This is a genomic window from Pseudomonas sp. W2Jun17 (assembly GCF_023127795.1).
In the GTDB taxonomy this organism is placed as follows: Bacteria; Pseudomonadota; Gammaproteobacteria; order Pseudomonadales; family Pseudomonadaceae; genus Aquipseudomonas; species Aquipseudomonas synxantha_A.
This window is the reverse complement of record NZ_SPKO01000026.1, coordinates 1-57,671: the sequence shown is the minus strand read 5'-3', so window position 1 is coordinate 57,671 and position 57,671 is coordinate 1. Positions and strand designations below refer to the sequence as shown.

48 protein-coding genes, 1 rRNA gene and 1 pseudogene (1 of these 50 running past the window's edge) are annotated in these 57,671 nt (G+C 60.4%); 27 read left to right on the top strand and 23 right to left on the bottom strand.

Annotated features, from left to right (window positions below; all coding sequences use genetic code 11):
• The 4 genes in view from E4O98_RS16535 to E4O98_RS16520 are tightly spaced (each overlapping or abutting the next) and all read right to left on the bottom strand, a layout consistent with a single transcriptional unit that may run on beyond the window.
• A protein-coding gene (locus E4O98_RS16535) for a sensor histidine kinase (RefSeq protein ID WP_032876820.1) crosses the window boundary here: on the bottom strand, positions 1-980 show its 5' portion. The gene continues 334 nt to the left of window position 1, outside the view; only the first 980 of its 1,314 coding nucleotides appear in the window; it begins with the start codon at positions 978-980; its stop codon lies off the left edge, out of view.
• Positions 977-1,645 carry a response regulator transcription factor gene (locus E4O98_RS16530; protein WP_005786867.1) on the bottom strand — a complete coding sequence of 223 codons (669 nt, stop codon included), beginning with the start codon at positions 1,643-1,645 and terminating at the stop codon, positions 977-979. Before E4O98_RS16530 ends, E4O98_RS16535 begins: the two co-directional genes overlap by 4 nt.
• Positions 1,645-1,956, bottom strand: a complete 312-nt coding sequence (locus E4O98_RS16525) for a PepSY domain-containing protein (protein ID WP_005786865.1) — start codon at positions 1,954-1,956, stop codon at positions 1,645-1,647. The genes E4O98_RS16530 and E4O98_RS16525 overlap by 1 nt, the downstream gene beginning before the upstream one ends.
• On the bottom strand, positions 1,956-2,258 hold the full coding sequence (locus tag E4O98_RS16520; RefSeq protein WP_005786863.1) for a PepSY domain-containing protein: 303 nt from the start codon (positions 2,256-2,258) through the stop codon (positions 1,956-1,958). The genes E4O98_RS16525 and E4O98_RS16520 overlap by 1 nt, the downstream gene beginning before the upstream one ends.
• Positions 2,259-2,417: 159 nt before the next feature.
• Here E4O98_RS16520 and E4O98_RS16515 point away from each other — a divergent pair, with 159 nt between their 5' ends.
• The 5 genes from E4O98_RS16515 to codA all read left to right on the top strand — a co-directional run bounded on the left by E4O98_RS16515 (position 2,418) and on the right by codA (position 7,343).
• Positions 2,418-3,497: a patatin-like phospholipase family protein gene (locus E4O98_RS16515; protein ID WP_248135732.1), complete on the top strand. Its 1,080-nt coding sequence runs from the start codon at positions 2,418-2,420 to the stop codon at positions 3,495-3,497.
• A gap of 96 nt (positions 3,498-3,593) precedes the next feature.
• The gene (gene queD, locus E4O98_RS16510) at positions 3,594-3,950 is read left to right on the top strand and encodes a 6-carboxytetrahydropterin synthase QueD (RefSeq protein WP_003190259.1); all 357 of its coding nucleotides are present in this window, start codon (positions 3,594-3,596) and stop codon (positions 3,948-3,950) included.
• 65 nt (positions 3,951-4,015) lie between these two features.
• Positions 4,016-4,639 carry an NUDIX hydrolase gene (locus tag E4O98_RS16505; protein WP_248135731.1) on the top strand — a complete coding sequence of 208 codons (624 nt, stop codon included), beginning with the start codon at positions 4,016-4,018 and terminating at the stop codon, positions 4,637-4,639.
• Between the two features lie 149 nt (positions 4,640-4,788).
• Entirely contained in the window at positions 4,789-6,057 is a 1,269-nt protein-coding gene (gene codB / locus E4O98_RS16500) for a cytosine permease (protein WP_078820844.1), read from the top strand.
• A 50-nt stretch (positions 6,058-6,107) separates the two neighbouring features.
• Positions 6,108-7,343, top strand: a complete 1,236-nt coding sequence (gene codA, locus E4O98_RS16495) for a cytosine deaminase (protein ID WP_032876831.1) — start codon at positions 6,108-6,110, stop codon at positions 7,341-7,343.
• Between the two features lie 8 nt (positions 7,344-7,351).
• Here the strand turns inward: codA and E4O98_RS16490 are convergent, their stop codons facing one another.
• Genes E4O98_RS16490 through tssI form a run of 4 tightly spaced genes read right to left on the bottom strand, consistent with a single transcriptional unit; the run spans position 7,352 to position 13,134 of the window.
• Positions 7,352-9,502 (bottom strand): lipase family protein, encoded by a 2,151-nt coding sequence (locus E4O98_RS16490; RefSeq protein WP_248135730.1) that lies wholly within the window; start codon positions 9,500-9,502, stop codon positions 7,352-7,354.
• Between the two features lie 14 nt (positions 9,503-9,516).
• A complete protein-coding gene (locus E4O98_RS16485; protein WP_248135729.1) occupies positions 9,517-10,278 on the bottom strand; it encodes a hypothetical protein in 762 nt (253 codons plus the stop codon).
• A gap of 4 nt (positions 10,279-10,282) precedes the next feature.
• Positions 10,283-11,119: a DUF4123 domain-containing protein gene (locus tag E4O98_RS16480; RefSeq protein WP_248135728.1), complete on the bottom strand. Its 837-nt coding sequence runs from the start codon at positions 11,117-11,119 to the stop codon at positions 10,283-10,285.
• On the bottom strand, positions 11,119-13,134 hold the full coding sequence (tssI, locus tag E4O98_RS16475; RefSeq protein ID WP_248135727.1) for a type VI secretion system tip protein TssI/VgrG: 2,016 nt from the start codon (positions 13,132-13,134) through the stop codon (positions 11,119-11,121). The genes E4O98_RS16480 and tssI overlap by 1 nt, the downstream gene beginning before the upstream one ends.
• 596 nt (positions 13,135-13,730) lie before the next feature.
• Here tssI and E4O98_RS16470 point away from each other — a divergent pair.
• On the top strand, positions 13,731-14,882 hold the full coding sequence (locus E4O98_RS16470) for an MFS transporter (protein ID WP_248135726.1): 1,152 nt from the start codon (positions 13,731-13,733) through the stop codon (positions 14,880-14,882).
• A gap of 9 nt (positions 14,883-14,891) precedes the next feature.
• Here the strand turns inward: E4O98_RS16470 and E4O98_RS16465 are convergent, their stop codons facing one another.
• The 7 genes from E4O98_RS16465 to E4O98_RS16435 form a co-directional block, all read right to left on the bottom strand.
• Positions 14,892-15,554: a type III secretion effector protein gene (locus E4O98_RS16465; RefSeq protein WP_228309674.1), complete on the bottom strand. Its 663-nt coding sequence runs from the start codon at positions 15,552-15,554 to the stop codon at positions 14,892-14,894.
• A gap of 419 nt (positions 15,555-15,973) precedes the next feature.
• Positions 15,974-16,291, bottom strand: coding sequence for a hypothetical protein (locus tag E4O98_RS16460; RefSeq protein ID WP_032876842.1), 318 nt, complete (start codon positions 16,289-16,291; stop codon positions 15,974-15,976).
• A gap of 140 nt (positions 16,292-16,431) precedes the next feature.
• On the bottom strand, positions 16,432-17,484 hold the full coding sequence (locus E4O98_RS16455; RefSeq protein WP_248135725.1) for a type III secretion effector protein: 1,053 nt from the start codon (positions 17,482-17,484) through the stop codon (positions 16,432-16,434).
• Positions 17,485-17,645: 161 nt separating this feature from the next.
• Complete coding sequence (locus E4O98_RS16450; protein ID WP_248135724.1) at positions 17,646-20,051, bottom strand: TonB-dependent receptor; 2,406 nt, start codon at positions 20,049-20,051, stop codon at positions 17,646-17,648.
• Positions 20,052-20,148: 97 nt separating this feature from the next.
• A complete protein-coding gene (locus E4O98_RS16445; RefSeq protein WP_148854458.1) occupies positions 20,149-21,099 on the bottom strand; it encodes a FecR domain-containing protein in 951 nt (316 codons plus the stop codon).
• Positions 21,100-21,125: 26 nt separating this feature from the next.
• Complete coding sequence (locus E4O98_RS16440) at positions 21,126-21,623, bottom strand: sigma-70 family RNA polymerase sigma factor (protein WP_248135723.1); 498 nt, start codon at positions 21,621-21,623, stop codon at positions 21,126-21,128.
• Positions 21,624-21,721: 98 nt separating this feature from the next.
• Positions 21,722-22,096: a cytochrome c gene (locus E4O98_RS16435; protein WP_164699550.1), complete on the bottom strand. Its 375-nt coding sequence runs from the start codon at positions 22,094-22,096 to the stop codon at positions 21,722-21,724.
• Between the two features lie 198 nt (positions 22,097-22,294).
• On the opposite strand from E4O98_RS16435, the gene E4O98_RS16430 reads away from it, so the two are divergent.
• From E4O98_RS16430 to E4O98_RS16420, 3 genes are read left to right on the top strand one after another with little or no spacing between them, the layout of a single operon-like run.
• The gene (locus E4O98_RS16430) at positions 22,295-23,095 is read left to right on the top strand and encodes a glucose 1-dehydrogenase (protein WP_005786823.1); all 801 of its coding nucleotides are present in this window, start codon (positions 22,295-22,297) and stop codon (positions 23,093-23,095) included.
• Positions 23,088-24,914 carry a glycoside hydrolase family 15 protein gene (locus tag E4O98_RS16425; RefSeq protein ID WP_148854462.1) on the top strand — a complete coding sequence of 609 codons (1,827 nt, stop codon included), beginning with the start codon at positions 23,088-23,090 and terminating at the stop codon, positions 24,912-24,914. The genes E4O98_RS16430 and E4O98_RS16425 overlap by 8 nt, the downstream gene beginning before the upstream one ends.
• Positions 24,902-25,813 carry an alpha/beta hydrolase gene (locus E4O98_RS16420; RefSeq protein ID WP_248135722.1) on the top strand — a complete coding sequence of 304 codons (912 nt, stop codon included), beginning with the start codon at positions 24,902-24,904 and terminating at the stop codon, positions 25,811-25,813. The genes E4O98_RS16425 and E4O98_RS16420 overlap by 13 nt, the downstream gene beginning before the upstream one ends.
• Here E4O98_RS16420 and E4O98_RS16415 read toward each other — a convergent pair.
• Complete coding sequence (locus E4O98_RS16415) at positions 25,799-26,767, bottom strand: helix-turn-helix domain-containing protein (RefSeq protein ID WP_228309667.1); 969 nt, start codon at positions 26,765-26,767, stop codon at positions 25,799-25,801. The genes E4O98_RS16420 and E4O98_RS16415 overlap by 15 nt on opposite strands.
• Positions 26,768-26,855: 88 nt before the next feature.
• Here E4O98_RS16415 and E4O98_RS16410 point away from each other — a divergent pair, with 88 nt between their 5' ends.
• Positions 26,856-27,536 (top strand): DJ-1/PfpI family protein, encoded by a 681-nt coding sequence (locus E4O98_RS16410; RefSeq protein ID WP_223019142.1) that lies wholly within the window; start codon positions 26,856-26,858, stop codon positions 27,534-27,536.
• A gap of 498 nt (positions 27,537-28,034) precedes the next feature.
• On the opposite strand, the pseudogene E4O98_RS16405 reads toward E4O98_RS16410, so the two are convergent.
• Positions 28,035-28,206, bottom strand: a pseudogene (locus tag E4O98_RS16405) (LysE family translocator); the annotation flags it as partial.
• A gap of 130 nt (positions 28,207-28,336) precedes the next feature.
• Between E4O98_RS16405 and E4O98_RS16400 the strand changes: the two are divergent.
• The 15 genes from E4O98_RS16400 to E4O98_RS16330 all read left to right on the top strand — a co-directional run bounded on the left by E4O98_RS16400 (position 28,337) and on the right by E4O98_RS16330 (position 47,990).
• Positions 28,337-28,852, top strand: coding sequence for a sigma-70 family RNA polymerase sigma factor (locus E4O98_RS16400; protein ID WP_032876877.1), 516 nt, complete (start codon positions 28,337-28,339; stop codon positions 28,850-28,852).
• The gene (locus E4O98_RS16395) at positions 28,839-29,789 is read left to right on the top strand and encodes a FecR domain-containing protein (protein ID WP_248135721.1); all 951 of its coding nucleotides are present in this window, start codon (positions 28,839-28,841) and stop codon (positions 29,787-29,789) included. The genes E4O98_RS16400 and E4O98_RS16395 overlap by 14 nt, the downstream gene beginning before the upstream one ends.
• A gap of 105 nt (positions 29,790-29,894) precedes the next feature.
• Complete coding sequence (locus tag E4O98_RS16390) at positions 29,895-32,381, top strand: TonB-dependent receptor (RefSeq protein WP_103735422.1); 2,487 nt, start codon at positions 29,895-29,897, stop codon at positions 32,379-32,381.
• 432 nt (positions 32,382-32,813) lie between these two features.
• Complete coding sequence (locus E4O98_RS16385) at positions 32,814-34,253, top strand: undecaprenyl-phosphate glucose phosphotransferase (protein WP_078820826.1); 1,440 nt, start codon at positions 32,814-32,816, stop codon at positions 34,251-34,253.
• Positions 34,253-35,713, top strand: coding sequence for a mannose-1-phosphate guanylyltransferase/mannose-6-phosphate isomerase (locus tag E4O98_RS16380; RefSeq protein WP_148854469.1), 1,461 nt, complete (start codon positions 34,253-34,255; stop codon positions 35,711-35,713). The genes E4O98_RS16385 and E4O98_RS16380 overlap by 1 nt, the downstream gene beginning before the upstream one ends.
• Positions 35,713-36,624 carry a glycosyltransferase gene (locus E4O98_RS16375; protein WP_078820824.1) on the top strand — a complete coding sequence of 304 codons (912 nt, stop codon included), beginning with the start codon at positions 35,713-35,715 and terminating at the stop codon, positions 36,622-36,624. Before E4O98_RS16380 ends, E4O98_RS16375 begins: the two co-directional genes overlap by 1 nt.
• A 6-nt stretch (positions 36,625-36,630) precedes the next feature.
• Positions 36,631-37,458, top strand: a complete 828-nt coding sequence (locus E4O98_RS16370) for a polysaccharide biosynthesis/export family protein (RefSeq protein WP_228309662.1) — start codon at positions 36,631-36,633, stop codon at positions 37,456-37,458.
• A 76-nt stretch (positions 37,459-37,534) separates the two neighbouring features.
• On the top strand, positions 37,535-39,514 hold the full coding sequence (locus tag E4O98_RS16365; protein ID WP_248127819.1) for an exopolysaccharide transport family protein: 1,980 nt from the start codon (positions 37,535-37,537) through the stop codon (positions 39,512-39,514).
• Positions 39,514-40,695, top strand: coding sequence for a glycosyltransferase (locus tag E4O98_RS16360; protein ID WP_148854475.1), 1,182 nt, complete (start codon positions 39,514-39,516; stop codon positions 40,693-40,695). Before E4O98_RS16365 ends, E4O98_RS16360 begins: the two co-directional genes overlap by 1 nt.
• Positions 40,692-42,032, top strand: a complete 1,341-nt coding sequence (locus E4O98_RS16355) for a beta-xylosidase (protein WP_103735419.1) — start codon at positions 40,692-40,694, stop codon at positions 42,030-42,032. The genes E4O98_RS16360 and E4O98_RS16355 overlap by 4 nt, the downstream gene beginning before the upstream one ends.
• 22 nt (positions 42,033-42,054) lie before the next feature.
• Positions 42,055-43,269 carry a glycosyltransferase family 4 protein gene (locus E4O98_RS16350; protein ID WP_248135720.1) on the top strand — a complete coding sequence of 405 codons (1,215 nt, stop codon included), beginning with the start codon at positions 42,055-42,057 and terminating at the stop codon, positions 43,267-43,269.
• The gene (locus tag E4O98_RS16345; protein ID WP_223019137.1) at positions 43,260-44,363 is read left to right on the top strand and encodes a glycosyltransferase family 1 protein; all 1,104 of its coding nucleotides are present in this window, start codon (positions 43,260-43,262) and stop codon (positions 44,361-44,363) included. The genes E4O98_RS16350 and E4O98_RS16345 overlap by 10 nt, the downstream gene beginning before the upstream one ends.
• Complete coding sequence (locus E4O98_RS16340) at positions 44,363-45,766, top strand: O-antigen ligase family protein (RefSeq protein WP_005786790.1); 1,404 nt, start codon at positions 44,363-44,365, stop codon at positions 45,764-45,766. The genes E4O98_RS16345 and E4O98_RS16340 overlap by 1 nt, the downstream gene beginning before the upstream one ends.
• Positions 45,763-46,584 carry an acyltransferase gene (locus E4O98_RS16335; protein WP_005786788.1) on the top strand — a complete coding sequence of 274 codons (822 nt, stop codon included), beginning with the start codon at positions 45,763-45,765 and terminating at the stop codon, positions 46,582-46,584. Before E4O98_RS16340 ends, E4O98_RS16335 begins: the two co-directional genes overlap by 4 nt.
• Positions 46,584-47,990 (top strand): lipid II flippase MurJ, encoded by a 1,407-nt coding sequence (locus E4O98_RS16330; protein ID WP_032876909.1) that lies wholly within the window; start codon positions 46,584-46,586, stop codon positions 47,988-47,990. Before E4O98_RS16335 ends, E4O98_RS16330 begins: the two co-directional genes overlap by 1 nt.
• Before the next feature lie 59 nt (positions 47,991-48,049).
• Here E4O98_RS16330 and E4O98_RS16325 read toward each other — a convergent pair whose 3' ends face one another.
• The 3 genes from E4O98_RS16325 to E4O98_RS16315 form a co-directional block, all read right to left on the bottom strand.
• Positions 48,050-48,622, bottom strand: a complete 573-nt coding sequence (locus E4O98_RS16325) for a DUF4174 domain-containing protein (RefSeq protein WP_032876911.1) — start codon at positions 48,620-48,622, stop codon at positions 48,050-48,052.
• 152 nt (positions 48,623-48,774) lie between these two features.
• Positions 48,775-49,407 carry a glutathione S-transferase gene (locus E4O98_RS16320; protein ID WP_032876914.1) on the bottom strand — a complete coding sequence of 211 codons (633 nt, stop codon included), beginning with the start codon at positions 49,405-49,407 and terminating at the stop codon, positions 48,775-48,777.
• 49 nt (positions 49,408-49,456) lie between these two features.
• Positions 49,457-51,814: a DNA polymerase II gene (locus tag E4O98_RS16315; protein WP_248135719.1), complete on the bottom strand. Its 2,358-nt coding sequence runs from the start codon at positions 51,812-51,814 to the stop codon at positions 49,457-49,459.
• A gap of 212 nt (positions 51,815-52,026) precedes the next feature.
• Here E4O98_RS16315 and E4O98_RS16310 point away from each other — a divergent pair, with 212 nt between their 5' ends.
• The gene (locus E4O98_RS16310) at positions 52,027-54,240 is read left to right on the top strand and encodes a TonB-dependent siderophore receptor (protein ID WP_103735414.1); all 2,214 of its coding nucleotides are present in this window, start codon (positions 52,027-52,029) and stop codon (positions 54,238-54,240) included.
• Between the two features lie 43 nt (positions 54,241-54,283).
• Here E4O98_RS16310 and E4O98_RS16305 read toward each other — a convergent pair whose 3' ends face one another.
• The gene (locus E4O98_RS16305; RefSeq protein WP_032876921.1) at positions 54,284-54,751 is read right to left on the bottom strand and encodes an SRPBCC family protein; all 468 of its coding nucleotides are present in this window, start codon (positions 54,749-54,751) and stop codon (positions 54,284-54,286) included.
• A gap of 99 nt (positions 54,752-54,850) precedes the next feature.
• On the opposite strand from E4O98_RS16305, the gene E4O98_RS16300 reads away from it, so the two are divergent.
• Entirely contained in the window at positions 54,851-55,252 is a 402-nt protein-coding gene (locus tag E4O98_RS16300) for a GFA family protein (protein WP_032876924.1), read from the top strand.
• A 1-nt stretch (position 55,253) separates the two neighbouring features.
• Here the strand turns inward: E4O98_RS16300 and mrdA are convergent, their stop codons facing one another.
• Together mrdA and rrf are read right to left on the bottom strand one after the other, a co-directional pair.
• Positions 55,254-57,146: a penicillin-binding protein 2 gene (mrdA, locus tag E4O98_RS16295; protein WP_005786773.1), complete on the bottom strand. Its 1,893-nt coding sequence runs from the start codon at positions 57,144-57,146 to the stop codon at positions 55,254-55,256.
• 218 nt (positions 57,147-57,364) lie between these two features.
• Positions 57,365-57,480 (bottom strand): 5S ribosomal RNA (gene rrf, locus E4O98_RS16290).
• Positions 57,481-57,671: the final 191 nt, after the last annotated feature.

Genomic DNA, 57,671 nt, shown 5'->3' with positions numbered 1-57,671 from the left:
CCCGGCGCGACATGATAGGCGAGGTCCAAGTGCTCACCATGGATCATGCGCAGGGTGGCCAACAAACCGGGTAGTTCTTTTTCACAGTCAAACAGTGCACCCGGCAGCGCATCGCCCGCCAGGCGGGCACGGTTAAGCTCGCGATTGAGGCGCTGCTGCACCTGTTCCAGCTGCTCGCGCAACAACTGGCTCAACTGCGGATGATCCTTGAGCGCATCACTGGAGGCTGCGCTCAACAGCACCGCCATAGGGGTTTTCAGCGCATGGCCCAGGTTGCCGAGGGCATTGCGTGAGCGCTTGAGGCTGTCTTCAGTGTGGGCCAGCAAATGGTTGATTTGCGCTACCAGCGGTTCCAGTTCCTGCGGCACCTGAGTGTCGAGTTGGGAGCGCTGGCCTTGCTGCAGTTGGGCGATCTGGTTGCGCGCCGTCTCCAGCGGGCGCAAGGCGCGACGCACGGTGACCCGCTGCAGCACCAGCACCAGCAGCAGCGCCACCACCCCCACCACCAGGCCCACCTGACGCATCAGGCGAAAGCTTTCCCGCACGGGTGTGTAGTCCTGCGCCACGCTGATGGAAATCAACTTGCCAAAGCGCTTGTAGTCCGAGCGCAACACCAACAACTGCTGACCTTCCGGGCCCAATTGCAGGTTGCCCTTGAGCCCCGCCTCCGGGAGCCTGGGCAGCTCCTGATCCCACAGTGAACGGGAGCGCCAATGGACATCGGCAAAGTCGATACGAAAATAATGCCCGGAGAACGGCCGCTGATAAGCCGGCGACAGGCGCTGTTCATCCAACTGGACGCCGTTGGGCCCGCGCACCAGCGCCACCAGCAGGTTCTCGCTGTCGTTGCGCAAGCCCGCCTCCAGGTAGCGCTGCAAGCCTGCTTCGAACAGCAAGAGGCTGGTCTGCGCCAGTACCACGCCGACGATCACCATCACGCTGATCAACCCCAGGCTCAGGCGCCGCTGGATCGACTTCATGCCGGGGTGGCGCCAAACCGGTAGCCCTGGCCGCGCCGGGTTTCGATCACACTGCGCCCCAGTTTGCGGCGCAGATGGTTGACATGGACCTCCAGTACATTGGAGTCACGCTCGGTCTCGCCGTCATATAAATGCTCGGCCAGATGGCTTTTGGACAGAATCTGTTCGGGGTGCAGCATGAAATAGCGCAGCAAGCGAAACTCAGCGGCCGTCAGTTGGATCTCGGCGCCATCGCGCAGTACACACTGGCGACCTTCATCCAGATGCAGGCCGGCGGCTTGCAGCGTTGGCTGGTTGGCTTGGCCGTGGGAGCGGCGTAACAGCGCCTGGATGCGCAAGTACAGTTCTTCGGGGTGAAAGGGTTTGCTCAGGTAATCATCGGCTCCGGCCTTGAGCCCTTCGATACGCTCGGCCCAGGAATCGCGGGCGGTGAGGATCAGTACCGGGATGGCCAGCGCGGCGGCGCGCCATTGCGCCAGCACCTCAAGCCCGGGCAAGCCAGGCAGGCCAAGGTCGAGGATGATCAGGTCATACGGCTCGCTGCGCCCTTGATACACGGCGTCGCGGCCATCGGCCAGCCAGTCGACCGCATAGCCCTGGCGCTGCAGGCCGGCCAGCAGTTCGTCGGCCAGGGGCACGTTGTCTTCCACCAGAAGCAGGCGCATCAGTCTTCCTCATCTTTGATCAACACACCATTGGTCGCGTCCAGCTTGATCTCGCGTACCACGCCTTCGGTAGTCACCAATTCCACTTCATAGGCGTATTGCCCGTGTTTCTTTTCCAGCTCGGCCTCCAGCAGCCGCGAGCCGGGATAACGCGCCATGGCTTGGTGCAGCAGCTGTTCCAGCGGCAGAATCACGCCCTGCTGGCGCAGGGCCAGGGCTTCATCCTGGTTGAGGTCGCGGGCCGCCAGGCTGGAGCAAAAAATCATGAGCACCAGCGCCACTCGACTGCCGACGCGTAAATTTACCTTCATTACGTATCCTGATGATTCTTGAGAACCTGCCCGGTGAGCGCGTTCAATTCAACGTCCCATTCAATGCCGTCGGCATCTTGCAGCTCCACTTCGTAGACGTACTTGCCGTATTCCTCATCCAGGTCGGTGTCCAGTAGCGTCGAACCGGGGTGAAGGGCCAGGGCCGTGGCTTCCAATTGATCGAAAGCGACAATAGTAACAGTGGCGGGCACGATCAGTGGCTTGTCAGGGTCCGCCGCGGCGGCCTGGGTCGCCGTAACGATGATGATAGCGGCGGCGCCCAGAACAGTGAGGCGCTTCATGATAAGTCTCCGTTACATGATGTTTTCCTACGCCGGTCACGGTACCTGTCGCAACTTAACTGAAACTGAATTGCCACCATGGCAATTTCCAAGCGGACCGTTTTCCCCACTGCCAGCGAGATTTTCTATAATGCTCCGCTTGCCTCAACAGAGACCGGTATGACTGCCATCCATATCAAGTTCCCTGCCTTGACCCTCAAGGCAGGCAAACGTGCGTTCAGCCACATTCGCGAACAGGGACTTGCGCCTGCCGACGTGGGTATCCTCCCCGGTGCGGCCGGTGGCCCCAAGGCCCTGGGTATCCAAGGGCTGGACTTGGCGCTGTTCGGTGACTGGTTGCCGCGCGCACCAAGGGAACGCTCGCTGATCGGCGCCTCCATTGGTTCGTGGCGGTTTGCCAGCGCCTGCCTGCCCGACCCGGTGCAAGGCTTGCTGGACCTGGGCCGCTTGTATAACGAGCAGCGCTTTGCCAAGGGCGTGACCATGGCCGAAGTCAGTCAGAGCTGCCAACGGATGCTCGATGACCTGCTGGCCGGCCGTGATGCGCGGGTGCTGGACAACCCCGACTACCGGCTGAACATCATGGTGGTCAAGAGCCACGGGCTGCTTGCCGATGACCACCGTGGGCGGCTGGGGCTGGGCTTGTCGTCGGTAATTGCCGATAACCTGCGGGGCCGCGCCCGGCTGTCGCGGCATTTCGAGCGGCTGATCATCCACGACCCGCGCCAGGCGCCGCCGGTACATCCGCTCAAGGACTTTGCCTCGCGCTTCATCGACCTGGAACTGGGCAACCTGCGCCAGGCGCTACTGGCATCCGGCTCAATCCCCATGGTCATGCAAGGCGTGCGCGACCTGCCCGGCGCCGGGGCCGGCACCTACCGCGACGGCGGCCTGCTGGACTACCACCTCGACCTGCCCTATCACGGCGATGACATCGTGCTGTACCCGCACTTCACCGACCGAGTCATCCCCGGCTGGTTTGACAAGGGCCTGCCGTGGCGACGCAGCAACCCGCAAGGCTTGCAGGATGTATTGTTGCTGGCGCCATCCAGGGACTACCTGGCCCGCCTGCCCCACGGCAAACTGCCAGACCGCAGTGACTTCAAGCGCTTTATGGGCGACGACCCGAGCCGCAACAAATATTGGCAAACCGCGATGAGCGAGAGCCAGCGGCTGGGGGATGAGTTCCTGGCATTGGCAGATAACGGTAAATTGGGCGAACACTTGCAAGCCCTTTGACCCCATAGGGCCTGCTGGCGAGGGGCGGTATGCGCAAGGGTTGATCAAACTGTTAAACTCGCCGCCTGCCAGACACCTGACCGAGCTGAAAACACTGTGGAAATCTTCAAGGAATTTACATTCGAATCCGCCCACCGCCTGCCCCACGTACCGGAAGGCCATAAATGCGGGCGCCTGCATGGGCATTCGTTCAAGGTGGCCATCCACCTGAGCGGCGACCTGGATCCCCATACCGGCTGGATTCGCGACTTCTCGGAGATCAAGGCGATTTTCAAGCCGCTCTATGAGCGCCTCGACCACAACTACCTCAATGACATCCCCGGCCTGGAAAACCCCACCAGCGAAGTGCTGGCCAAGTGGATCTGGAATGAATTGAAACCTCTGCTGCCGGAGCTCAGTGCAATCCGCATCCATGAGACTTGCACCAGCGGCTGCATCTATCGCGGCGAGTAAGCGGTAGCGTGTTGGAAAAACCACCTGCGGGTGGTTTTTTTTGGAAATGCCTACAGGAGAACGTGATGGAAAACACCTGGCTGGCCCACGCCAAGCGCTTGCAGGCACTGGCTTCCACGGGGCTGCATTTCTGCACCGATGATTTCGAACGCGAACGTCTGGAAGAAATTGCCCTGATCGCCCACACCATGCTGGCGCAATTGGGCAACGTGCCGCTGGAGCGTATCAACGGCCTGGTCTCGGATTTTGCCCAGAGATATTCGACGCCGATGATCGATGTACGCGGTGCAGTGATCGAAGGTGAGCGGATTTTGCTGGTACGGGAGTCGACGGATGGCTGCTGGGCATTACCTGGTGGTTATGCCGACATCGGTTTGTCGGCGGCCGAGAACATTGTCAAGGAAATCCGCGAAGAAGCCGGGCTGACGGTCACCGCAAGGACGTTATACAGCGTGACGCACAAAGCCAAGGGCTTTTACCGGCCGGATGTGAGGGATTTCTACAAGTTGTACTTCCTGTGTGACCGGGTGGACCAACTCGCGCCCATGGCAGGTTTTGAAACCACCGAAGTCGGTTTTTTCACACTGGATGATCTGCCGCCCCTGTCTCGCGGGCGCACGATTGAAAGTGATCTTGAGGCGGCCTTTGCGTTTCATCGGGGTGAGACCACGCAGACGCTGTTCGACTGAGCCAGTTTGGCTCACCGCTGCACTGCTTCTGCACCGGATTGGGCTGGGGTAACTTGAAGGGGCTTGCTTGCGCTAGCTGATATCTACCCGCCTCTGCGTTGGCACGCACGATGCAAACGAGCTGCGTCACTACTCAGGGAGCAGCCCCCATGACGCAGCAACCACCTGGCAACGATTACCCCCTCAGCGAAGTCCCCCTGCATGCGCGCAAAGGCCTTGCGTCCACGGCCATGGTGTTGCTGGGTTTTACCTTTTTTACCGCAACCATGTTTGCCGGCGGCAAGCTGGGGGTGGCGTTCAGTTTCATCGACATGCTCGGCGTCGTGGCCCTGGGTAACCTGTTGTTGGGTATCTATGCCGCAGGCCTGGGTTACATCGCGTTCAAGAGCGGCCTGAATTCGGTGTTGATGGGGCGTTTCTGTTTTGGCGAAGTGGGCAGCAAGCTCAGCGACTTGATCCTCGGTTTTACCCAGATCGGCTGGTATGCCTGGGGCACTGCCACGGCGGCCGTAGTATTGGGCAAATATTTCCAACTGAGCCCAGGCAGTGTGCTGGGGCTGATGATGGTGTTTGGCTTATTGTTCTGCGCCACTGCCTATGTGGGGTATCGCGGGCTGGAAATCCTGTCCTGGATCGCAGTGCCTGCAATGGGGTTATTGTTGATCCTGTCGATGTGGGTCGCCACGGTGAAGGTCGGCGGGCTACCGGGGCTGCTGGCGGTGGTGCCGACCGCAGAGTTGGACTTGTCCACGGCGATTACCCTGGTGTTCGGCACCTTCGTCAGCGGTGCGACCCAGGCCACTAACTGGACGCGGTTTTCGCGCTCGGCCAAGGTCGCGGTGCTGGCCAGCCTGATCGGCTTTTTTATCGGCAATGGCCTGATGGTGCTGATCGGCGCCTATGGCGCCATCGTCTATCAGCAACCGGATGTGGTAGAGGTTTTACTGCTGCAAGGTTTCGCCATGGCCGCGATGGCGATGTTGCTGCTCAATATCTGGAGCACCCAGGACAACACCATCTACAACTTCGCCGTCGCCGGTTGCAACCTGCTGCGCACCCAGCGCCGCAAAACGGTGACCCTGGCCGGTGCAGTAATCGGCACCCTGCTCGCCTTGCTTGGCATGTACGACCTGCTGGTGCCCTACCTGATCCTGCTGGGCACCGTGATCCCGCCCATTGGCGGGGTGATCATGGCGGACTTCTTCTATCGTTATGGGGGCCAATACCCGCGCCTGGCGGATGCTCGCCTGCCGGCATTCAACTGGCCGGGTCTGGTAGCGTATGGGGTGGGTACCGTACTGGCGTTCAATTCGCCATGGGTCGCGCCGCTGGTGGGAATTGTTGCCGCATCGCTGACCTACGTGTTGCTCAGCGCCATACTACGCATCATGACCGCCGGGGCATCGATATCGCCTTGAGGATCCGGCGGCTGCCTGCCTGATTGTTTTTAGCCAAGAGGAACTTGACCATGCACATCATCAATGCCCGCCTGCGCAACCGTGAAGGCTTGCATGATCTGCACCTGGAACACGGCCGGATCGCCAGTATTACTGCGCAAACCAGCGTTCCCACGCTCGCGGCCGGCGATCTGGACGCCGCCGGCAACCTGGTGATACCGCCTTTCGTCGAACCCCACATCCACCTTGATGCCACGCTCACTGCCGGCGAACCGCGCTGGAACATGAGCGGTACGCTGTTCGAGGGGATCGAGTGCTGGGGGGAACGCAAGGCCACCATTACCCAGGAAGACACCAAGGCCCGGGCCAAAAAAACCATCCAGGCCCTCGCCGCCCACGGTATCCAGCATGTGCGCACGCATGTCGACGTCACCGACCCGGACCTCACCGCGCTCAAAGCCATGCTGCAAGTGCGTGAAGAAAGCACGCACCTGATCGACCTGCAAATTGTTGCCTTCCCCCAGGAGGGCATCGAGTCGTTCCGCAATGGCCGCGAGTTGATGGAGGAAGCCATTCGCCTGGGCGCCGACGTAATCGGCGGCATCCCCCACTTCGAATACACCCGCGATCAAGGGGTCAGTTCGGTGAAGTTCCTCATGGACCTGGCCGAACGCACCGGTTGCCTGGTGGACGTGCATTGTGACGAAACCGATGACCCTCACTCACGCTTTCTCGAAGTACTTGCCGAAGAAGCCCGCAGCCGCGACATGGGCACCCGCGTCACCGCCAGCCACACCACGGCCATGGGCTCCTACGACAACGCGTACTGCGCCAAACTGTTTCGCCTGCTGGGGCATTCCGGCATCAGCTTTGTGTCTTGCCCCACCGAAAGCATCCACCTGCAAGGCCGCTTCGACAGCTTCCCGAAACGCCGCGGCGTCACCCGTGTCAACGAGTTGCTCGAAGCCGGCATGAACGTGTGTTTCGGCCAGGACTCCATCGTCGACCCCTGGTACCCGTTGGGTAATGGCAACATCCTGCGCGTGCTGGAAGCCGGCCTGCACATCTGCCATATGCTCGGCTACCGCAACCTGCAAAGCGCGCTGGACCTGGTCACCGACAACAGTGCCAAGGCCATGGCCCTGGGTGACCGCTACGGTCTGGAAGCCGGCCGCCCTGCCAACCTGCTGATCCTGTCGGCCGACAGCGACTACGAAGTCATTCGTAGCCAGGGCCTGCCGCTGTACTCGATCCGCAATGGCAAGGTGCTGATGAAGCGGCAACCGGCACAGGTGGAGTTTATGTAACCCGGTGGCTAGACGATGGAGTCGATATCCAGTGTTTGCGCCCTTGCCAGATCATCGTGGGAAGGCGGTGGGATGCTGGCAAATTGAGCAGGCTCGCGATTCTCACGGTGGCTGAACCAGCGTTTGAGGCTGGCGTGCAGGTGCGTAGCCTCCGCATGACTGCCGTAGACATCGCGGGCTTGAAGGCGACGCCAGCGCAGGCTGGCCAGACGCTCACGGCTGGTGTGCAAACGGTCGATCTCGGCGTTCAAGGCATCGTTGGTTTCATGGCTGCGATCATTGGCAGGGCGTAGACGGGCGAGGTCACGCCGTTTGGCCCGCAGTTGCGCGCGCATGTCCTCAAGAGCCTGGTCGAGCAGCTCAAACTCCCTTGGAGTCACCAAGGGGCCTTGGCTATCCAGGGTTTGTTGCCAGCGCCGCAATGTAGCCCAGGCCGCAGGGATGTAGCTGGTGGTCATGAAGTGTTGACCGGCCTGAAAAAGCTGCCTCAATAGATTGTCGCGGTCGGGCATGTCGCCCTGCAGTTGCAATGCGCGATTACAACCCGCCTCTTCGATGGACTCACAGCCCGGCTTCCATAACACCGAAGAATGGGTGCCATCCGGGAGCGTGATCGGCATGAAGTGATGTTGTTCACCATGATGTTGATAGGGGTTGCCCCCCATGCGCACCAACCCGGCGGCGAACAACAGGCCACCGGGTACAGGAGCACTGAATAAGGTGATGGCACCGGGTATCCAGAGTTTGGCGGTGGTGTTCATCCACGGGGCGGGGACACTAGGCACGGGGTCGTTGTGATTGACGATGCGGTGGTGGACCAGTGATGAAGCGCCGGCAGTGAATTCGGAGTCAGCGGCACGGGGCGCCCCATAGGTGTAAAGGAGGATGTTGTAGTGGGCGTCCGGCGTTCGGCGCAGTCCTTCGGCCAACAGCAATGCAATGGCGCCGCCGAGGCTGTGGCCGCAAATTACAATGCGTTGGCCGGTGTGAAACTGATCAAGGTATCGCAATACGAAATCACGCATAGCCCGGTAGGCTTGATAAAATCCGTCATGCACTTTTCCAACGCCTTCGGCAAACGCTACCTGATGGGCGTCTGCGTCACGTAGCACATCGGCACGGCTGACGGTTCCTCGCACAGCGATCAGGATTACCTCATCGTGGTGAGTGATGAAAGCCTGGGTGTCGGTGCCGAATTTTTCGTCATCGAAAAAGTGCAAGCGCGCAGGGTGCTCCTGTTCTTCCTTCAGTTCCGGTCGGTTTTGGGGATACAACTCAGGATCGAATGGCAGGATTTCGAAACGGCTGGAATAAGGGACCTCTTCATAGAGCGGATAAAAACGCTGCACTTGCTTCGGGTCAATTCGCCAGGCTTCGTGATACAACGAAAGCTGTTCAGCGAATAAATTTCCAACGCTTGGATACAGCGGAAACCGGACTTCATGCAAAGGCCTTTCTGAGGGTTCCTGCCCAAAATCGCAATAACTCAACGCGGCAAACAATGCGAGCTGGTACAGGTTCAGGGCACTGAATCTGTCTTCAATACATAGCATTGGGCGCAACGCCCGTAGTGGTCGTACTTCGAGGACAGTGTGGTTGTTGGGGAACAGTACGATACCTGACAACGTTGGCTCGGGTGGGCCGAATCCAAGGTCGGCCATCATTTTCAGTACATGACGTTTGGGACTATGGGCACGAGGCGTTATCGCAGGTAAGTGGGCAACATGGCGTACTAGATCCCTGACTTCGACTTGGTAGAATTGGTTGGCTTGTTGTTGTGCAGGATTAGCCTCAACGCGACGCCCATCGGCCATAGCAAATCCAGTCTGCTCAGCACGAACTTGAAGCTCGGTAACTGGAAGCTGATAGGTCGGTCGCATCATTAACCGACGATATGGCTGCCCTGCTCCTGAATACAGGTCATCAAAAACAAGGATGACGGGGCCGCTATTAATATTTTCCAGCTTGGCAAAGCCTTCTCCATTCAATCTACCCTTGTACTGCTGTCCTACACTGTCGCGGACGGTATATGGCAGGCCGCCATACGTCGCGCCAACCCCGAGCTCATCGACCAGGCAAAAGCTGACCCAGTGCCCTCGCAATGAACAAGCTGGCGCACTGTCGCTGAAAAAGGATCGCGTCCTTGCGTCCAAATACATGGCTTAACTCCTTATCACTCACACGTTGGATAAATATTGCAGATGCGGCCATCCGGCATTTTTATTGGCTTGAAATCGGTGTTATTGCCATTGCAGTAAGCATCCAGATCGGCAAAATCTATACCCTTGCAGCGTTTCCACCCTCCTGGAACAGCGACCCAGTTATCGCCAAAAGCGGGGCGTTCCTCATCAGTCATCTTTAGCATCACCCTGAGGGTTCTCCCCCGCAGTTGATCGCGCTGTGCAGTTCCACCAACGCGTGTTGTCTGCAACTGTCCTAGCGAATTAACCGAACGGCACTGGAGGATTTTCCTGATTGCATGAAAGGGACCTACTGTCCGAAACAACCATTGACACTGACCTGATAGCTCCTTCACTCCTTTCTCCTGCATCCCAGGTATATCCAGATGATCGCTAATAGAGATATAGGCATCATCCCCCCCCACATCTGTATCCCGCGCGCCCCACTTCGCATAAAAACCAAACTCCACACTGCGCAGTACCAACGGGCAACCCTCTACCGTTTCAGCCAGCGGCAGTTCATAGCTAATCCTGCTCGCTACCGGTTTGTATTCCGTGAAAAAGACTTTTCGCTCTGGTCTCTTACCTCGACGCCTGGGTAAAACGCAGCTTTCACCCGTCGCAGGTCGGTAATTGGCAGCAGTTTTAAGTTCAAACTGGGCCGGCAAATCCACCTCCAATGTAAAACTATCCACCACCCGCCCCGCGCACCCCGGAATCCCCGCGCCCCCAAGAACAAGCAACACCGCTGCCATCCACCTACTCACCGTTTCCCACCTCCCTGTGCCACTGCTCCACGACCCGGTCAAAATGCACTTCAGGTGTTTCCCCAGCCCGAGGCGGCCAATGAATAACGCTGCTTCGGATCGTCTCTTCCAACCGGCGCACCACCAGGAACGCCAACTGCTCGGGGCTGCGCCATTGCCAGGTCCGCGCCTGTTCCAGTATTTGGCTGAGCCAGACCTTGGGGTCCTGGAATTCGACCAATGCCGCCAGGTCCTCACTGTGCTCCGCGAGCAGATAACGCAGGATATTGGCGTGCAGGATGGCTTCGGCCTGTGGGTTTGGCGTATCCAGCCAGGGCGCTGGATCCGGTGCCGAATAATCGCCCGGAGCAGGGTTTTCGCTTTGGTGCCAGCGCCCTTCATGCCAATAGCACACGCTGACCAGCGGCCCGAGATAGACCGGCCAGTGCGCCTTTGATAGATGGAGCAAGGCGCGGGCCAGGGTGCGGTTGTCGTGAATACGATAGAGCGCCCGCTGCCCCGTCGGCCCCACCAGCAGCCTGTCGCGCCAATGTCGCGTTGCACCCGCCAAGTCGGCAGCGGATAGGCTAAAGAGCCATCCCCAGTTCGACTCGGGATGTTGCAGCAGGTCGATCAGTGCAGGCTCATTCATTTGTTCCAGCAATAGGATCAGCGGGCCAGAACTCGCCAACTGCGCCGCATCGGTCTCGCTGTAGAGCTTGCAATAACGCGACAGGTCGCGCCCTGCCAGCAGCGGTTGGCTAGCCTCATGACTCCCCTCAAGCATCAGGCATAGGTGGTAGCCTTGTTGCTGTTGTCGGGCCATCCATCGAGTGACCAGGCTGTCCATCAAGCTGCCCTCCCCGCAATATCGCACTGACCTTCGCGGCAGCATTCGCACAGGGGGCAAAAGTCCGCACCCAGTTTTTTAGCCAAATCCATGATGACGCCTTGCGCTGCAGAAACTTGCGCGCGGGCAACTGGCGGGGGTGTTACCGAGCGCGTTGCGGACGGTGAACCGCCCAGGATGATGGGCCGGCTGCTGAAAATACCTCCGGCCTGAATCAGCAGGTGCTCTCCGCCAGCCTTCAGGCTCAGTTGCGCACCCGCCTCAATCACCAGGTTGGCACCAGCCTTGAGATGAACCTGTTGCCCGGCTTCGATCACCAGGGTCTGAGCAACACGGGTCAGGCTATCGCCCTGTACGTCGAGGTGGTCATGCGCCTCGAGCACGACCTTGCGAGCACCGAGAATATGGCGACGCTCCTCACTCTCCAATCGAACCGTACTGGTTCCCCGAATGACTTCATGCCGTTCCCCTGCCACTTCCAGGCGGCTGTCATGCCCCACCCGTTGTTCCAGGTCACGCTGGGCGCGCAGGTAGATGAGCTCTTCGCCACTGCGGTCTTCCAGATGCAGCTCATTGCCACCGCTACCGCCTGGGGAGCTGCGGCTGCGCAGTACCGTGCGTGTCTTGTGCTGTGGCAAGGGGTAAGCCGGCAAGTGCGACGCATTGGGCAGGCAGCCGTTGACCAAAGGTTGGTCCGGGTCGCCTTCCAGGAAGCTCACCAGCACTTCCATGCCTACCCGGGGAATGACCAGAGCGCCAAATCCGTCACCGGCCCAGCCCGACGCCACCCGCAGCCAACAGCTGCTCGTATCGTCGTTTTTGTCCAGGCGATCCCAATGAAAGCGCACCTTCACCCGCCCATAGGCATCGCAATGCACGTCCTCTCCAACGGGCCCGGTTACCGTTGCGGTCTGGCTGCTACTGATCGTCGGCTTGGGGTGCTTGAGGGCCGGGCGATGCACTGCGCGCCAGGGGGTTGCAGTGAATCGGTTGCGATAGCCCTGAAACCCGCCGGCCTCGAATGCCGACTCTTCCAACACCTGCGGCTGGTAGCCCTCATGACGCACCGACGTCAGCAACCATAAGTCATTGCACGCTGGATCCGGGTGACCGCACAGTTCAAGAAAGTGACCACTGCGTAACGCGGGTTGATCGCTTTTGCCCAACACCCGATGGCGATCACGCTGATGGCGCTCCAGGCCACGCCGCGCCAGTTGCGCCCCCCGGGCACGGCCGGTGAAACCACCGGGGCATTCATAGTCTTCCCATGGTTCTGCCGTTTTGGCACCGGCCTGTTCTTGCAGGCAAAACGAAGGATGCTCAAAGTCATAGTCTCGACGCACGGTTCGCTGACTGCGTGTCTGCAAACGCCGGTCGAAGCGCTGGACCACCCGGGTCTCGAGCGCCGGATCACCCGACGAGCAATAACGCTGTACCGCCAGCCGTCGAAATACCGTCTGGTCGTCACCGAATACCAGCAGATGGTTATCCACGCTGTGGCGAAAATGGTAGTGAATACCCTCCTCTTCACACAGCCGCTGGATAAAGTGCAGGTCGGATTCCCTGTACTGCACGCAAAACACCCGCGGTGGATACACCACCGGTCCAAGCTCGAAGGCATAGGCGTCGGCAAGGATCCCGTGGTGTTCAAGGACCGTTGCAATGATCTGCGGCACGCTGCGTTGCTGGAATATCCGCTGGTCGCGACGATGGGCAAGGCAGGCCAGGCGCGGGGCGAGGGTCAGGTGATAACGGGTGAGCCGCACGCCAGGGTCACCTCGACCGATGGCGTAGACCTGCCCATGCAGCCCCTGCTCCGCTTCGCCAAAGTCCAGATAGGCGGGTTGATGAAGCAGCGCCTCCAAATCGAAGGAAGGGTCTTCGCTGACCAGTTGCACATGTATGAAGTAAGGCTGATCGAGGGCTTCAGTGCCTTTGAATGCCACTACCTGAAAGTCTGTAGTTATACCTGAAAGAACTAATTTGAAACGTGACGAAACAAACGCGTTAACCATCCTTTGTTACCCGCCATCAACTTTTCAACTGAACGACTCTCCCTCGCCAATACCGGGTGGATTGCGAAAAAAAGCACCTGAACAGACTAAAGCTTAGCGATTTCCCGCGCTTTTCGGCGCTTACCCAATAAAAAAGAAGTTTCGTACACCGAGGATGGAAGTGTCGCTTATAAAGCAAGACATACAGCCAATAAGACATCTAAGAACAACAAGAAAATTCTTACGCGATTTTATATCTGAATAACCAAGTTCCGAAGAAACAGCTGACATCTGCCCACCAACGTTATCGGACAGGGGAAGCGTATTACAGAACCTCCAACCTGTGGGAAGTGGTCTGGAAGGTGGTAATCCGTCGCAAGAAACCTGGGGTTCAGCCACCCTCACGAGGATTACACACCTTCCAGACCACCGCCTACAGGCTCGATCACTCCTGTGTGGTTATCAGCCACCAAAGCGTTCCGGCTTTGTAAAAATAATTTTCTCGATCCGTATTTTTGATTCCGAACGCGAAGGGAACCCGGCTCGCTCCAGAGGGCCTGATGTGCAAGGATGTGACACTGAACATCGCTCGATGAACGCAAAACCAAGGACTTTTCATGACTGCCATCCCCACCCCTGCGCCCGTAATTCCCGGGCGGCTGGAGCAGATGTCGACGCGCATCGCTTTCTTTATCGCCGGCTTCGGTATCGCCGCCTGGGCGCCCTTGGTGCCGTATGCCAAAGCGCGCGCAGATCTGAATGAAGGCACGCTTGGCCTGCTGCTGTTGTGCCTGGGAGTTGGCTCGATCATCGCGATGCCGGCAGCAGGCGCCTTGGCATCGCGCTACGGCTGCCGTCTCGTACTGACCGCAGGGACGCTCATGATCTGCCTGGCCCTGCCGATGCTGGCCACTGTCAGTTCGATCCCGTTGTTGATCGCAGGGTTGTTCCTGTTCGGCGCGGGCCTGGGCACCGTGGATTCCACCGTCAATCTGCAAGCGGTGATTGTCGAGCGCGCCAGTGGTAAAACCATGATGTCGGGCTTCCATGGTTTGTTCAGCCTGGGAGGCATCGTCGGCGCAGCGGGGGTTGCCGGATTGCTGGGCCTGGGCCTGTCGCCACTGCAGGCGACGCTGGTAGTGGTGGCTATCATGGTTGTGGCGCTGCTCAAGGCCGCACCGCACCTCCTGCCTTATGGCAGTGAAAGCTCCGGCCCGGCTTTTGCGGTGCCACATGGTGTGGTGTTGTTTATCGGTTGCCTGTGTTTCATCGTGTTCCTGGCCGAAGGTGCCGTGCTGGATTGGAGTGCGGTATTCCTCAGTGCCGAGCGCGGCCTGGATGAAGCTTACGCCGGCCTTGGCTACGCGGCATTTGCCTTGACCATGACCGCTGGGCGTTTGACCGGTGATGCCATTGTCCGACGCCTGGGGGCAACGCGAGTGATCGTGATCGGGGGCACCTTGGCGTGTGTCGGCCTGCTCATCGCGACGCTATTACCCGCCTGGGAAACTGCATTGCTTGGATACGCATTGGTGGGTGCCGGGTGTTCGAATATCGTGCCGGTGCTGTACACCGCCGTCGGCAAACAAAAGGTCATGCCGGAGCATATTGCGGTGCCGGCCATCACCACGCTCGGTTATGCCGGCATTCTCGCCGGCCCTGCGGTAATCGGCTTTATCGCCCATGGCAGCAGCCTGAGCACCGCCTTTGTATTGATTGCGGTGTTGCTGGCAGCCGTGGCCATCAGCGGCAAAATCCTCAAGGTATAGGCCCGGCAGTCAGCGCGCTTTGCGAGCATCGTCCTGCTCCCGCCAGCGCTCGAGGCTTTTGTTGCTCAACCACCCCTCTTTGTGGGGTGGGCCAAACAGTCGTGTGCCGTTGGCACGTTCCAATGAAGGCAGCAAACCTGGGCGTTCGATAATGTTCTTCGCCGTGTAGACACACAACTCACTGTATTGGGGCCTGGGCATGCCGGTAGACGTGTCCAGTACAGGGCTGCCCTTCTGATCAACTTCGTAAGGGTCCTGCATGACCGCCTTGAGCTTGGCAATCTCAACGTACTGGTGTTGTTCGAACAGGAAGGTGCGGTCCATTGTCTTGTCTCTCAACTGTTCAAACTGGCTTTGCAGCGCTTGCACCACTTGCGCGTTGCCATGGGTATGAAACGGATCCTGGCTGAACACACTCGCCGAGCTGTTGCCATGCAAAGCCTGGGCTGCCGCACTGAGGCTGTCACGCGTGATATCGCCGTCGCGGCTGAAGATGGTGTCGCTTAACCGCGCACGCTTGAGAATTTCCCTGACGACCTGAATGGCGCCGTCCAGTGCCTCGTTTTCACCCATGGGTTGAGCGGCGATCCGCTGCAATGACATCCAGGTCAAGCGCCCCTCATTAAGGAAGGGGTGCAACAGGCCAAAGGCTTTTTCAAGGGCCTTTGCCAATTGCTTGTCCGTTGAAGTTTCACCCGGCAGGGAACTGCTCGCCCGTTCAGCGGGGAAGTTCTGTAGGTCTCGATGACTTAGAGCGGATAACGTTCCGCGCAAAAGAGTGGGCTGGCGAGAGATCCCTCGCTCCGGCACGGAAGAAGCTTCCTGCCAAGTGACCGGTGATAGCGTCGTTGCTCGCGCAGCTGACCCGCCAGGGGCGAGAGGCCGACCGGGAGGTAGTACACCCTCGATTTTCATGGGTTTTCTCCAACTCTATTCAGATGCATATCCGCTTGGTGACCTGTGTCGGAATGACAAGATCAACGAATGGATTCCACTCGGACAAGCACCTCATGTGTGGTTGGAGGGAGACGGCAGTTCCGGATGAGCAGCGAATACCAATGACAATATGTAAAAGCCCAGGCAAGGCAGCATCAACCTGACTTTCGACTACGCCACCACGTCGCCAGGCTATTGATCAGCCCGGTGCTTTTCAGTGAATCAGCGCGGGCCACTGGGACCTGGCGGTCAGCCAACATGCCCCGGGAAAAATCATCCGCAACGGGCGCCTGAAATTTTCGCTCGCCGGCAAACGCTTTCATGCGGCGGGCTTGGGCCACATATTCCTGCGCGGCAGTGGGCATACCTTCTGATACTCCGCCCTTCTCGGACAGCGCAGGGTTTACTTGCTGGGTGTTTTGCAGAAGTTCAAGGCGGCAGGATTGGGAGGAATTAAACGAAGTTGAAGTCATGTGTTTTCCCTCAGGCGAAATCTGAAAAGCAGTGGGCCAATGCACCACCGCAGTTACCACCTATGTGGCAAATAAGCGTAAGCCGTTCCTTAAATGATTGAATCAGGCGCCGTTTTCGCAGCACAGCGCCTGAAGGCGGGTTATTGCGACAGTAAGGCCAATGCTTTGCGACGGATCTTTCCATCACCGTCGGCACTGACGAGGTTATCTAACAGTTTGAGCAGGTCGCCCCGTTTCATGACTGCCTGGGCCAATTGGATCAGGTGATCCTTGGCTGCATCGCCTGTGAGCTCCTGACTTGCGAGTTTCCTCAAGTCTTTGAATTTCAGGTGTGGCCCGCCGCTCCCATCCTTGAGTTCATCGAAATGCTCGAGCATTTCAGCGGCCAATTCCTTGTCAGTCTTGTACTTGAAGTAGTTATCTCCCTGGATAACCGCGTTCAGGCTTGTCCAATCAATAAGATCATTCAACGCACCGGTGCGACCGTCCCGGTCAAGCGCCGCCATCAGCTCCGGACGTCGCAGCAGCTCATTGGCCAAGCGGGCGTTTTCCCTCATGACCGGGTTAGGTGACCATCCTCGTTTCGCCATCGCAAGAATGCTGTCAACGCTGATAGACCCAGGGTTATTTGGATCTCTAAACGCGTTGAAGCTGTCGCGCAATTGCTGCGCCAACTCTTCGTTACTCTTTAATGAGTATTGCGGATCCGGCCTGCCGGGGGCGACCGGATAAGGCCTACCCCCTGCAGTAGGGTCGGGGCGCGGCGGTGGATTGCTTGCCCCGGGGTTGGGCCTTGGCGGCGGGTTGCTGCAGCCCGGATGCATGGGCGGCCGATGCCCCAGGAACCAATGACTGAGCCAGCGCTTGAGTTGGCTCAGTAAGTGATGCAGCCCGGGAGGGTTGTGTTGATGGCCAAGCACATCAGCCGCGGTTGTTGCCGGCTGATGGTGATCGAACACCGGCCCGGCCTTGTTTTGCGTGGTCGGGAAGTTGACATGGGCAGCACGCTGATCATTGAAAGAAGGCGCAGCAGGTGCCTCGCGAGTGTGTTTGACGACGGCCTTGCCAGTGACTTGTGAAAGGTCTGGCGTTGTTGAAGCAGAGACGGATGTATCCATCGATACCGACATAGGTTTCTCCATTGCAGTAGGCGCGATTTCAGCTTGTCGCTCCAACGCAGTGTCGAAGCCCATCAGCTTTCCCATGTGTGGTTTTGTGTCGGAAACAGTTCCTGACGCAGCAACAATACGTGCTTTGACGGTGTAGGAAACAGATCAGGCAGGCTTGCATTACGCCTGGCGCGGGCAAAAAAAATCGCAACCCTTGGGCTGCGATTATTGCCATCAACCGAAGATCAGAATCCAACGCTTGCCTGTACGAAGAACGTGCGCGGCTCGCCCAGGTATATCCCGGCGTTATTGTCGCTGGAGCGTGTGTAATGTTGCTGGTCGAAGAGGTTTTTCACCCCCACGCCAAGTTTCAGGTTCGACAGTTGCGCACCGAAGTCATAACCGCTGCGCACGTTGACCGAAACATAACCCGGAATATCACCGTACTGGCCGTCAGCGGTGCCTTGGGTGATATAGGTGGTGCCGGTGCCTGGCGCACGCTGGCCAGACTGAGCATAGACGTCCAGGTTGTGCGTCCAGTGATTGACATCGTAACGCAGGCCCAGGGTCGCCACTTCACGGGAATACAGCGGCAGATCGCGGCCCTTGAACGGTACGTCGCCCTCGGAGGTGGCCTTGGTGTAGGTAAAGCCGGCGTTGGCGGTCAGACCGTCGAGGCGCGGGTCAAGATTGGACAGGTCGTAGTGGGCCGACGCTTCGATACCGGCGTGCTTGGTGGCGCCGAGGTTGGTCCAGCCTACGTCATTGCTGACGTATTGCAGTTCATCCGAGAAGTCGATGTAGAACAGCGTCACTTCGCCGCCCCAGATGCTGTCGTTGTAGCGCGTCCCGATCTCGTAGGTCTTGGCTTTTTCCGGGTTCAGACCGTTGGCGGTCTGGTTGCCGGTACCACCCTGCCCCAACTGGAAATACTGCAAGCTGCCGAAGGAGGTTTCGTAGTTGGCGAACAGTTTCCATGCGTCGCTGACGTGGTACATCACGCTCAGGGCCGGTAGCGGTTCATTGTTGTGAATCTCGCGGCGTTTTTCCTCGGTACGCTTGCCGTTCAGGGCCACTACCGGGCGGTCATGCCATTCGGTGCGGATGTCTTCAAAGCGGATGCCCGGCGTGATGGTCCACTGGCCGATGTCGATTTTGTTGTCGATGTAGAAAGCGCTGGCTTCGGTGCCGCCGGTGCGGTCTTGATAAACGTGGCCGTCGCTCTGCCCACCTGGCGTGGGTACGTTGTTGACCAGGTTAAGGCTGGTGGCCTGCTCGTGCATGCCTTCCTTCAAGTAGCGGTAGCCAACGCTGACTTCCTGCGTGCTGGGGCCCACATCGAACACATGGGACACCCGTGGCTCGATGCCGAAGGTGTAGTAGGTGCGTGGGTAGGAACTGAGGGTTTTCAGATCGCGGTTGGCGATGTTGCTGCCTCGGAAGCTGTCGGAATAGTAGGTCAGCACTTCAGCCTGGGTACGGTCGTCAATCTGGCGGATGTACTTGAAGGACACGTCCTTGCGGCGGCCGCTGAAGTTGTCCCAGTCGCGCACCGACTGGTACGGGTTGGCGTCAAACTGCTCCTGGGTCAGGCCACCGGGCATGTCGGCGCTGGCATCGTAATAGTGGAAGTTCAGCGAGAAGTCGTCTTGATCGGTCGGCGCCCAGTGGGTCTTGAAGATTACATCGTCAATGTCGTTGGAATTGTTGCTGTTGCGATAGCCGTTGCCATTGACCCCGGAGTACAGCAGCGCGGCGCCGATGCCGTTGTCGGCGGTGCCGCCGATAAACGCATTTTCGACGTGCTTCCAGCCACCGTGGGCGGACGTTTGCAGGGTAGTGCCGACTTCCCCGGAGAATTTTTCCGGGATGGCGCGGGTCACGAAATTGATCACGCCGCCGACGTTCTGCGGGCCATAGCGCACGGACCCGGCACCACGCACGACGTCGATGCTGTCAAGGTTACCGGCGGAAATGGGCGCCATCGACAGTTGCGGCTGGCCGTACGGGGCGAAGGCTGCCGGTACGCCGTCAATCAGCACGGTGGAGCGTGGCGACAGGCGTGAGGTCAAGCCGCGTACGCCGACGTTGAGAGAAATATCGCTGCCCCCGGTGCCATTGGATTCCTGTACCTGCACGCCAGGCACGCGGCGCAATACGTCGCCGACGTTCATCGCGCCCTGCTCCACCATGGCTTCGCGGCGCACCACCGTGCGTGCACCCGCATGGTTTTGCACCACGGCGGCATCGGCATCGCCGAGCCAGTCGCCCACCACCTTGATGTCGGTGACGCCCAGTTCCAGCGGCGAGCCAGCTTCGCCAGTGCCGGAGCTCAGCGTGCGCAAGGTTACGGAGCCTGCGTCGATCTGGTAATCCAGCCCACTGCCTTCCAGCAATTGGCGCAGGGCTTGTTCAGGCGAGAAGTTGCCATCCACTGCTGGGGCTTGCTTGCCGGCGACCATGTCGGGGCTGAAGAACACTTGCAGGGAGGTCTGCTGGCCCAGTTGGCTCAAGGCTGCACCCAGGGGCTGGGCGCGAATATGAACGCCTTCGCCAGCCTGTGCGGCAGGCAGCGCGATGCTGACTGCGATAGCCAGGGCGAGAGGCGCCCAGCGGGAGGTTTTATTGTTGTGGAGGGCGAGTTTTTTCACGTCGAACCTAGTCCTGTGATCGCAAAAGTGTGCGTCTGTTAATGCAAACCAGTTGCAGTTGCAGGAGAAGACGAACAATGCGAAAAAAACCTGAATGTCAGCGTGAAATAATTTCCTGGCTGCCGTCCGGCAAGGTGCGCAAGGCAACCGGCAGAATATGTGGCAAGGCTTTGAGCAAGGCGTCGGTGTCACTGGCGTTGAACACGCTGGTCAGACGCAGGTTGCCCACCGCTGCCGTGGTGATGCGCAACGGTTGCTCGCGATAGCGCGACACTTCCCGCGCCACTTCGGCCAGGCTAGCGTTGTTGAACACCAGTTTGCCGGTGCGCCATGCGGTCAGCTCTTCAGGGTTTACGGCATAGGCCGCAGCCACTTCGCCCTGAGTATCGACATGAGTGCCCCGGCCGGCGGTGAGCGTCACGACTTGAGCCGACGCTCGTCCCTGCACCTTGACGGTGCCGGTCTCGACCACCACGCGGGTGCGGTCGTCATCGCGACGCACATCGAAGCGTGTGCCGGTGACCGTTACCTGCCCTGCCCCGGCGGCCACCACGAACGGGCGACTGGCGTCGTGCTCGACACTGAACATCGCCTCACCCTGCTTGAGCTCAATGCCCCGCCGACCTTTTTCGTAGTGAACCGCAACCACACTGCGGCTGTTGAGGTCCATCACAGAGCCGTCTGGCAAGGCCACCTGGCGCTGCTCGCCCACCCGGGTAGTGAACTCGGCGCTGTAGAGCTTGGACTGGCCCAGCCCGCTGAACAAACCCAGGCCCACGGCAATGGCAACCACACCGGCCGCTACCGCATAGCGCAACACCGCCCCACCCCTGGGGCGCTCGGCCGGCGCATCGCACAAAGCCTGCAAACGGGGTTGGGGCAGCAGATCCGTGGCGCTCCACAGCCCTTGCAGCACATCGAACTCATATTGGTGTTCGGGCTGCTCGGCACGCCAGGCCTCGAAACGTTGCCGTTCTTCGGCGTTCAACGGGCCGTCTTGCAGGCGCACAAACCATTGCGCCGCTTCGTCACGGACACGCTTATCCATCGTGGAAGATCCTGTTTCAAAGCGGGTCATGGCGCCATTGCATCCAGGTGGTCACGCAGATGCCGCAGGGTGCGGATCATATACTTCTCCACCATGTTTTTAGACAGCCCCAGGCGCACGGCGATTTCCTGTTGGGTGAGCCCCTCGATTTTCTGCCAGATAAAAATCTTGCGACAGTTGAGCGGCAACTCGACCAGGGCCCGCTCGATGGAGTCGGCCAACTGAATCGCGTGCATGTAATGCTCCGGATCGCCGCTGTGGGGGGCTTGATCAACGGCCTGCAACGTCAACGCCGCGCGGCGTTCTGCGCGCCGGTAGGCGTCCACCGCGATATTGCGCGCGGTTTGATGCAGGTAGGCGCGCGGTTGTGCAACCTCGCTGGCGTCGGACTCAAGCACTCGCACAAAAGTGTCGTGGGTCAGGTCCTCGGCTTGCTGACGGTTCCTCAAGCGGCGCGTCCAGGTGCCGATCAACTCTTCGTAGTGCTCGAAAAAGCCTGTTCTGCGGGGCGGCTGAGGAATCATCGCGAAGGCACTGAGGAGGCGGGGCGTGAATAGTAATGCTTCCTATTAAGTGGGGCAATTGCTGTCCATCGCCGGTACGCCCGCCGCACTCAAACCCCTCAACTTTTTGAAATCACGCTACTCATGTATTGATGCAGATCGCGGAAGTCCTGAACGCTCCACGCGTGCGGCGCTATCTTCACACCGTTGTCCTTCAACGTCTTTGGAATCAGGTTGCCATTTGGGCGAAGTATTATCGACGAGACGATCACGCCCGGATAATCATGCAGCCGCTGTTTGAACGCGGCGGTTGTAAGGTCAGGCGTGGGGGGATTGCTTTTTTTAGCCAATGGCCCGGTGGCCTTTATATCGGGTCCATGGCACACGCCGCATCGCTGTAGATAGAGCGTTTTTCCATTGCTGTTTTCCGCAACAGCCAATGATGTCTGAGCCAGTGATAAAACGGCTGATAAGCCAATGAGTAAACTTTTCATCCTTGGGGTGCGTGTCGATATACACATTCCTTTGCTCCATCCCTTACCTTTTGTTTTCAGCATATTACGATAAACCTTTGCCTTGCGCCCCGGCGCTACACCTGCGGCCCGCGGTCTAGGCGTAAAAGCCGTGCGGTGAACTTCCGCTCCCCGCCGCCAGTCAGCTGAAAGGACTCGGATAAACACAGTGGGTGGGCGATGCAGATTTCCTTGCAGCAACAAGTGGCTCTGGTCACCGGCGCCAGTTCCGGTATCGGTGCTGGCGCAGCCAAAGCCCTGGCCGACGCGGGCGCGGCAGTGGTGCTTAACTACAACTCCCAGGCGGCCCCCGCCGAGGCCCTTGCCGCACAGATCAATGCCAACGGCGGTCGGGCGCTTGCCATCGGTGGCGATGTGTCCAAGGAGGCTGATGTCGAGCGCCTGTTCGCACAGACCCTCGATGCCTTCGGCCACCTGGATATTCTGGTGGCCAACTCCGGCCTGCAAAAAGACGCCAACCTGGTCGACATGAGCCTCGAGGACTGGAACACCGTGATCGGTGTCAACCTCACCGGGCAGTTCCTCTGTGCCCGAGCGGCAGTGCGTATCTTCAATCGTCAGGGCGTTCGTGAGGGCGTGTCACGAGCGGCCGGCAAAATCATCCATATGAGTTCGGTGCATCAAGTCATTCCGTGGGCCGGGCATGTGAATTATGCAGCGTCCAAGGGCGGCGTGGAGATGCTGATGCGCACCCTCGCCCAGGAAGTCAGCGAGCAACGCATCCGCATCAACGGCATTGCGCCTGGGGCCATTCGCACGGCGATCAACCGCGCAGCCACTGAAGGCGCTGCGGAGAAAGAGTTACTCAAATTGATTCCTTACGGTCGCGTCGGCGATGTAGAAGATGTGGCCAATGCAGTGGTGTGGCTGGCCAGTGATGCTTCTGATTATGTGGTCGGCAGTACGCTGTTCATCGATGGTGGCATGAGCCTTTATCCGGAGTTTCGCGGCAATGGTTGATCTGAAAAAAGAACCCCAAAGCGCCATCGATGCCCACGGCATCATCGGCGACATGCGCAGTGCCGCACTGGTAAACGACCGTGGCAGCATCGATTTTTTCTGCTGGCCGGAATTCGACAGCCCGTCGATCTTCTGCGCACTGCTCGACACGCCCGACGCCGGCACCTTCCAGCTTACCCCGGACCTGCCTAACGCCCGCCGCGAGCAGATCTACCTGCCTGACACCAACGTGCTGCAAACACGCTGGCTGAGTGACGAGGCGGTGGTAGAAGTCACCGACCTGCTGGCGGTCAGCGAAGAGGTCGACGAGCTGCCTTTGCTGATTCGCCGAGTACGGGTGGTCAGCGGCCAGGCCAACCTGCACCTGCGTTGCGCCGTGCGCCACGACTACGCACGTGCCAAGACCCACACCACAGCCGATGACAGCGGCGTGCTGTTCAGCGCCGACGGTCAGCCCGGCCTGCGTCTGGTAGGCAGCCACCCGCTGACCCTCGAAGAAAATGCAGTCGTATCCCGCTTCACCCTGGCCCAGGACGAGGGCGCCGAATTTGTGCTCGGCGGCCAGGATGATCCGCGGGTGGTCAACAACTGCACGGACCTGTACCTGGAACGCACCCTCAAGTTCTGGCGCGGCTGGATCTCCCAGTCCAATTACCGTGGGCGCTGGCGCGAAATGGTCAACCGCTCGGCCTTGGCGTTGAAGCTTTTGACCTCGCGCAAGCACGGCGCAATCATCGCCGCCGCCACCTTCGGCCTGCCGGAAAGCCCCGGCGGCGAGCGCAACTGGGATTACCGCTATACCTGGATACGCGATGCGTCGTTTACCGTCTACGCGTTCATGCGCCTGGGGTTTGTCGAGGAAGCCAACGCCTATATGCGCTGGCTCAAAGGCAGAGTCAGCGACTGCTGCGGCCAGCCGACCAAAATCAATATTCTCTACGGCATCGACGGTCGCCAGGAGTTGCCGGAAACCACCCTCGATCATTTACGCGGCCACGGCGGCGCCCAACCGGTGCGCGTGGGCAACGAAGCGTTCGACCAGATCCAGCTGGATATCTACGGCGAACTGATGGACGCGGTGTATCTGGTCAACAAGTACGGCGAAGCCATTTCCCACGAAGGCTGGAAACATACGGTGGAAGTGGTCGACCAAGTGTGTGAGATCTGGAACCGCAAAGACGTAGGCATCTGGGAAATGCGCGGCGAGCAACACCACTTTCTGCACTCGCGCCTGATGTGCTGGGTGGCCTTGGACCGAGCTATTCGCCTCGCCTCCAAACGCTCGCTGCCCGCCCCATTCGCGCGCTGGGACCAGACACGCCAGGCTATCTACGCCGACATCTGGAGCAACTTCTGGAACGAAGAGCGCGGGCATTTCGTCCAGCATATCGGCAGCACGGCGCTGGACGGCTCGATGCTGTTGATGCCGCTGGTGCGCTTCGTTGCGGCCACCGACCCGCGCTGGCTGGCGACGCTGGAAGCGATCCAGAAAAGCCTGGTGCGCGACGGCATGGTCTACCGCTACCGCAATGACGACAGCCAGATCGACGGGCTGCAAGGCACAGAAGGCGCATTTGCCGCCTGCTCGTTCTGGTACGTGGAATGCTTGGCCCGCGCCGGGCAAGTGGAGAAGGCCCACCTGGAATTCGAACAGCTGCTGCGCTACGCCAACCCGCTGGGACTGTACGCCGAAGAATTCGACAGCCAGGCTCGGCACTTGGGCAACACACCTCAGGCGTTGAGCCACTTGGCATTGATCAGTGCGGCAACGTTCCTGGACCGCAAACTCAGCGGGGAGAAGACTGTATGGCAACCCTGATGTCCCCTGCCCCGCTGTTGTATGTGCGCACGTCCATGCTAGACGTGGCTTATGAAACCCACGGCCCCATCGCAGGCGAGCCGGTGATCCTGCTGCATGGCTTCCCTTATGACCCTCGCGGTTATGACGAAATCGCGCCGGTGCTGGCCGAGCGTGGTTATCGGGTGTTGGTCCCCTATTTGCGCGGTTATGGCCCGACGCGGTTTATCAACGACCAGGTCATGCGCTCCGGCCAACAGGCGGCGTTGGCCAAGGACCTGCTGGATTTCATGGATGCGCTGTCCATTAAGCAGGCCACGCTCGCTGGGTATGACTGGGGTGGGCGCGCGGCGTGTATTGTCGCGGCGCTATGGCCCGAGCGGGTACGCGGCTTGGTGACGGGGGACGGTTACAACATCCAGGACATCGCCCAGTCCCTCGAGCCTCGGGCACCGGAAACCGAGCATCGATTATGGTACCAGTATTACTTCCACACCCAGCGTGGAGTCGACGGTTTGACCGCCAATCGACAAGAGCTGTGTGAGTTGTTATGGCGGCTTTGGTCGCCGACCTGGCGTGAAGGGCCAAGTCTGTATGGCAAGACTGCGCCGTCATTTGATAACCCGGACTTTGTCGCGGTGGTGATTCACTCTTACCGCCATCGTTTCATGTATGCGCCGGGTGATCCCGCGCTGGAATCCATTGAGCAGGCATTGGTGCAGCAACCGGCGATAACGGTGCCCAGCATTTCGTTATGCGGGGCCGACGACGGTGTGGGCCCGCCGTCGCTTGAGGATGACGATGTGGAGCACTTCAGTGGTTTTTATCGCCGGCAGGTTTTGCCAGGCATTGGTCATAATGTTTTCCAGGAAGCGCCCCGGGTCACGCTTGAAGCATTGCTGGAACTACTGGAGCGGTGAAAAACGCTCCCGGTAAGCTTGAGGCGTCACTGACAAGGCCCGCACAAAGCTGCGGCGCAAAGTCTCCTCACAGCCAAAACCGCACTGCATGGCGATACGTTTGATGGAGGTCGTGCTGTCTGCCAATTGCCGGCGCGCGGTTTCGACACGGATCAGTTCCACGGCCCGTGCCGGGGTCTGGCCGGTCTCGGCGCGGTAATGGCGCACAAAGCTACGCTCGCTCATGCCAGCCTGGGCTGCCAGGGTGGCGATGTTCAGATCCAGCGTCAGATGGTCGGCGATCCAAGCGTGCAGGTCGGCAAAGCGGCTGTCGCTCTTTTGCAGGGATAACGTCACGCTAAATTGCGACTGACCGCCAGGGCGCTTGAGGAACACCACCAAGTGGCGGGCCACTTCCAAGGCAATGCCGCGCCCCAGGTCATCCTCTACCAGGGCCAGGCACAGGTCGATCCCGGCGGTCACACCAGCAGACGTCCATACCGCGCCCTGCTGGATGAAAATCGGATTGGCCTCCACTGTGAGCGCGGGAAACTTGCGCGCCAGTTCTTCACACCGCGTCCAGTGCGTGGCCACGCGGCAACCATCGAGCAAACCGCTGGCGGCCAGCAGAAAGGCCCCGGTGCACACCGAAGCCATGCGCCGGGTGTGCCGGGATTTATCGCGCACCCATTGCACCAGTGTCGGGTCTTCGGCGGCAGCGTACACGCCCCAGCCACCGGCGATCACCAGGGTATCGCAAGGCGCGTCGATGGCGGGCAGCGGTTCAGCCAGCAGCGCCAGGCCGGCAGAAGTCCTCACCGGTTCAGGCTGAGCGGCGATCACATTCACCGCGTAGGGCAACGGTAAACCACGTTGGCGCAACAGGTCATTAGCCGACGCAAATACTTGCAGAGGCCCGGTGACATCGAGCACCTGGGCATTTTCAAAAGCGAGTACATGAATAATCTTGGGCATGATTGGCGTGATTAGTGGGCTCAATGGCGTACCCGCCAAAGCCTAGGCTTCTACAGTGCGGTCGTCCATTTCTTTCGGAGCTTGCACCATGACCTTGCAGATCGGCTTTCTGTTGTTCCCCGGCATCCAGCAACTGGACCTGACCGGCCCCTATGATGTCCTCGGTTCGCTGCCAGACGTGAAGCTGCACCTTGTGTGGAAAGACCTCGCGCCGATCACCTCCAGCACTGGCCTGGTGTTCACGCCGACCATTACTTACGCCGACTGCCCGAACCTGGATGTGCTCTGCGTACCCGGTGGCGCCGGTGTGGGCCCGTTGATGGAAGACCCGCAAACCCTGGATTTTCTCAAGGCCCAGGCACAGACAGTGCGCTACCTGACCTCGGTGTGCACCGGCTCATTGGTATTGGGCGCGGCAGGGCTGCTGCGCGGTCGCAAGGCCACGACCCACTGGGCCTACCACCACCTGCTCGCCCCGCTCGGTGCTGTTCCCGTGCACGAGCGCGTGGTGCGTGACGGCAACCTGTTTACCGGCGGCGGGATCACCGCCGGCATCGACTTTGCCCTGACCCTGGCCGCAGAGTTGTACAGCGAAGCGGCGGCGCAACTGGTGCAACTGCAGATCGAATATGCGCCGGCCCCACCGTTTGACTCCGGCCGCCCGGAGACTGCGCCCCGATATGTACTGGAGGAAGCCAACAAGCGCACGGTGGAGTCACGCAGAGTGCGTGGGGAGATTGTGGCGCGGGCGGCTGCACGGTTGGGTTGAATGTTCATCCGTGGCGAGGGAGCAATCTCCCTCGCCACAGTACAGCGCTGTTTCTTAACTGACAGGCATCGCCGTTACTGCGCTCGCGTCTCGCCGCCTCCCTCTACTACCCGATCAACCAGCAACTGAACGCCCTCTACCATCCGGCAAATCCCCAACACCACACTGCGTTGCGAACCTTCAACCTGTACGGACCGGACACGCTGTTCAAAAGTGAGCCGCTGTCAGGGCGGAACCCTAAGTGGCCGTTACCGCAGGAATGGATATGTACTCGGTATGACTGTGTCGGCTGTCAGGCCGCCTTCGCGAGCAAGCCCGCTCCACATTTGGATCGCGGGGTGTCAGGTAGAGAAGCATCGCCTGTCAGGCCGCCATCGCAGGCAAGCCAGCTCCCACAATTGGATTGTGAGGTGTCAGGTAAATGAGCATCGACTGGCAGGCCGTTACGGGAGCAAGCTCCCTCGCCACACAGAAACCTGCTTGGCTTCCCGCGTGTCGTCAGGCAGGACGCGACATCACCGCCAAGCGCACGGCCAACGCCATCAGCACCGCCGCCAAACCCCACTTCTGCAGCCAGGCGCTTTTGTTGCGTTTGGCGAAGAAGCGGCTGAGCCCCCCCGCCAAACATGCCCAGCAGCACGTGAAACACACTCGCGATCAGCGTCAGCACGGCGCTCACAGGCTCTACAAAAATTGTGCTGGATACATTACTGACGCAGCAAACCAGTGATTGCTGAATGCCACAACCAACGTCTAGAATGCGAAACATTATCAATTAAGCCTGCTGCGCCAGGATGACCATGTCGAGCGATCACCCACTGGACCATGCCGCCATCGGCCAGCTTTACCAAGCCCACCATTCCTGGCTGCGCGGCTGGTTGAGCCGACGCACCGGCTGCCGTGAACACGCCGCTGACCTGGCGCAGGAAACCTTTGTGCGCCTGCTCAACGCGCGCAAGCAACAGACCTTGCAGCAGCCGCGTGCTTACTTGAGCAGCATCGCGCGCAGTTTGATGATCGACCAATACCGACGCCGCGAACTGGAACGTGCCTACCTGGAAAGCCTGGCGCACTTTCCTCAAGTCGAGGTGCCGAGCGAAGAAACCCGCCTGCTGATCCTCGACAGCCTGGCGCGCATCGACCGTTTGCTCGACCAGCTCAAGCCACGGGTGCGCGAGGCGTTTCTGTTGGCCCAACTGGACGGCCTGACCTGCGCGCAAATCGCCCTGCGCCTGGGCGTGTCCAAGGCCACGGTGGAGCGTGATCTGTCCAAGGCGCTGCACGCCTGCTATCGGTTACGTTATGCCGAATGCTGATCCGCGCCTGGTGGACCAGGCCATCCAGTGGATGATCAAGCTGCGCTTCAACACCGCTGACGACGCCAGCACGGCGGCCTTTGAGCAGTGGCTGCACACCAGCGCCGCGCATCAACTGGCGTGGCAGCGCGTGGCGACCATGAATGACGACTTCACCCAACTGCCGGCGCATGTCAGTCGCCATGCCCTCGATGGCGCGCGCCAACGTATCAGTCGGCGTGAAGGCTTGAAGCTGCTGGGCTTGTTTGCCGGCGCCGCCGGGTTGGCCTGGCTGGGTCGCGACTACACGCCCCTGCCCGCCCTGATGGCGGACTACCGCACGGCCACCGGCGAGCGGCGCTGGGTGGCGTTGAACGATGGCAGCAAGGTCCAGCTCAACAGCGCCAGTGCCATCGATATCACCCTGAATGCCGAGCGGCGTCTGGTGAACCTGCGTCAGGGTGAAGTGTTGGTCAATACCGGCGCTGACAACCGTCCGTTCTGGGTGCACACCCGCGATGGTTACCTGCGCACCCTCGGCACGCGCTTTGTGGTACGTGAAGAAGCCCAAGGCACGCTGCTGGCTGTGCAGCAGGGTGCGGTCGCGGTGTATGCCGACAGCCATGACGCCAGCGCACGCCAAATGATCAAGCCGGGCGAACAGGTGCTGTTCAACCGTAGCGGCATTCGCCCTTCTCCCACCAATGGCCTGGATCCCTGGGCCTGGAGCGACGGCGTCATCAGCGCCCACAAAATGCGCCTTGACGACTTCCTGGCCGAACTGGGCCGCTACCGCAACGGCTTGCTCCGTTGCAGCGAAGCCGTCGCGGGGCTGCGGGTTTCGGGCACCTATCAACTGGAAGACACCGATCAGGTACTCAAGCTGGTGGCGCAATCGTTGTCGATCAATGTGACCTACCGCAGCCCCTATTGGGTGACCGTCTCCGCTCGGGTTTGAGCGGCCGAAAATAAATGAGGTGAATTCTCATTGCCATTCGACCTGTAAGGAAAGGCCGATCAACAGGCCGGTGTTGTCCACTTCCTTCAGGAGCATCCCGCGGTCATGCAAGCGTTCCCCTCCAAGCGTTCCCCCCTCAGACACGCCCTCAATGCCACTCTTCTTGGCGCGTGCGTGGCAGCCAGCGCTTTGCCGTATACCGCAACAGCCCAGGAACCCGGCAGCGAGCGCCAGGCCCGCGCCTGGAATATTGCGCCCGGGCCTCTGGCCGGCGCCCTTGATCAGTTTGCGCGGCAGGCCGGTATCAGCCTGTCGTATGACGCAGGCAGCGTGGCCGGCAAAAGCAGCCCGGGGCTGAGCGGCACCCTGGCCCCACAACAGGCCCTGAGCCAGTTGCTCCAGGGCCAGGGTTTGCAGGCGCAAAGCCAGGGCCAGAACGCCTGGTTACTGCTACCTCAGCAGCAAGCCGGCTCGGCGCTGAGCCTGGGCGCCACCACCATCACTGGTGATCGTCTGGGCGCCACCACCGAAGGCAGCGGTTCCTACACCACCGGTGCGGTGACCATCGGCAAGGGTGAACACAGCCTGCGACGCACGCCGCAATCGGTGAGCGTGATGACCCGCAAGCTGATGGATGACCAGAACATCACCACCATCGACCAATTGCTGGAGCGCACGCCGGGGATCACCAGCTACGAGTCGCCCATGGGCGGCAAGTATTTTTACTCCCGGGGCTTCAAGATGCTCGGTCAGTACCAGTTCGATGGTGTGCCGCTGGACATCGGCAAGGACTACATACAGGCCGACAGTTTCAGCGCGAATATGGCGATTTATGACCGGGTAGAGGTGCTAAAAGGCGCCGCCGGTATGCTCAAGGGCGCCGGCACCGCCAGCGGTGCAGTGAACTTCGTGCGCAAGCGGCCCCAAGCCACCCCGACCACCAGCCTCGGGCTGTCGGCGGGCACTTGGGATAACTACCACGCCGAACTCGACACCGGCGGCCCGTTGAACGACAGCGGCACGGTGCGCGGCCGTGCGTCGGTCAGCCAGCAGAATCGTGGCTCCTACATGGACCTTGCCAAGCGCCAGGACCAGGCGTTTTACGCGGCGCTGGACATGGATGTCAGCCCTGACACCACCCTAGGCTTCGGCGCCAGCTATGAGGATGTCGACGCCACACCGTGCTGGAGCGGCCTGCCGCGCTACCGCGACGGCAAAAGCCTCGGCCTGAGCCGCTCCACCTGCCTGGGCCAGGCCTGGAACGATTGGCAAAGCCAGCGCACCACGCTGTTCGCCGATCTGACCCATCACTTCAACGACGACTGGAAGCTCAAAGTCAGCGCCGTGCATAGCCGCAACCTGCAAGACATCAAATACGCCGCCAGCGAAAGCACCGTGGACTATGGCAACCCGGCCCCTACGCTCACCAGCTACGCCGCGCTGCTGGATTACGATCACAAGGACTACGGCCTGGATGCCTACATTGATGGTCAATTTGAAGCGTTTGGCCTGCAACATGAGTTGATCCTCGGCGCCAATGGCAGTCGTGGCACCCAGGACGATGTCTACGCGATCCGCAACCTGCCCCAGCGCCAAAGCGTTTTCAACCCCAACCACCACTTCCCGGAACCTGCCGACGATACCTTCTGGCCCAACATGTACCGTGGCGGCACGGTCAAGGAAACCGCCACCCAATACGGCGCCTACGCCACCTTGCGCCTGCGCCTGGCCGAACCATTGATGCTGGTTCTCGGCAGTCGCGTCAGTTGGTATGAAAACCGCCGTGAGTCCTTGAACCTGGCTTGGGGCGAGTGGGCCGACCAGGATGCACGCACCAAGGAAACCGGCGTGGTCACGCCGTTTGCCGCGCTGATCTACGACCTCAATGACAACCTTTCGGTGTACGCCAGCTACGCCGATATCTTCCAGCCACAAAGCTCCTACGCCACGGTCAGCGGTTCGGCGCTCAAGCCGAAAATGGGTGAGAACTATGAGCTGGGTATCAAGGGCGAATGGTTTGACGGGCGCCTCAACAGCTCCCTGGCGCTGTTTCGCGCCATCGAAAAAAACGCCGCCCAAACCGATTTCGAGACCCGCTGCGGCAGTTCCTCTGACGGCTACTGCTACACCGACACGGGCAAAGTTCGCGCCCAAGGGGTCGAGGCCGAGCTGAGCGGCGAATTGCTTGAACGCCTGCAAGTGTTTGGCGGCTACACCTACACGCAAACCAAGAACCTGAAGAACATCGACAGCGCAGCCGAAGGCGCGGTGTCCAACACCTACGTACCAAGGCATATGCTGCGTTTGTGGGGCGACTACCAGTTGGACGGTGCACTGTCAAAATGGACAGTCGGCGCAGGGGTCAACGCCCAAAGCAGCAACTACCGGTTGCAAACCATCAAACTGGAACAGGCCGGGTATGCGTTGTGGAATGCGCGCATTGCGTATCAGGTGGACGACACCTGGACTGTGGCGCTCAACGGCAACAACCTGTTCGATAAAAACTACTACCAGACCGTGGGTACCTCAGGCTGGGGTAATCTTTATGGAGAGCCGCGCAACCTCACGCTGAGCCTCAAAGGCAACTTCTAAACATCAGCAGTCCTTGCACCAGAGCCGGCAAGCCGGCTCTGGTTCGACAACCCCCCTTCCCCCGCCCTGCTTCTGTCAAAAAAAGCTTTTTTCGCTGGCAGGCAAATCCCCACGTTTGTTCCTACACTCCAAAAAGCCATCATCGATTCTCGATTTTTCTGAAAGCCCGGCCTCCCATGTCAATAAATCGTCATATCATGGGAGCCTCATGAGAGCCATTGAAGGCAAGGGCAAAAAAAGCCAAATCATTGACACGGAACCTCAAGGAAGCCACTATTTAGCCATCACTCCGTAAATTCCTGCGTCTGAACAGGCATTACGTATTACCCAGCAACTGCAGTTGTTCGATTTGCACCACTTGTAAAGCAAACCTGCCTTATGGATGAGCAAAACGAATAGGAACGTTCTGGTGGTGTATTGAGGATCTGATCTATGCGCGGTAAATCGTCGGTCGATAGCCTGTTTTTGACTCGTCCCGGTTTCGTTGAGTTTTTTGTCGTCTTCGTAAAACTGATCCACGGCCTCACTGCTGTGGTGCCGGCAATTATCCTGTTGTTCTACCCGGAACCCGTCGCCGAGCACATGCGCAACCACTACCTTGGCCTGCTGGTATTCTTTGCGCTCTTGACCATCATTCTGTTCCAGGCCCTGGGGGTGTACTCCGAGGATCTGTTCAGCAATCGCCTGCGTTTTCGCGTGATGCTGGTGGCCTGGGTCTCGGCGTTTTGCATCCTGCTGTTCATGTACCAGATCCTGCTGCTGTTCCCACAGTTGAGCCCACGCAACCTGGCGGCCTGGTTCTCCATGAGCCTGGTGCTGTTTGGCGTGGAGCGGATATTGATGCTGCGCCTGTATCGCCATTTGATGAAGAACGGCAAATTCTTGCAGCGTACGGTGATCCTGGGTTTTACCGAGACGGCGGTGCATGTGGCTGAACACCTGTCGCGCAACAGCGATATCCGTTCCGGCCTGATCGGCTTTATCGACGACCGTACCGAGCGCATTCCCAAGGAATTGAGCCGCCTGCCCTTGCTGGGCAATACCCGCGACCTGGAAAAGCTGATCCGCTCCGAACAGGTCAACCAGGTCATGATCACCCTGCCCTGGGCTGCCGAGCAGCGTATCAACGGGCTGGTCAAACGCCTGCGGCAGATGTCGGTGAACGTCATGCTGGTGCCCGACATGGCTGCCTTGCGTTATGGGCATAACCGCATCACCGATGTGGGCGGCATCCTGATGTTCAACACCTCGCAGTTGCCGCTGCGCGGCTGGTCACCCTTTATCAAGCGTTGCGAAGACCTGCTGCTGGCCAGCCTCGGCCTGTTGTTGCTGTCACCGGTGATGCTGGCGACGGCCATCGCGATCAAACTCGATTCCAAGGGCCCGGTGCTGTTTCGCCAGAAGCGCTTTGGCTACAACGACAACCTGATCCGAGTGTTCAAGTTCCGCTCGATGTACGTGGAACAGACCGACCTCAACGCCGAGAACCAGACCACACGCCAGGACCCGCGCATCACCCGGGTAGGCAGGATCATTCGCAAGACCAGCATTGATGAGCTGCCACAACTGTTCAACGTGCTGCTGGGCAATATGTCGATGGTCGGCCCGCGCCCCCACGCCACGGCCACCAAGGCCGCCGGGGTTCCGTTCGAGCAAGCGGTCAGCGAATACAGCTCACGCCACCGGGTCAAGCCAGGCATCACCGGCTGGGCACAGATCAATGGCTACCGTGGCGAGACCGACACCCTGTTCAAAATCCAGAAGCGAGTCGAATACGACCTGGAATACATCGCCAAATGGTCGGTGTGGCTGGATCTGTACATCGTTTTCATGACGGTTCCGGCCGTCCTTTCCACCAAGGAAGTTTATTGATGAACCCTCTTAACGGATTGATCCCGTGCATCATCTCCGGTGGTTCGGGCACGCGGCTGTGGCCGGTTTCGCGGCAGAACATGCCCAAACCCTTCATGCGCATGCGCGACGACCAGAGCCTGCTGCAAAAGACCTTCCTGCGCGCCAGCCACTTGCCGGGGGTGGAGAGCATCCTGACAGTGACCAATCGTGACCTGCTGTTTCGCACCCTCGACGACTACCGCGCGGTGAACACCCAGCGATTGGCCCTGGAGCTGCTGCTGGAGCCGTTTGGCCGTAACACCGCCGCCGCCATCGCCGTGGCCGCCTTGCATGTGCAGGAGCATTTCGGCGCTGAAGCGCAGTTGCTGGTGATGCCCGCCGATCACCTGATCCTGGATGAAACGGCCTTCGCCCAAGCGGTAGAAAAAGCCCGCGCACTGGCCGAGGCCGGTTACCTGGTGACCTTCGGCATTCAGCCTGACCGTGCCGAAACCGGCTTTGGCTATATCGAACAAGGCGCAGCGTTGGAGGCCGGGTTTCAGGTCCGGCGCTTTGTCGAGAAGCCCGATCTGGCCACCGCCCAAGGCTATCTGGACGGCGGCAAGCACCTGTGGAACGCCGGCATGTTCTGCTTCAAGGCGGCCAGCCTATTGGAAGAATTGGCCAGCCACGCCCCGGCAGTGCTGGACGCAGCCAAGGCCGCACTCGAGCACAGCCAGAGCCTGCAGAACAGCAGCAGTCGCCAGCGTGAGCTGAGCCCGGAAGGTTTCGGTACCGCGCCGGACATCTCCATCGACGTGGCCCTGATGGAAAAATCCGCAAAGGTCGCGGTCGTGCCCTGCAACATTGGCTGGAGCGATATCGGTTCCTGGGAAGCGCTGCGCCAACTCACCCCCAGTGATGACAATGGCAACCAGATCAATGGCGAGGCGATCCTGCACGACGTGCATAACTGCTACATCGACTCGCCCAAACGGGTACTCGGTGCAGTGGGCGTGCGTGACCTGATCATCGTCGACACCCCGGACGCACTGTTGATCGCCGACGCGCACCGCAGCCAGGACGTGCGCTATATCGTTGCCGAACTCAAGCGCCAGAATCACCCGGCGTTCAGTCTGCACCGCACGGTCACCCGCCCGTGGGGCACCTACACGGTGCTGGAAGAAAGCACGCGCTTCAAAATCAAGCGCATTGTGGTCAAGCCCAAAGGTTCGCTGTCCCTGCAAATGCACCATCACCGCAGCGAGCATTGGGTGGTGGTCAGCGGCGCAGCGATGATCACCAATGGCGAGCGCGAAATCCTGCTCAATATGAACGAGTCCACCTATATTCCCGCCGGCCACAAACACCGCCTGACCAACCCCGGCATCATCGATCTGGTGATGATTGAGGTACAGAGCGGTGAGTACCTGGGCGAAGACGACATCGTGCGTTATGACGACATCTACGGCCGCGCGCCGGTGGAAGAGAAACCCTGATGCGCACGTCCCTGATCATCCCCACCCGCAACGCGGCCAGCCATCTGGACCGCTTACTGCCGGCGCTGCGCATGCAAACCCTGCAACCGGACGAGATGCTGGTGGTCGACAGCGCATCGAGCGATGACACCGTGGCGCGCTTTCGCGAGTTTGGCGCGCGCGTGGAGGTGATTGATGCCCGCGACTTCAACCACGGCGGCACTCGGCGCTGGGCCAGTGAACAGGTGGGCGGCGACGCTTTGATCGTCATGACTCAGGACGCAATCCCCGCCACGGCCGAGACGTTCGCCAACCTGATCGCCGAATTGCAACTGGAGCCGCTCAATGGCGTGGCCTATGGACGGCAGCTGCCGCACCCCGGTGCAGGGGTGCTGGGGGCACAGTCGCGGCACTTCAATTACCCGGCGGCCAGCCGCAGCAAAAGCCTGGCCGATGCACCGCAGCTAGGGATCAAGACCTGCTTCAGCTCCGACTCGTTTTCGGTGTACCGACGCAGCGCCCTGCAGGCGGTGGGTGGTTTTCCCCAGGATGTGATTGGCAGCGAAGACGCCTACGTCGCCGCACGCATGTTGCTGGCCGGCTACCAGGTGCGCTACGCCGCCAGTGCGCAGGTTTATCACTCCCACGATTACCGCTTGCTGGACGAGTTCAAGCGCTACTTCGATATCGGTGTGTTCTACGGCCGCGAGGCGTGGATTCGCCAGGCGTTCGGCGACGCCGGCGGCGAAGGTAAGCGTTATGTGCTGGCCGAACTGCGCGCATTGCGCGAGGCGAACGCGCTGCACCGTGCGCCAGAAGTAGTAATGCGCAGCGCCTTTAAATTGCTGGGTTATCGCCTCGGCCACCTTGAACGCCACTTGCCCAACTCGCTTAAACGGCGTCTGGGCATGTTTTCCACCTACTGGACTTGAGCCGTCATGAAGACTACCAACCGACGTTCCCGTCTTACCCTGCTCAGCCTCTTGAGTGCCTCAATCTGGCTGGCGGGCTGTTCGACCCCTGCGCGGGTGCCGCTTCCTGACAACAATACGCTCAAGGCCGGCCATCAAGCGGCGCTGACCCTGGCCGACCTGCCACCACCCCAGGTGCTGATCCAGACCGGCGACTCGCTGCGGATCGTGCGCGACGCCCAGGAACCGGCGGCGGCCGATGACATGACCGTATTCGTCGTGCGCCCCGACGGCGTGATCTCGGTGCCCAATATCGGCCGGGTCAAGGCCGCCCTGCGCACGCCCGAAGACCTGGGCAAGGAAATCACCGAGAAGTACAAGCGCATCTACCGCGAACCCGCGGTGACGGTGAACATCGCCAGCGCACCGAGCAACAAGGTGTTTATCGGCGGTGCGGTGTCTAACCCGGCGTTTTTCGACCTGGCCGGCAACGTCAGCGTCGAGCAGGCACTGCTCAGTTCCGGTGGTGTATTGCCCTCGGCGGATGCCTCCAACGTGGCCTTGCTGCGCACCGGGCCAGATGGCAAGTACAGGACGTACTTCATCAGCCTGGAGAGCATGTTGACAAACCCCAATCACCCGCGGGTGGCGTTGCAGCGCGGCGATTTGATCTTCGTGCCGCAGTCGGGCATCGGCGCGACGGTGGAGGCCGTGGATATGTACTTTACGCGGCTGTTTCCGATCAACAAAGGGATTGGCGTGGGCTTTAACTACGACCTCAACGACAGCGGCGTGAAGAACAGCGGAAACACGACCAACAACATCGAAAAAATCAACATCCCAGGGGTGCCTTAGCAATGGAACGCATCTCTGGTAGTTCGATGCATGCACCTGCGCCCTATCTTCACCTCCCTATCAATGGAGTGATCCTGTGATCGAAATCCGCTCTCTTCGCGACCTGCTGCGGCTGTTTTTCATCTACCGCCGCGAATTCAAACTGGCAGTGATCACCACGATCGTCGTCGCGGTGCTGGGTGCCTTCCTGTTGCCGGCTCGCTACGAGTCCGACGCGCGCTTGCTGGTCAAGCCGGGGCGGGACAACACCACCTTGCCGATCGAAGCCGCCAACCGCCAGACGCTGATTGCCCCGAGCACCCAGCACGACCCGATTGTCGACGAAGAAAAAATGCTCACGGGCCGGCCCATCGTGCATATCGTTGCCGAGCGCTATATGGCGATGACCTCCGAGCCGCCGCAGGGCTTCTGGAAGGTCACCAAGTTCTACATCAAGAAGGGCCTTGGCGAAGTCATCAACGGCGTGCGCAGCGTGCTGCAGTTCGTAGGCCTTGCCGAGAAGCAAAGCCCGCTGGAGCGCCTGGCGACCTCGCTGGAGAAGAACTTCAAAGCCGGTCACGAGCCGGGTTCTTCAGTGATCGAGATTTCCTTCACCTGGGACGACCCGGCTGTGGCGCAAAAAATCGTCGAGGAATGGGTCAACGCCTACCTTGAGGAACGTGCGCGGATTCTCGGGCGCAAGAGCCTGCATACCTTCTACGAAACCGAACGCGCCAAGGTGGCGGAAAATATCCAAAGCCTGAAGGACCAACTGCAAGGCCGTTTGAAGCAGATCGATTCGATCAGTGTCGATGCGCGCCTGAAGAACCTCACCAGTCAGATCGACCGTGTCACCGACGCCAAGGTCAGCGCACAAAACCAGATCTCGGGCATTCGCAGCCTCCTGGCCAACGCCAGCCAGCAGATCAAGAGCCAGCCGGCAGACGTGGTGACGATGCGCGAAACCAGCCTCAATCCCACCCAACTGGACCTCAAGCGCCAGCTCAATGCGCTGCAAGTGGAACGCGCACGCCTGTTGCGCACCTACCTGCCGGGCACGCCGCAGGTCAATCAGATCGAGCAGAACATCCGCGACATCGAAGCCCTCAGCGCTCAGGAGGCTACGCGCCTGGAACGCTCGCAAAACACTGCGCCCAACAGCTTGGTGATCAACGTTAAGCAGCAAGTGATCGACGCACAATTGCAAGAGCGCAAACTGGCCGGGGAGATCGAGAACTACGACAAGACCCTCGCCGAACTGCGTGACCAGCGTGACAAGGCGATGACCGATGAGCCGGAACTCAACAAGCTGAGCCAACAACTGCGCGCCGCCGAAAAAAGCTACGCCTTGTACTCGGACAATCTTGAACAGGCGCGTATCGACCACGAACTGGACAACAGCCAGATCAGCAACATCGCGCTGATCGAACACGCCACCCTGAACCCGTCACGTGTGTTTCCCAAGAGCCTGCTGATTCTGTTGTTCGCCATTCCCGCCGGCGTAGCCGTGGGCTTTTTGACCATTTATGTGCTGTACCTGCTGGACCAACGTATCCACGATGGCACACGCTTGCAGGAGATGTTCCAGGTGCCGCTGTGGAGCAGCATCCCCGACGTGCAAGACGCCACGCCGGCCGCCGTCACCGCCAGCCTCTATCGCCTGTACAGCCTGCTGCCCCTGGAGCGCATCGCCAGTGAAGGCTTTGCCCTGGGCCTGACCTCGGCGCGGCATGGCGAGGGCGTGACGTTTATCATCGAGCAGCTCAAGCGCCTGCTGGAAGAGCGTGGCCACCGCGTCTCGGTCGACGGGGCGAACGCGCCCACGGCGGGTGAAGTGCTGTTGCTGGACGCCTCGGCCTTGTCGTCCAACCCGCAGGCCTTTTTGACGCTACGCCGTGCCGACCAGATCGTGCTGGTGATCGAAGCCCGCACCAGTACCGTACCGACCATCGAGAACGCGGTGTCGCTGCTGACCACCGCGTTCGGCAAAGTCGACGGCATGATCCTCAACCGCCGCCGCTTCGAAGTACCGGCCAAGGTCCTGGCGCGGATCAACAGCTGGCGCGGTGCGGCCTGATGCGTATTGCATTGCTGGCACCTCTGCCGCCGGAGCAGACCGGAATCGCCGATTACGCCGCGCATTTGCGCAACGCGTTGATCGAACTGGGCCTTGAAGTGGTGACCCCCCTCGCGGGTTGCCAGGACCTGGCTGAACAGTTGCGGCGCTTGCAAGCCTTTGACTGGCACGGTGTGGACCTGGTCCATGCCGAATTGGGAGGTGGGCGCTTCGGTGAGTTCCAGGCGCTTGACTACCTGCGTCGGGCACACCCACAACTGCCGTTGACCGCCACGGTGCATGACCCGGAGCGCTTGATCTGGCGCCGGGCCAAGCTGTTTTTCCCCTTGACCCTGCTCGAACGCCTGCCCCACCCGCTGCCCCAGGCGGCGGCGCTGCTGGCCGACCCGCTGACCTTGCACGAAGAACGACGCCTGGCCAAAGGTATGCGCCGGCTGATCACCCTCACCCGCCTGGGAGGCGACTGCCTGCGCCAACGCATGGGCCTGCGCCCGCAGCAAGTGGCGGTGATTGCTCACGGCAACCTGCCCATCGCGCCCCAGGACTTGCCGCCGCTTGCGCCGCTGCGTCTGTTGTATTTCGGCTTTATCTATCGCGGCAAGGGCATTGAAGATCTGCTCCAGGCCCTGGCCCAGTCACTGGCCGCTCACCCGCAATGCCGAGGCCAGGTGCGCCTGACCCTGGCCGGCGGCACCGCCCCGGAAATGACCTTCGACCCGGCCGGCAACTACCTCGACGGCCTGCGCCAACAGATCAGCGCGCTGCACCTGGAGGATGTGGTGGACTGGCAGCTGGACCTGCCATCGGCGCAGATCGCCTCTACGATCCAGGCGCACCATGTGATGGTGCTGCCCTACCGTGAATCGAAAAAACTCGGTTTCCTGGGACAGATGCGTGGCACCAGTGGCGCGCTGTCGTGGGCCAATGCCTGCGGGCGCGGGGTGATCACCTCCAATGCGCGTGCCTTTGCTGAAGAGGTGGCCGGCGGCAATGGCATCACCTATCAGCAGGGCGATATCGATTCCTTGAGCAACGCCTTGAACCGCTTGATCCTCGACCCGCAGCAGGCCCGGCAATGGGCTGCCCGGGCAGCGGAAATCGGTCACCAACGCCAGTGGGCCACCACGGCCCAACGTTTTGCCGAATTATTTCGGGATGCTTGTGAGGAGCCGTTGCGATGAATATTTCATCTGTTCGCCCGATGTGGCGCTATCTGCCGCTGGTGCTGGCAATCGCCGTGGGTGGCGCCCTGCTGTCGAGTGAGAAAGTCGATGCGCAGCCGGTGAATCTGGCCCCGGAGCGCACTGTGGTATGGAAGGACTTCCTTGGCGTGAACGCGCACTTTCTGTGGTTCACGCCCGAGCAGTACCGCCAGCAGATCAAGCAATACAAGAAACTTGGGTTGCAATGGGTGCGGGTCGACCTGCACTGGGATCGCCTGGAGCCCACAGAAGACGGTTATCAACTCAGCACCTTCGATGAACTGGACCGCACCCTGAGCGCTGAAAAAATCCGCTCGGTGTTTTACCTGGTGGGCTCGGCGCCCTTTATCACCACCGCCCCCAAGGGCGCGCAGTTCCAGGACCAGTATCGCCCGCGGGACCCCGAAATCTACGCGCTGCGCCTGGCACTCCTGGCCAAGCGCTACCCCAATATTGATGCCTGGCAGGTGTGGAACGAGCAGAACCTGCCGAACAACTGGCGCCCCAAAGTCAACGCCAAGGAGTACGGGCAATTGTTATTGGCCAGTCACCAGGCGTTGAATATTGCTGCGCCCGGCAAACTGCAGGTCATGGGCGGCATGGCGTACTACAGCCAAATGCCGCCGCGTGGCAAAACCCTGATGTTCGAAGCGCTCGGCGCGCTGGGCGTGCAAAACCTGGGCATGGTCGCGGCCTATCACCCTTATTCGATGACCCCGGAAACCGATGAACCGGGCAAGAACGAAGTGCTGCTGCGCGGCGATCAACTCAATACCATGCTGCACGGCGCCGGGATCAAGAACGTATGGGCTACCGAGTGGGGCTGGTCCAGCTATGCCGGCCCCAAGGAGATGCAGGACCTGATCGGTATCGACGGGCAGGCCGACTACACCTTGCGCCGCCTGGCGTTGATGGCGTCCCAGGACTATCAGAAGATTTTCCTGTTCGCGCTGTCCGACCTCGACCAACGCGCCTCGCCACGCGACCAGCATTACGGCCTGCTGAACCTGGACGGCGAACCCAAGCCGGTATACACCGCCCTCGCCCGCTTCCTTGAGATCACCGGCCCCTCCCTTAAACCCGGCACCACGCCCAAGCTTGAGGATGTGCCGGACAGTTTCTACAGCGTGGCCTGGACTCGGCCTGACGGAAAACACTTGTTGATGTACTGGAGTGCCAAAGGCAGCAGCATCAGCCTGCCGGACATCAAACACGCAGAACTGCTGGACCCGCTGACCGGAGCCCGGCAGCCCCTGAACGACGACAACGGTATTCGCCCAGCGGTGAAGCCGAGTTTGCAGATACTGGTGTGGTAGCCCCGGGCATGGAGAGCTGTACATGAGAATCCTATGGATTGTGCCCTATCTGCCGTGGCCGACCACCAGCGGCGGCAAGACCCGGCAGTATCATTTGCTGCGCACCTTGAGTGAGCGCGGGCATCGCATCACGCTGCTGGCGCAATCGAAGACACCGGCCGATGACGCGGTGCACGCAGCCCTTGAACCGTTGCTCGAACGCCTGATCGTGGTGCCGCGCCGGCCACTGAAACACCCGATGACCCTGCTCGCGGGCGTATTCGCACCGTGGCCGCTGTTGACCACGGTCAATGGCCTGTCGGCACCGTTGCAAGCCCAATTTGCGCAACTGTTGAACGAGCGCTGGGACGTGATTCAAGTGGAACACAGCTACAGCCTGCAACCGTTTCTGCGCACCTTGCAGCAGCGCCAGCGCGAGTTTGTGCTGACCGAGCACAACCTGGAATCAAGCCTGGGTGGCGCCACTTATGACCGTTTCCCCAAGTGGGCTGCGCCGTTCGTGCAGTACGACCAATGGCGCTGCCGGCAATGGGAACGCAAGGCGTTCGATGCCGCCGCCCATGTGATCGCGGTGACCGACGCGGACGCCCAGGCCATGCGGCCGTTGACTGCAACGCCGGTAAGCGTGGTAGTCAATGGCGTCGACAGCCGTGCCTTCGCCCAGGTCAGTGTCGATGCACAGAGCCAGCGTTTGTTGTTTGTCGGCAATTACGAATACGCACCGAACCTGGACGCTGTGCAGTGGTTGCTTGAGGAGATATTCCCCCGGGTCTGGCTGCAGTGTCCGAACGCGCGCCTGGCAGTGGCCGGTTACGGCTTGCCCGAACACTGGCGCGACCGTTGGCCTGATGAACGTGTCGAGTGGCTGGGGTTTGTTCCTGATCTGTGCGCCCTGCAACGGCGCTGCGCCGGTTTTGTCGCCGCGTTGCGCCATGGCGGCGGCTCCAAGCTCAAGGTGCTGGAGGCAATGGCCGCCGGCTTGCCGCTGGTCAGCACGGCCCAGGGTGTTTCCGGTTTAGCGGTGCAACCCCAGGCGCATTACCTCGCGGGCGAAAGCGCCGAGGCCCTGGCCGATGCCATCGTGCGTTTGCTGGATCAGCCGCTGCTGGCCCGGCAACTGGCCGATGCGGCACGCGATTATGCGCGGCATTACCACGACTGGGCGGTGGCCGGTGACGAACTGGAGCACATCTACCGCACCTTGATCGCCTCTAAGGAGTCTCAGCCATGCGCGTAGCCCTGGACTATCGCCCCGCCACGGTTGCGCCCTCGTCGGGCATCGCCCGCCAGGTCCTGGCGCTGGAAGATGCCCTGCGCGCACGGGGCAACACCGAGGTGGTGCTGTTCACTGAGGCGCCCCTGGACCACCCGCAACGCCAGAACGCCATTTGCCCACCGTGGGCCAGCCCGCTGGATGGCCTGCAACGGCCGCAGGTACGCTTGCGGTTCGAGCGCAAATTTTTGCCCAGAGCCTTGCACGAGCAACAGATCGACCTGCACATCGCCACGGCCAATATGGGCTTGCCGCTGTGCCGCAAACCCGCCGGCACCCGTTATGTCCTGGTGCTGCATGATCTGTTTCAGCTGACTCAGCGTAACTTCCATCGCTCCAGGCTCAAGGCCCTGGCCTATCGCTTGATCGACGGCGCCTCGATTGCCTGGTCGGTGTGGCAGGCTGACCGGGTGTGGTGCCCTTCGCAGTTTTCCTGCAACGAAGCCGCCCGCGTATTCCCCTGGGCCCGGGCCAAGTTCCGGGTGTTGAGCAACCTGGTGCCCGAATTGAATGCAGCGCCAGAACCGCTGCCAGACAACCTGCCGGCGCGTTACTGGCTGGTGGTGGGCACGCGGGAGCCGCGCAAGAACATGGCATTTTTCCTGCGCCAATGGCAGGCCTGCCGTGCGGCGAACCCTGAGGTGCCGGACCTGGTGCTGGTGGGCCATGCCAGCGATGTACCGTCCGCCCTTGGCGAACTGCCGGGCCTGCATTGGTGCAGCGGTTTATCCGACGGCCAACTGCAAGCCCTCTACCGTCATACCGACTGCCTATGGCAGCCGTCTTATGCCGAAGGCTTTGGCCTGCCGGTGGTGGAAGCCTTGAGTGTCGGCACGCCGGTGGCGGTGGCACGCGGTTCCGCCCTGGATGAAGTCGCGCCGCCCGGCGCCCCGCGCTTCGACCCACACGATGCCAGGCAATTGCAGAACGTCATGCAGCAACTGGCAACCGCGGGCGACAAGGCAGACGCCGAAACGCAGCGCGCCTGGGCCCGGCAATTTGCCGAACCGGCCTATCGCTCGCGCCTGGATACTTTGCTCAAGGAATTGGACCGCTAATGCTGCCAGGAAAACTCATCAGTCTGCTCCTGGGCCTGGTCTTCGGCATTTTGCTGTTGGCCCTGTCGCCGATCAAGGCCTTGCTGGTCGTGGCCGGCGCGGGTGTGGCCTTGACCCTGATCCGCTTTCCCCTGTGGGGCTTGCTGATTTTCGCGGTGTTGGCCACCAGCATTCCCTACACCACGTTGGAACTGGGGATCCGCACCACCATCAGCGAAGCCGTGTTGGGGCTGACCTGGGTCGGGGTGTTCTGGCAATCGTTTATCGGCAAGACCCGCGGCTTGATCCTGTGGCGTCCGACCGAGCGCGCGCTGATGTGGCTGATGCTGTTCAGCACTATTCCGTTTATCTGGGGCATGGTCATCATCCATGCCGAAGGCAACGGACCGGTGAACTGGGTACGCTGGCTGATGAACCTGTCGTTGCTGTTTATCGTGCCGTTGCTGCTGCGCACCGACGCCGACCGCGACAAGGTGGTGGTCGCCCTGCTGCTGGGCAACCTGGCGATGCTGTTGCTGTCGATTTTCATGTTTTTGAAAACGCGCAACGCCATGTCGATGATCGAGGTGCTTACCGACCTCAAGTACGCCCACCCGGAAGCGGTGAAGGATATTTTTTCCGCCAACTACACGCGCATGGCCTCGCCCTGGGTGCACCCAAACCTGACGGGTGGCGTGCTGGTGCTGTTTATCCCCCTGGCGCTGTTCTACGGCTGGACCCGCAGCGGCTGGCGCCGGGCGCTGGGCCTGGCGGTGGCGGTGCTGGGTTGCGCCGGCCTGCTGCTGAGTATTTCCCGTGGCGCCATCGTGGCCCTGGCGCTGGTGCTGATCTGGCTGACCTATAAGCGCGTACCTAACAGCGGGCGCATCATCGGTATCGGCGTGGCGTTTGGGGTTGCGCTGGTGATGTTCTATCCGCCGTTGCAGGAGCGCTTGCTGACTATCTTTTCGTCCACCAACGCCAGTACCGAAATCCGCTTCGACGAGTACGCAAGATTCCCCGAGGCCATGTCGACATACCCCCTGGGGATCGGCTTCAAGATCGACCCACCCGTACCCGGCACCAACCTGTTGGGCATCTCCAACCTGTGGCTGAACTTCATTTACAAGGTCGGCATTCCGGGGATGCTGTTGTTTATCACCGTCACGGTGTTGTGGTGGCGTGAAGTGCGGCCGCTGGGCCAGGTGCGCAAGGTCACCGCCGACAACGCCCTGTGGCTGGGGTGTATCTGCGGCGTGATGGCAGCGCTGTTGACGGGGATTTTCGACCACTATTTCAGCTTCACCTTTGTACTGATCGCGCTGTTCTGGCTGTTGATGGGCATGAGCCTGCAACAGGTGCGTCTGCGCCCCTCCATTACCGCCCCTGTTGCTGCTATTGCGCCAAAGGATAACCAACCATGAAACACCGGATGATTCACTCCACCGATTTGCGCGATCGCCTCCCCACACTGGCCGCTGAACTGGGCGTGAGCCTGCCGGACCTGGAAGAGGCGCTGGACTGGTGCCTGGCCAACGACGTGGTGTTTGAAGAGGGCGAAGGCGACAACAAGCGCTTCTGGATAAACTCCATCGACCTGGAACCCGCCCTTGAGCACCCGGTGGCCCGCCTTTTGTTCCGCCGTATGAAACAGGACCTGCCGGGCAAGCTGTTGCCGCGCTATGGCAAAAACTGGGCAACGATCAAGGATCGCTGGCGCAACGCCTGGGACATGGCCTACAACATTTTGATCAACAAGATCCCCAGCCACCATGTGCGCATTGCCTGGCTGCGCCTGGGCGGCGCGAAGATCGGCAAGGGCACAAGCTTGTGGCGTAACACCGAAGTGTTGGGCATCCACAATTTGAGAGTCGGTGACGATACGGTGATCGGTTGGCATTGCCAGGTGGACGCCCGCGCCGGGCTGGTGATCGGTAACCACGTGGCGATTGCCTCCCACGTGCTGATCATCGCCGGCAGTCATGATTTGCAGGCACCGGAGTTCTGGTCGATTTCCGGGCCGATCTACATCGACGACTATGTGTGGATCGGCAGCCGGGCGTTGATCGGCTACGGCACGCACCTGGGTCATGGTTCGGTGATCAGCGCCAATACCGTGGTGGCCAAGGCTGTGGCCCCCTACAAAATCATTGGCGGTTCCGGGGCCAAAATCATGGGCGAACGTTGCCATGATCTGAACTACAAGGTGGGTGGCAAAGGCCTGTTCACCCTGTTTCACTGATGTTCGGCAGCACGCTCTGGCTGACCGTCGCGACCCTCGCCGGGCTGGTCGCCGGTTTTGCCCGCGAATGGCTGCTGGTGGCGGCCTGGGGCGCGGGCAGCCGCAGCGACGGGTTTCTGGTGGCGGTGTTTTTGCCCGAAGCGTTGCGCATGACCCTGGCCGCCGGCTTGCTTGCGGCGGCTGCCCTGCCCCTCTATCAACAACGCGACCCACAACGCCAGCAAGCCTGGCTGGCCAGCCTTTCTCCACGCCTGCTGGGAGTAGGCCTGGCCCTGTTTGCCGTATTGGCGCTGGGCGCGCCGCTGTGGGTGCGCCTGATCGGCCCCGGCCTGGACGCCGCAGCCCATGCCGAAGCCGCCGCTAACTTGCGCTGGCTGGCGGCCTGTGCGCCGGGCCTGGTGATGCATGGGTTGTTCAGTATTCCCTTGCAGGCACGCCAGCGTTTTGTGCTGCCGGGGCTGGGCTCTTTGCTGTTCAACCTGCCGCCGGTGCTGTACCTGTTTATCCGTGGCAGCGCAAGCGACAGCGGCGAACTGGCCATGAGCTTTTTTGCCGGCAGTGTATTGATGTGCCTGCCGCTGCTGGCGCCGGTCTGGTCTTTCGGCTGGCGGCCGTGGCAAGTCACTGGCGACAAGCTGGCGGGCCGCGAACTGTTGGGGCGCATCGGACCATTGTTGGCCAGCAATGTCGCCAGCCAGGGTTTGGCGCTGCTCGAGCGCTTGATCGCCAGTTACCTGGGGGAAGGTGCCGTCACGTGGGTCAACCTTGCACGCAAACTGATCAATCTGCCCTTGATCGCCCTGATGAGCCTCAACCAGGTACTGCTGGGCATGATGAGCGGCGAACAAGGCCAGCAGCGCCTGGCCCTGCTGCGCCGAGGCCTGGATGCTGCGACCCTGCTCAGCCTGCCGGCCGCCCTCGGCCTGATCGGCGCCAGCCCGGTGCTGATTCATCTGCTGATGCCCGCCCAAAGCGCCGACAGCCCACTGCCCGCCCTGCTGGCCTGGTTCGCGACGCCATTGGTGTTCGGCGCCTGGAACGCTATGCTCGCCCGCTACGCCTATGCCAGCGGCGACACGCGCCTGCCCTTGCGCTGCGAATTGCTGGGCAGCGGGGTCAACGCTTTGCTGTTGGTGCTGCTGCCGTACTTTCTGGGTTTGCCGGGTATCGCCCTGGCGGCGTTGGGCGGGGTTATCGTCACCAACCTGCTGCTGATGCAACGCCAGCAATTGCTTGGGCAACTGCGCTGGCCGCTGCAATGGGGGCTGAGTGCGGTATTACTGGGTTCTGCAGCCGTCATCTTGCATCCACTGCAAAACGATGGCTGGCAACTGGGCTTGAGTACCGTGACGGCGGCCCTGGTATTGGGAGGGTTGGCTGGGTGGTTCAAGCCGTGGAAACAGTGAACTGGAGCCACCACCGCAACGGCCTGCGCAGGAGCTGGTAAGCCAGCTCCTGCACGGACTCAGTCATCCAGCTGTTGAGGCGCAGCCGGCTTGGTTGCCTTACCCGCTTTGGTAGCGTTCTTGCCAGGCGCAGGCGCAGGTTCTGGCACAACCGGAGCAGCCGCTTCTTTCTCGGCCATCGGCATCTGGTCAATGGCGCTGAAAAATTCCTTCAGGTCGAGGGTATCCGGCGGTACGGTCTTCTCCAGTTTCTTCTCGCCATCCTTGCCGATCAGGATCACCTTGGTGCCGCTGCCGACGCCGAGCTTGAGGGCACGGATCAGCGCGTTGGTTTCAGGCGGCGTGAGCTTTTTGCTGTCCTTTGGGTCCTTGGCGAACTTCTCCCCTTCGGCGCCAATGCTACCGAACTTGACGGTGTAGAACACCATGCTGCGCTCTTCGAAGGACTGCTTGGTGGCAGCCTCTTCCAGTTGTTTCTTCAGCGTTGCCAGTGTCGGGTTTCCAGCATCAAGCTCCACGACCACCAGCGGGCGCGTCTTACCCAACTCCTGCTTGAGCGGATTATCATCAGCGGCCAACAACGGCCCCGTAAAAGCCATCAAGGTAGCCAGGGTCAGCGACCGGATGAGCATGCGCACCTCCTTTGAATTCCATGCAGGGTTCTTGAGTTTCATGTCTGCGACAGTCAAATTCAAGGATGATTCCTACATCACTTTGAGAAGAGTAGGTCAGGACGCCCGCGACGCAAGGGCTTGGACAGTGGCCGGAGCTTTGTTTCTTCCGGTTACGAGACCTTCCACTGCGGCCAATGCCGGGCAAAAACCGGGGCCACAACAGGGTCGGCGTCTACCCGCTCCAGGCTCTGCGCAAAGCCCGGCGCCAGGTTGCCGAGCACCTCGCGCGCGTCATCCCAGCGCGACACCGCCGCCGCCATGATGCCCAGTGCATTCGGCACATTGCCCGGGGTAAACAGCTGGTCGGCAAACTGATCGGCAAACACGACCCAGGCCTGGTGCAGGTAGCGCCGTGTGCCGCTGACCAGTTGCGCTTGCTGCACCTCATCGGCATTACCCAACCAGCGTTGCGGGTAGTCGATGATGCCGATCGCCGAATAACAGTTGGCGGCGATGTACAGCAGCCCGCGCAGGATCTGCGCACGATCGCCGGCCAGCAACTCGGACTTGGGGTACTCCAGGCCCAGGTGGATCAGGATAGCGGCGCTTTCGGTCAGCACCTGGCCATTGGGGGTGACCAGGGTGGGGATCTGCTTGAGTGGATTGATACGTGCAAGAGCGTCGCTGCCCTCGCCGTCCTGCCAGGAGCTGGCGTCCACGCGATGCCACGGCACGGCGCAGCGCTGCAGGGCGATTTCGATCATGCAGGAACCGGATTCGTCGGTGCCATAAAGTGTGTACATGGGCGTTGCCTCCTGAGCGATGGGCGATAGGGACAGTGTGGTCCAATGCCTAGAATAGCCCCATCTGCCCGCCCACCAGGGTACCGAAGTCATCATTCACAAACGGCAGGATCGCGTCGGCAACGGGCTGCAATTGCCGGGTCACATAGTGGTCGTAGTCGATGGGCGCTTGCCGCACTTCCAAGGGTTCGGGGCCGTTGACGCTGATCACGTAGCTGATCCAGCCACCGCGCTGGTACTGGCGCGGGCGCCCCAGGCGGTCGTTGTACTCGTCTGCCAGGCGTGCCGCGCGCACATGGGGCGGGACGTTGCGTTCGTAGTCGTGCAAGGGCCGGCGCAGGCGCTTGCGGTAGATCAGCAACTCGTCGAATTCGCCGCTCAGGGTACGGCGCACGTAGTCGCGTATGTAGTCCTGATGGGGCTGGCGATGGAAGATGCGCCGGTAGAGTTCCTGCTGAAATTGCCGGGCCAGAGGCGACCAATCGCTGCGCACGGTTTCCAGGCCTTTGTAGACCATCTCTTCGCTGCCATCGTCGCGCATCACCAAACCGGCGTAGCGCTTCTTGCTGCCCTCCTCCGCGCCACGGATGGTCGGCATCAGGAAGCGGCTGAAGTGGGTTTCGTATTGCAGCTCCAAAGCACTTCGCAGGCCGTACTCGGTGCTCAGGTGGGCGCGCCACCAATCATTGACGTGCTGCACCAGCGCCAGGCCGATGCGGTTGGCATCCTGCGGAGAATGGGCGCTGCCGAGCCAGACGAAGGTGGAGTCGGTGTCGCCGTAGATCACTTCATAACCCTGGGCCTCCACCAGCTCGCGGGTCTGGCGCATGATCTGGTGCCCACGCAGGGTGATCGAGGATGCCAGTCGAGTGTCGAAGAACCGACAGCCGCTGGAGCCGAGCACACCGTAAAAGGCGTTCATGATGATCTTCAGTGCCTGGGAGAGCGGCGCATTGCGCTCGCGCTTGGCCTCTTCGCGGCCTTCGGACACCCGGGTGACGATGGACGGCAGGCAATGCCGGGTGCGGGAGAAGCGTGCGCCGCGAAAGCCTTCCACCGAGTCACTGTCGTCGGGATGCTTGAGGCCTTCGATCAAGCCCACCGGGTCGATGAGGAAACTGCGGATGATCGACGGGTAAAGGCTTTTGTAGTCCAGCACCAGCACCGATTCATAGAGGCCCGGGCGCGAGTCCATGACAAACCCGCCGGGGCTGGCCTGGGGCGGTTTGTCGCCCAGGTTCGGCGCGACGAAACCCTGGCGGTGCATCAACGGCATGTACAGGTGGGTGAAGGCGGCCACCGAGCCGCCGTTACGGTCGGCCGGCAAGCCGGTGACGCTGGCGCGTTCCAGCAAGAACTTGAGCAGCTCGGTCTTCTCGAAAATCCGCGTGACCAGTTCGCAGTCCTTGAGGTTGTAGCGCGCCAGGGCGGGCTTGTCCTCGGCGAACATGCGGTTGATTTCGTCCATGCGCTGGTACGGCGTGGAGATGTCCTTGCCTTCGCCAAGCAGGGTTTGCGCGACGTTTTCCAGGCTGAAGGACTCAAAACTCCAAGTGGCCGAACGCAGCGCTTCGATACCGTCGATGATCAACCGCCCCGCCGCCGCCGCAAAGTAGTGATTGCGGCTGCCGTGCTCGCGCCAGGCCATGGCTTCACCGCCACGTCCCAGCAACAGCGGCACGTTCAGGCGTTGGGCGTGTTCGTGGAGGACGCGCAGGTCGAACTGCACCACGTTCCAGCCGATGATCGCGTCGGGGTCAAACGTGGCCAGCCATTGGTTGAGGCGTTCGAGCAGTTGAGCACGGGTGTCGCAATAGTCGAGCTTGAAATCCACGGCGTCGGTTTTGTTCGGCGGGCCGAGCATGTACACCTGGCGTTCGCCGCAGCCTTCGAGGGCGATGGAATAGAGATCGCCCTGGGCGGTGGTCTCAATGTCCAAGGACACCAGCTTCAAGGGAGGCCGGTAGTCGGGGGCAGGCTTCATTTGCGCGTCGAGCAAGGTGCCGTTCGCGTCGGGCGTGCCGCCGAACCATACGGGGGCAGTGATAAAACGCTCCATCATGTAACGCTCGGGCGGTCGCACGTCGCCTTCGTAGACATCGACCCCGGCGCTGCGCAGGCGCTTTTCGATGTCCATCAATTGGCGGTGCTGGCGGGCATAGAGGCCCAGGACCGGGCGATGGTGGAAGTCGCACAGTTGCAGCGCACGCAACTCCAGATCACGCTCGCCCTTGAGCAGCCAATCGAGCGGCTTGCGATGGACTTCGGGGATGAACATCACCGAGGTTTGCACGGGTAGGCGAATACACCGAGGCCCGTGGTCGGTGGCCAGCCAGAAACTGACCTCCGTGCCTAACGGGGTATCGCGCCAATGCCGGGTCAGGACAAAACCCTGCTGTAAATCCACCGTACCGCACCTCAGGAATCGCTTTCAGGGCGTGATTCTACTCGGCATCTGTACAAACGCGGCAGGTTAACGCGCACGCAGAGCGCAATCGCATAAATTTGTTGCAGGACATTAATAACAATCACTATCATTTGCGTCGGAGTCGTATCCGCGCAGTGAGGAAGCGCAACGTCGCTGCCCCCTTCCTCATAAGTTAGCCGCCTGGATCGACCATGCCCCTCTGCAATCTTTTCGCTGCGCCATTTCGCCCGACCCTGCTCGCCCTTTGCTGCTCCGTGAGCCTTGCGGCACAAGCGGCAGCCCCAGCGGCCTCAGACAACGTGCTGGAACTGGGCGCCACCAACATCAATGTCCAAGCCCTTGCGCCCACGGCTCTGCCACCAGAGTTTGCAGGTGGCCAGGTTGCACGCGGCGGCCAACTGGGTGTGCTGGGCAACCAGGACATCATGGATGTGCCCTTCAGCATGTCCTCCTACACCGAAAAGCTGATTCGCGACCAGCAGGCGGAAACCGTCGGCGACGTGTTGCTCAATGACTCCTCCGTGCGCCAGGCCTCGGGGTATGCGAACCAGTCCCAGACGTTCATGATTCGTGGCCTGCCGTTGAATGGCGATGACATTTCCTATAACGGTTTGTACGGTGTCCTGCCGCGCCAGATCATTTCCACTGACGCCTTGGAGCGCGTGGAGGTATTCAAGGGCCCTAACGCCTTTATCAACGGCGTCACCCCCACCGGCTCGGGGATTGGTGGCGGCGTGAACCTGCAACCCAAGCGAGCCGATGATGTGCCACTGCGTCGTTTCAGCACCGACATCAGCAGTGATGGGCGGATTGGCGAACACTTGGATATTGGCCAGCGCTTCGGCGAAGACAACCGGTTTGGCGCACGGGTCAACCTGTCCCAGCGCGAAGGCGATACCGGCATTGACGATGAAAACCAGCGTTCGAAGCTGTTTGCCGTCGGCCTTGATTACCGCGGCGATGCGTTGCGGCTGTCCGGTGATTTTGTGTATCAGAAGCAGCGTATCAACGGTGGGCGTAACTCGGTGTTCCTTGGCACCATCACCCAGGTGCCGGATGCGCCGTCGGCAGACACCAACTACGCGCCAAGCTGGAGCAGTACCAACCTTGAAGACACCTTGGGGATGCTGCGCGCCGAATATGACCTGAATGAAAACTGGACCGCCTACGCGGCAACCGGTGCCAAGCACAGCCGTGAAATGGGGCGCTACTCGTCGGTGACCTTGAGCGATAATCTCGGCAATGCCAGCGCCAGCGGCTCGACTATCGCCCACGAAGAAAACAATACCAGTGCCATGGGTGGCCTCAATGGCAAGTTCCACACCGGCCCGGTGAGCCATCGGCTCAACTTCGGCCTGGCAGGCATCTGGACCGAGGCGCGCAACGCCTATGTATTCGCCAGCGCAAAAACCCCGACCAATATCTACAACCCCGTGACCGGCGCGCCGCCGGCCCTCAACAGCCCACGCAATACCCCAGGTACCGACTTCAGCGATCCGACCATCACCGACAAGACATTCGTGCGTAGCGTCGCGGTATCCGACACCTTGGGGTTCTTCGATGACCGCCTGTTAGTGACCGTTGGTGCACGTCGCCAGCAGATGGTGGTGCAGAGTTACAACTACATGAGCGGTACCCGCACCGCCAACTATGACGAATCGATCACCACACCGGTCTACGGCATTGTGTTCAAACCGTGGGAGCACGTATCTCTGTATGCCAACCGCATTGAAGGCCTGGCTCAGGGCCCGACGTCGCCGCTCAAATCAGGCAACCTGACGGTCATCGGTGGCGGGCAAGCTTATGCGCCTGCCCGGTCCAAGCAGATCGAAGCGGGTGTCAAAGTGGACATGGGCACCTATGGCGCGACCCTGGGTGTATATCGTATCGAGCAGCCCGGCGCGGGTTATGCCGAGGCCATCGACGCCACCACCGCCCGCTACGTGCGGGAAGGTCAGCAGATCAACAAGGGCGTCGAGCTCAACGTATTTGGCGAACCGGTCAGCGGCCTGCGCTTGCTGGGCGGGGTGACCCTGATGAAAACCGAACTCAAGGGCACCCTCAACGGCGCCAACGACGGCAACCGTGCCATTGGCGTACCGTCATTCCAGCTCAACGCCGGGGTGGATTGGGATGTGCCCGGCCTGCAAGGCGTAAGCCTCAGCGGGCGTATGCTGCGCACCGGCGGGCAGTACGCCGACGCGGCCAACAACCTGAGCCTGCCGGCCTGGAACCGCTTCGACGTGGGTGCGCGCTACACCTTCGCCGTGGACAAGCGCGAGGTGACATTGGGTGCCACGGTAGAGAACGTCGCCAACGAGAAATACTGGGAGTCGGCCCAGGGCGGGTTCCTGAGCCAGGGGGATCCGCGAGTGGCGAAGTTGTCGGCGTCGATTGATTTCTAGAACGTGATTACGTTGGGGGGCTGATCTGCCCCCTTGCCCACCATCATACTGGTCGGGTTTCGCTCAGATAGGTTTCGATATTGCCCATCTGCTCATCCCAACCACGGGAGTTCATCTTGAACGCCTTCTGGCGCCGTGCCTCGGGAACCTGGTCGAAACCGGATTCGACAACCCGCAGCAGGATGCCGGGGGCGTGATCCTCGATGGTGAACTCCACCAGAGTCGGTGTTTCGTTGTCGTAGTCGATGCCCTCCTCTACCGCGAAGGGGTGCCACCAGAAAGAGAACAGGGTTTGCGGCAGGACGCGTTCGATCCTGGCCTTCCAGACCACATGTTCGTAGCCTGGGTAAGTAATTGGCGCTTCGATGGTTTGCCCGGCTACAAAGGTTTTGCCCTTGAGCGCGATACCGAACCAGCTGCCAAATTGCTCGGCATCCGTGAGAGCCTCCCAAACTTGTTTACGCGATGCATTGAGCAGGACTTTGCGTTCGATTCGATCTAATACGTGCATGAGTCACCTCCTTCTTTGAACAGTAGGCGACATCCACCAATGCGCAACCTTGCGTTGTGCGCGATGATGATGACCCCCTCCTTGACCTGGCCATAGGTTATGACTGACCCATTGAATGGAAGTTGCTTGTGCAAAGCTGTGCGCTATCAGGTGGACAGCCTGGACATGCCCATCAGCCACTGCCATTGCGACAGCTGTCGCAAGGCACACGCAGCTGCGTTTGTTGCCACTGCCGGGGTGATGCGCGAGCATTTTCGCTGGACGCACGGTGAAGAGCTTTTGGCATCCTTTGAATCCTCGCCGGGGAAACTCCGACGCTTCTGCTCGCGCTGCGGCTCACATCTGATTGCCGAACGGGGGCATCAGCCCCACGTGATCGTGCGGGTGGCGACGCTGGACGATGATCCCGGCGTCAGGCCCACCTCGCATATCTGGATGGCCCATGAGGTGCCATGGCTGGCCTATGAAGGCTTAGAGCGCTGGGACGAGTGGCAGGCCTGAGTCAGACGCGTGGGTCGCCTGGCGCTTTGGCTGGCGTCGCATACTGCGGCTTGAGATGACCTTCCTGGTCAAGCAACCAGGCATCCATGATCTGCCGCACAACCGGCCCAGCCACACGGCCTCCGGCCTCACCGTTTTCAATCATGACGGAAATCACGATTTTCGGATGTTCGGCCGGCGCAAAACCGACGAACAAGGCGTTATCGCGATGACGCTCCAGCGTCTTGTTGCGGTTGTAGCGCTCACCCTGCTTGATCGCCACTACCTGGGCGGTGCCGCTCTTGCCGGCGATGCGGTATTGGGCGCCTTGCGCTGCCGCCCGGGCGATACCGCGTGGGTCGTGCATCACCAATTGCATACCATGGTTGACCTGCTCCCAATCACGCGGGTCTTTTAAGACCACGTTGGGCATCGGGTTCTCATCCACCGGAGGCACGCCGTTGATGGTCTTGGCCAGGTGCGGACGGTTCCAGATGCCTTTATTGGCGATCAATGCAGTGGCTTGGGCCAGTTGCAGTGGTGTCACTTGCATATAGCCCTGGCCGATGCCAAGGATGACGGTTTCGCCTGGGAACCAGGGCTGGCGACGGGTCGCACGCTTCCAGGCCTGGGATGGCATCAGACCTGCGGACTCTTCGAACATGTCCAGGGACACCTTCTGACCAAGGCCGAACTCGGCGAGGTAGTCGTGCAGGCGATCGATGCCTAGCTTGTGGGCCAGGTCGTAGAAGTAAGTGTCGTTGGAACGCATGATGGCGGCGTCCATGTCTACCCAACCGTCGCCACTGTGGTTCCAGTTGCGGTATTTGTGGTCAAAGTCCGGCAACTGGTAATAGCCAGGGTCAAACACCCGGGTTTGCGGGGTGACAACGCCACTGTCGAGACCCGCGATAGCAACTTCCGGCTTAATGGTTGAACCCGGCGCATAGAGCCCACGTAGCACGCGGTTGAACAGCGGCCGATCAATGGAATCGTGCAGCGCGGCGTATTCCTTGAAGCTGATGCCGGTGACGAACAGGTTCGGATCGAAACTCGGTTTGCTGACCATGGCCAGTACTTCACCGGTTTGCGGGTCCAGAGCCACGACCGAACCACGCCGGTCGCCCAGGGCTTCTTCCGCGGCTTCCTGAAGCTTGACGTCGAGGCTCAGGACGATGTTTTTGCCAGGGATCGGATCGGTGTGCTTGAGCACGCGTAGTACGCGCCCCTGGGCGTTGGTCTCGACCTCTTCATAACCGACATGGCCGTGCAGCTCGGCCTCATAAAAACGCTCGATCCCGGTTTTACCGATGGATTGGGTACCGCGGTACTCCACGGAATCAAGGGTCTTGGATTCTTTCTCATTGATGCGGCCGACGTAGCCGATGGAGTGGGCAAAGTGCGCACCCAGCGGGTAGTGGCGGACAAACTGGGGCTCGACGTCCACCCCTGGTAGACGGAACTCGTTGACGGCCAAAACAGCGATCTGTTCTTCGTTCAACTCATAGAACAACGTGACCGGAACAAACGGGTGACGAGCCTGCTTAAGCGCCTTATCGAACATGGCTCGGTCTTCGGCAGGCAGATGCAGCAGATTGACGATCGCGTCCAGCTCACCCTTGAGATCGGTGGTGCGTTCACGGGTGATGGTCAGGTTGTAACTCGGACGGTTGTCGGCCAGGACTACACCATTACGGTCATAGATCAAGCCGCGAGTTGGCGTGATCGGCAGTACGTGAACCCGATTGTTTTCCGAGATCGTGGAGTGGTAGTCGTACTGCACCACTTGCAGAAAATACATACGCCCCACCAGGGCACAGGTGATGCCTACCACCAGCAGTGCACAGGCCAGCAAGCGTTTGTTGACCAGGCGGTTTTCTTTTTCGTGATCTTTGATAGGTATCGGTTCAGGCATTTCTACAGCATCTCGTTGGAAATTAGCGACGCCGCCTCCTGCGGGTAACGATCAGTCCTTGTGAAAATGTGCTGCACCATACCAAAAATGCAGAAACACTTTGCATTGATTTCCCCAACGGCACGCTATTTAAGCGAGAGTCCCAGAGGCAGCCGGCTTTTCGACCGCCCAAAACAAAACCCCTGTTTGCGTTAGCAAACAGGGGTTCTGGAATTTAATCTTGACGATGACCTACTCTCACATGGGGAAACCCCACACTACCATCGGCGATGCATCGTTTCACTGCTGAGTTCGGGATGGGATCAGGTGGTTCCAATGCTCTATGGTCGTCAAGAAATTCGGGTACTGAGTCGTGACCAGTTGGCCTCGCTTCAGCAAATTGGGTATGTGACAGCTTTCGGTGTTTTTGTGAGCGTCGAACTTTCGGTTCATTGCGTCTTCACACACCGCAATCTGATGCTCGTTAGAGTAGTCAAATTGCTTGGGTGTTATATGGTCAAGCCTCACGGGCAATTAGTATTGGTT

What these genes read in the sequence shown, in the direction of transcription:
- E4O98_RS16380 (WP_148854469.1), top strand. Translation starts at nt 34,253, where the DNA reads ATGAACCCTCTTAACGGATTGATCCCGTGCATCATCTCCGGTGGTTCG.
- E4O98_RS16325 (WP_032876911.1), bottom strand. Translation starts at nt 48,622, where the DNA reads ATGCTCATCCGGTCGCTGACCCTGGCTACCTTGATGGCTTTTACGGGG.
- tssI (WP_248135727.1), bottom strand. Translation starts at nt 13,134, where the DNA reads ATGGTTAACGCGTTTGTTTCGTCACGTTTCAAATTAGTTCTTTCAGGT.
- E4O98_RS16385 (WP_078820826.1), top strand. Translation starts at nt 32,814, where the DNA reads ATGCGCGGTAAATCGTCGGTCGATAGCCTGTTTTTGACTCGTCCCGGT.
- E4O98_RS16445 (WP_148854458.1), bottom strand. Translation starts at nt 21,099, where the DNA reads ATGGATAAGCGTGTCCGTGACGAAGCGGCGCAATGGTTTGTGCGCCTG.
- mrdA (WP_005786773.1), bottom strand. Translation starts at nt 57,146, where the DNA reads ATGCCTGAACCGATACCTATCAAAGATCACGAAAAAGAAAACCGCCTG.
- E4O98_RS16335 (WP_005786788.1), top strand. Translation starts at nt 45,763, where the DNA reads ATGAAACACCGGATGATTCACTCCACCGATTTGCGCGATCGCCTCCCC.
- E4O98_RS16455 (WP_248135725.1), bottom strand. Translation starts at nt 17,484, where the DNA reads ATGGGCTTCGACACTGCGTTGGAGCGACAAGCTGAAATCGCGCCTACT.
- E4O98_RS16355 (WP_103735419.1), top strand. Translation starts at nt 40,692, where the DNA reads ATGAATATTTCATCTGTTCGCCCGATGTGGCGCTATCTGCCGCTGGTG.
- E4O98_RS16525 (WP_005786865.1), bottom strand. Translation starts at nt 1,956, where the DNA reads ATGAAGGTAAATTTACGCGTCGGCAGTCGAGTGGCGCTGGTGCTCATG.
- E4O98_RS16515 (WP_248135732.1), top strand. Translation starts at nt 2,418, where the DNA reads ATGACTGCCATCCATATCAAGTTCCCTGCCTTGACCCTCAAGGCAGGC.
- E4O98_RS16340 (WP_005786790.1), top strand. Translation starts at nt 44,363, where the DNA reads ATGCTGCCAGGAAAACTCATCAGTCTGCTCCTGGGCCTGGTCTTCGGC.
- E4O98_RS16485 (WP_248135729.1), bottom strand. Translation starts at nt 10,278, where the DNA reads ATGGCAGCGGTGTTGCTTGTTCTTGGGGGCGCGGGGATTCCGGGGTGC.
- E4O98_RS16395 (WP_248135721.1), top strand. Translation starts at nt 28,839, where the DNA reads ATGCCGAATGCTGATCCGCGCCTGGTGGACCAGGCCATCCAGTGGATG.
- E4O98_RS16305 (WP_032876921.1), bottom strand. Translation starts at nt 54,751, where the DNA reads ATGCACGTATTAGATCGAATCGAACGCAAAGTCCTGCTCAATGCATCG.
- E4O98_RS16425 (WP_148854462.1), top strand. Translation starts at nt 23,088, where the DNA reads ATGGTTGATCTGAAAAAAGAACCCCAAAGCGCCATCGATGCCCACGGC.
- E4O98_RS16460 (WP_032876842.1), bottom strand. Translation starts at nt 16,291, where the DNA reads ATGACTTCAACTTCGTTTAATTCCTCCCAATCCTGCCGCCTTGAACTT.
- codA (WP_032876831.1), top strand. Translation starts at nt 6,108, where the DNA reads ATGCACATCATCAATGCCCGCCTGCGCAACCGTGAAGGCTTGCATGAT.
- E4O98_RS16490 (WP_248135730.1), bottom strand. Translation starts at nt 9,502, where the DNA reads ATGTATTTGGACGCAAGGACGCGATCCTTTTTCAGCGACAGTGCGCCA.
- E4O98_RS16505 (WP_248135731.1), top strand. Translation starts at nt 4,016, where the DNA reads ATGGAAAACACCTGGCTGGCCCACGCCAAGCGCTTGCAGGCACTGGCT.
- E4O98_RS16400 (WP_032876877.1), top strand. Translation starts at nt 28,337, where the DNA reads ATGTCGAGCGATCACCCACTGGACCATGCCGCCATCGGCCAGCTTTAC.
- E4O98_RS16350 (WP_248135720.1), top strand. Translation starts at nt 42,055, where the DNA reads ATGAGAATCCTATGGATTGTGCCCTATCTGCCGTGGCCGACCACCAGC.
- E4O98_RS16430 (WP_005786823.1), top strand. Translation starts at nt 22,295, where the DNA reads ATGCAGATTTCCTTGCAGCAACAAGTGGCTCTGGTCACCGGCGCCAGT.
- codB (WP_078820844.1), top strand. Translation starts at nt 4,789, where the DNA reads ATGACGCAGCAACCACCTGGCAACGATTACCCCCTCAGCGAAGTCCCC.
- E4O98_RS16420 (WP_248135722.1), top strand. Translation starts at nt 24,902, where the DNA reads ATGGCAACCCTGATGTCCCCTGCCCCGCTGTTGTATGTGCGCACGTCC.
- E4O98_RS16360 (WP_148854475.1), top strand. Translation starts at nt 39,514, where the DNA reads ATGCGTATTGCATTGCTGGCACCTCTGCCGCCGGAGCAGACCGGAATC.
- E4O98_RS16415 (WP_228309667.1), bottom strand. Translation starts at nt 26,767, where the DNA reads ATGCCCAAGATTATTCATGTACTCGCTTTTGAAAATGCCCAGGTGCTC.
- E4O98_RS16435 (WP_164699550.1), bottom strand. Translation starts at nt 22,096, where the DNA reads ATGAAAAGTTTACTCATTGGCTTATCAGCCGTTTTATCACTGGCTCAG.
- E4O98_RS16345 (WP_223019137.1), top strand. Translation starts at nt 43,260, where the DNA reads ATGCGCGTAGCCCTGGACTATCGCCCCGCCACGGTTGCGCCCTCGTCG.
- E4O98_RS16390 (WP_103735422.1), top strand. Translation starts at nt 29,895, where the DNA reads ATGCAAGCGTTCCCCTCCAAGCGTTCCCCCCTCAGACACGCCCTCAAT.
- E4O98_RS16300 (WP_032876924.1), top strand. Translation starts at nt 54,851, where the DNA reads ATGACTGACCCATTGAATGGAAGTTGCTTGTGCAAAGCTGTGCGCTAT.
- E4O98_RS16375 (WP_078820824.1), top strand. Translation starts at nt 35,713, where the DNA reads ATGCGCACGTCCCTGATCATCCCCACCCGCAACGCGGCCAGCCATCTG.
- E4O98_RS16330 (WP_032876909.1), top strand. Translation starts at nt 46,584, where the DNA reads ATGTTCGGCAGCACGCTCTGGCTGACCGTCGCGACCCTCGCCGGGCTG.
- E4O98_RS16480 (WP_248135728.1), bottom strand. Translation starts at nt 11,119, where the DNA reads ATGGACAGCCTGGTCACTCGATGGATGGCCCGACAACAGCAACAAGGC.
- E4O98_RS16370 (WP_228309662.1), top strand. Translation starts at nt 36,631, where the DNA reads ATGAAGACTACCAACCGACGTTCCCGTCTTACCCTGCTCAGCCTCTTG.
- E4O98_RS16440 (WP_248135723.1), bottom strand. Translation starts at nt 21,623, where the DNA reads ATGATTCCTCAGCCGCCCCGCAGAACAGGCTTTTTCGAGCACTACGAA.
- E4O98_RS16470 (WP_248135726.1), top strand. Translation starts at nt 13,731, where the DNA reads ATGACTGCCATCCCCACCCCTGCGCCCGTAATTCCCGGGCGGCTGGAG.
- E4O98_RS16320 (WP_032876914.1), bottom strand. Translation starts at nt 49,407, where the DNA reads ATGTACACACTTTATGGCACCGACGAATCCGGTTCCTGCATGATCGAA.
- E4O98_RS16310 (WP_103735414.1), top strand. Translation starts at nt 52,027, where the DNA reads ATGCCCCTCTGCAATCTTTTCGCTGCGCCATTTCGCCCGACCCTGCTC.
- E4O98_RS16410 (WP_223019142.1), top strand. Translation starts at nt 26,856, where the DNA reads ATGACCTTGCAGATCGGCTTTCTGTTGTTCCCCGGCATCCAGCAACTG.
- E4O98_RS16530 (WP_005786867.1), bottom strand. Translation starts at nt 1,645, where the DNA reads ATGCGCCTGCTTCTGGTGGAAGACAACGTGCCCCTGGCCGACGAACTG.
- E4O98_RS16520 (WP_005786863.1), bottom strand. Translation starts at nt 2,258, where the DNA reads ATGAAGCGCCTCACTGTTCTGGGCGCCGCCGCTATCATCATCGTTACG.